Origin of the sequence: Devosia pacifica, from assembly GCF_014652635.1 — a bacterium.
Taxonomy (GTDB): Bacteria; Pseudomonadota; Alphaproteobacteria; order Rhizobiales; family Devosiaceae; genus Devosia; species Devosia pacifica.
On record NZ_BMZE01000005.1, the window covers coordinates 40,001 to 97,032 of the forward strand.

Annotated in this window: 55 protein-coding genes and 1 other RNA gene (1 of these 56 cut by a window edge); 19 read left to right on the top strand and 37 right to left on the bottom strand. The window is 60.6% G+C overall.

Annotation, left to right across the window (positions count from 1 at the left end):
• Nucleotides 1-1,631: the 3' portion of a M23 family metallopeptidase gene (locus IE127_RS18565; RefSeq protein WP_189427294.1), read on the top strand. Its footprint begins 262 nt before the window's first position; only the last 1,631 of its 1,893 coding nucleotides appear in the window; its start codon lies off the left edge, out of view; it ends in the stop codon at nt 1,629-1,631.
• 30 nt (nt 1,632-1,661) lie between these two features.
• Here the strand turns inward: IE127_RS18565 and IE127_RS18570 are convergent, their stop codons facing one another.
• The 7 genes from IE127_RS18570 to IE127_RS18600 all read right to left on the bottom strand — a co-directional run bounded on the left by IE127_RS18570 (nt 1,662) and on the right by IE127_RS18600 (nt 11,555).
• Nucleotides 1,662-2,006: a VOC family protein gene (locus tag IE127_RS18570; protein WP_210310554.1), complete on the bottom strand. Its 345-nt coding sequence runs from the start codon at nt 2,004-2,006 to the stop codon at nt 1,662-1,664.
• A gap of 111 nt (nt 2,007-2,117) precedes the next feature.
• Nucleotides 2,118-4,736, bottom strand: coding sequence for an ATP-dependent chaperone ClpB (clpB, locus tag IE127_RS18575; protein ID WP_189427295.1), 2,619 nt, complete (start codon nt 4,734-4,736; stop codon nt 2,118-2,120).
• 202 nt (nt 4,737-4,938) lie between these two features.
• Complete coding sequence (locus tag IE127_RS18580; protein WP_189427296.1) at nt 4,939-5,628, bottom strand: DUF4167 domain-containing protein; 690 nt, start codon at nt 5,626-5,628, stop codon at nt 4,939-4,941.
• A 335-nt stretch (nt 5,629-5,963) separates the two neighbouring features.
• Complete coding sequence (prmC, locus tag IE127_RS18585) at nt 5,964-6,818, bottom strand: peptide chain release factor N(5)-glutamine methyltransferase (protein ID WP_189427297.1); 855 nt, start codon at nt 6,816-6,818, stop codon at nt 5,964-5,966.
• A 2-nt stretch (nt 6,819-6,820) separates the two neighbouring features.
• A complete protein-coding gene (gene prfA, locus IE127_RS18590) occupies nt 6,821-7,897 on the bottom strand; it encodes a peptide chain release factor 1 (protein WP_189427298.1) in 1,077 nt (358 codons plus the stop codon).
• A 62-nt stretch (nt 7,898-7,959) separates the two neighbouring features.
• The gene (ptsP, locus tag IE127_RS18595; protein WP_189427299.1) at nt 7,960-10,224 is read right to left on the bottom strand and encodes a phosphoenolpyruvate--protein phosphotransferase; all 2,265 of its coding nucleotides are present in this window, start codon (nt 10,222-10,224) and stop codon (nt 7,960-7,962) included.
• Between the two features lie 65 nt (nt 10,225-10,289).
• Complete coding sequence (locus IE127_RS18600; RefSeq protein ID WP_189427300.1) at nt 10,290-11,555, bottom strand: aspartate kinase; 1,266 nt, start codon at nt 11,553-11,555, stop codon at nt 10,290-10,292.
• Nucleotides 11,556-11,719: 164 nt separating this feature from the next.
• On the opposite strand from IE127_RS18600, the gene ubiG reads away from it, so the two are divergent.
• Nucleotides 11,720-12,457, top strand: coding sequence for a bifunctional 2-polyprenyl-6-hydroxyphenol methylase/3-demethylubiquinol 3-O-methyltransferase UbiG (gene ubiG / locus IE127_RS18605; protein ID WP_189427301.1), 738 nt, complete (start codon nt 11,720-11,722; stop codon nt 12,455-12,457).
• On the opposite strand, the gene IE127_RS18610 is transcribed toward ubiG, so the two are convergent.
• Both IE127_RS18610 and epmA read right to left on the bottom strand, forming a co-directional pair.
• Entirely contained in the window at nt 12,454-13,512 is a 1,059-nt protein-coding gene (locus IE127_RS18610; RefSeq protein WP_189427302.1) for a lysine-2,3-aminomutase-like protein, read from the bottom strand. The genes ubiG and IE127_RS18610 overlap by 4 nt on opposite strands.
• Entirely contained in the window at nt 13,509-14,573 is a 1,065-nt protein-coding gene (gene epmA / locus IE127_RS18615; protein ID WP_189427303.1) for an EF-P lysine aminoacylase EpmA, read from the bottom strand. The genes IE127_RS18610 and epmA overlap by 4 nt, the downstream gene beginning before the upstream one ends.
• A 142-nt stretch (nt 14,574-14,715) precedes the next feature.
• Here epmA and efp point away from each other — a divergent pair, with 142 nt between their 5' ends.
• Entirely contained in the window at nt 14,716-15,288 is a 573-nt protein-coding gene (gene efp, locus IE127_RS18620) for an elongation factor P (protein ID WP_244640351.1), read from the top strand.
• Between the two features lie 54 nt (nt 15,289-15,342).
• On the opposite strand, the gene IE127_RS18625 is transcribed toward efp, so the two are convergent.
• The 20 genes from IE127_RS18625 to ruvC all read right to left on the bottom strand — a co-directional run bounded on the left by IE127_RS18625 (nt 15,343) and on the right by ruvC (nt 35,630).
• Nucleotides 15,343-15,714, bottom strand: a complete 372-nt coding sequence (locus tag IE127_RS18625; protein WP_189427305.1) for a hypothetical protein — start codon at nt 15,712-15,714, stop codon at nt 15,343-15,345.
• 113 nt (nt 15,715-15,827) lie between these two features.
• The gene (glmM, locus tag IE127_RS18630; protein ID WP_189427306.1) at nt 15,828-17,171 is read right to left on the bottom strand and encodes a phosphoglucosamine mutase; all 1,344 of its coding nucleotides are present in this window, start codon (nt 17,169-17,171) and stop codon (nt 15,828-15,830) included.
• A 168-nt stretch (nt 17,172-17,339) separates the two neighbouring features.
• Nucleotides 17,340-19,274, bottom strand: a complete 1,935-nt coding sequence (gene ftsH / locus IE127_RS18635) for an ATP-dependent zinc metalloprotease FtsH (protein WP_189427307.1) — start codon at nt 19,272-19,274, stop codon at nt 17,340-17,342.
• Nucleotides 19,275-19,447: 173 nt separating this feature from the next.
• Entirely contained in the window at nt 19,448-20,722 is a 1,275-nt protein-coding gene (gene tilS / locus IE127_RS18640; RefSeq protein ID WP_189427308.1) for a tRNA lysidine(34) synthetase TilS, read from the bottom strand.
• Nucleotides 20,707-21,753: a tetratricopeptide repeat protein gene (locus IE127_RS18645; RefSeq protein WP_189427309.1), complete on the bottom strand. Its 1,047-nt coding sequence runs from the start codon at nt 21,751-21,753 to the stop codon at nt 20,707-20,709. Before IE127_RS18645 ends, tilS begins: the two co-directional genes overlap by 16 nt.
• Nucleotides 21,754-21,920: 167 nt before the next feature.
• Nucleotides 21,921-22,412, bottom strand: a complete 492-nt coding sequence (gene pal / locus IE127_RS18650) for a peptidoglycan-associated lipoprotein Pal (protein ID WP_189427310.1) — start codon at nt 22,410-22,412, stop codon at nt 21,921-21,923.
• Between the two features lie 175 nt (nt 22,413-22,587).
• Entirely contained in the window at nt 22,588-23,895 is a 1,308-nt protein-coding gene (gene tolB, locus IE127_RS18655; protein ID WP_189427311.1) for a Tol-Pal system beta propeller repeat protein TolB, read from the bottom strand.
• A gap of 41 nt (nt 23,896-23,936) precedes the next feature.
• Nucleotides 23,937-25,112 carry a cell envelope integrity protein TolA gene (tolA, locus tag IE127_RS18660; RefSeq protein ID WP_189427312.1) on the bottom strand — a complete coding sequence of 392 codons (1,176 nt, stop codon included), beginning with the start codon at nt 25,110-25,112 and terminating at the stop codon, nt 23,937-23,939.
• Nucleotides 25,113-25,131: 19 nt separating this feature from the next.
• Nucleotides 25,132-25,584 (bottom strand): protein TolR, encoded by a 453-nt coding sequence (gene tolR / locus IE127_RS18665; protein WP_189427313.1) that lies wholly within the window; start codon nt 25,582-25,584, stop codon nt 25,132-25,134.
• Complete coding sequence (gene tolQ, locus IE127_RS18670) at nt 25,584-26,288, bottom strand: protein TolQ (RefSeq protein ID WP_189427372.1); 705 nt, start codon at nt 26,286-26,288, stop codon at nt 25,584-25,586. Before tolQ ends, tolR begins: the two co-directional genes overlap by 1 nt.
• 179 nt (nt 26,289-26,467) lie before the next feature.
• Nucleotides 26,468-26,860 carry a tol-pal system-associated acyl-CoA thioesterase gene (gene ybgC / locus IE127_RS18675; protein WP_189427314.1) on the bottom strand — a complete coding sequence of 131 codons (393 nt, stop codon included), beginning with the start codon at nt 26,858-26,860 and terminating at the stop codon, nt 26,468-26,470.
• A 13-nt stretch (nt 26,861-26,873) separates the two neighbouring features.
• Nucleotides 26,874-27,239 (bottom strand): response regulator, encoded by a 366-nt coding sequence (locus IE127_RS18680; protein WP_189427315.1) that lies wholly within the window; start codon nt 27,237-27,239, stop codon nt 26,874-26,876.
• Between the two features lie 78 nt (nt 27,240-27,317).
• Nucleotides 27,318-29,687 (bottom strand): PAS domain-containing hybrid sensor histidine kinase/response regulator, encoded by a 2,370-nt coding sequence (locus IE127_RS18685; protein ID WP_189427316.1) that lies wholly within the window; start codon nt 29,685-29,687, stop codon nt 27,318-27,320.
• Nucleotides 29,677-30,129: a response regulator gene (locus tag IE127_RS18690; RefSeq protein ID WP_189427317.1), complete on the bottom strand. Its 453-nt coding sequence runs from the start codon at nt 30,127-30,129 to the stop codon at nt 29,677-29,679. Before IE127_RS18690 ends, IE127_RS18685 begins: the two co-directional genes overlap by 11 nt.
• 3 nt (nt 30,130-30,132) lie before the next feature.
• Nucleotides 30,133-32,307 carry an ATP-binding protein gene (locus IE127_RS18695; protein ID WP_189427318.1) on the bottom strand — a complete coding sequence of 725 codons (2,175 nt, stop codon included), beginning with the start codon at nt 32,305-32,307 and terminating at the stop codon, nt 30,133-30,135.
• Nucleotides 32,304-32,903 (bottom strand): biliverdin-producing heme oxygenase, encoded by a 600-nt coding sequence (locus IE127_RS18700; protein ID WP_189427319.1) that lies wholly within the window; start codon nt 32,901-32,903, stop codon nt 32,304-32,306. The genes IE127_RS18695 and IE127_RS18700 overlap by 4 nt, the downstream gene beginning before the upstream one ends.
• 81 nt (nt 32,904-32,984) lie before the next feature.
• Nucleotides 32,985-33,494 carry an NUDIX hydrolase gene (locus IE127_RS18705; RefSeq protein WP_189427320.1) on the bottom strand — a complete coding sequence of 170 codons (510 nt, stop codon included), beginning with the start codon at nt 33,492-33,494 and terminating at the stop codon, nt 32,985-32,987.
• Nucleotides 33,491-34,516: a Holliday junction branch migration DNA helicase RuvB gene (ruvB, locus tag IE127_RS18710; RefSeq protein WP_189427373.1), complete on the bottom strand. Its 1,026-nt coding sequence runs from the start codon at nt 34,514-34,516 to the stop codon at nt 33,491-33,493. Before ruvB ends, IE127_RS18705 begins: the two co-directional genes overlap by 4 nt.
• A gap of 5 nt (nt 34,517-34,521) precedes the next feature.
• The gene (gene ruvA, locus IE127_RS18715) at nt 34,522-35,139 is read right to left on the bottom strand and encodes a Holliday junction branch migration protein RuvA (RefSeq protein WP_189427321.1); all 618 of its coding nucleotides are present in this window, start codon (nt 35,137-35,139) and stop codon (nt 34,522-34,524) included.
• A complete protein-coding gene (gene ruvC, locus IE127_RS18720) occupies nt 35,136-35,630 on the bottom strand; it encodes a crossover junction endodeoxyribonuclease RuvC (protein ID WP_189427322.1) in 495 nt (164 codons plus the stop codon). The genes ruvA and ruvC overlap by 4 nt, the downstream gene beginning before the upstream one ends.
• Nucleotides 35,631-35,819: 189 nt before the next feature.
• Here ruvC and IE127_RS18725 point away from each other — a divergent pair, with 189 nt between their 5' ends.
• Together IE127_RS18725 and IE127_RS18730 are read left to right on the top strand one after the other, a co-directional pair.
• Complete coding sequence (locus IE127_RS18725) at nt 35,820-36,584, top strand: GGDEF domain-containing protein (RefSeq protein WP_189427323.1); 765 nt, start codon at nt 35,820-35,822, stop codon at nt 36,582-36,584.
• 80 nt (nt 36,585-36,664) lie between these two features.
• Nucleotides 36,665-37,429: a GGDEF domain-containing protein gene (locus IE127_RS18730; RefSeq protein WP_189427324.1), complete on the top strand. Its 765-nt coding sequence runs from the start codon at nt 36,665-36,667 to the stop codon at nt 37,427-37,429.
• Between the two features lie 2 nt (nt 37,430-37,431).
• Here IE127_RS18730 and IE127_RS18735 read toward each other — a convergent pair whose 3' ends face one another.
• Nucleotides 37,432-38,178, bottom strand: coding sequence for a YebC/PmpR family DNA-binding transcriptional regulator (locus IE127_RS18735; RefSeq protein ID WP_189427325.1), 747 nt, complete (start codon nt 38,176-38,178; stop codon nt 37,432-37,434).
• A gap of 167 nt (nt 38,179-38,345) precedes the next feature.
• Nucleotides 38,346-39,371: a class I fructose-bisphosphate aldolase gene (locus IE127_RS18740; protein ID WP_189427326.1), complete on the bottom strand. Its 1,026-nt coding sequence runs from the start codon at nt 39,369-39,371 to the stop codon at nt 38,346-38,348.
• 110 nt (nt 39,372-39,481) lie between these two features.
• Between IE127_RS18740 and IE127_RS18745 the strand changes: the two genes are divergently transcribed.
• Nucleotides 39,482-39,928: a cytidine deaminase family protein gene (locus IE127_RS18745; protein WP_189427327.1), complete on the top strand. Its 447-nt coding sequence runs from the start codon at nt 39,482-39,484 to the stop codon at nt 39,926-39,928.
• Here IE127_RS18745 and IE127_RS18750 read toward each other — a convergent pair whose 3' ends face one another.
• A complete protein-coding gene (locus IE127_RS18750; RefSeq protein WP_189427328.1) occupies nt 39,929-41,137 on the bottom strand; it encodes a phosphoglycerate kinase in 1,209 nt (402 codons plus the stop codon). It lies immediately after the preceding gene.
• 148 nt (nt 41,138-41,285) lie between these two features.
• Here IE127_RS18750 and IE127_RS18755 point away from each other — a divergent pair, with 148 nt between their 5' ends.
• Nucleotides 41,286-42,284 carry a MerR family transcriptional regulator gene (locus IE127_RS18755; RefSeq protein ID WP_189427329.1) on the top strand — a complete coding sequence of 333 codons (999 nt, stop codon included), beginning with the start codon at nt 41,286-41,288 and terminating at the stop codon, nt 42,282-42,284.
• Nucleotides 42,285-42,346: 62 nt separating this feature from the next.
• On the opposite strand, the gene gap is transcribed toward IE127_RS18755, so the two are convergent.
• Nucleotides 42,347-43,354, bottom strand: coding sequence for a type I glyceraldehyde-3-phosphate dehydrogenase (gene gap / locus IE127_RS18760; protein ID WP_189427330.1), 1,008 nt, complete (start codon nt 43,352-43,354; stop codon nt 42,347-42,349).
• A gap of 49 nt (nt 43,355-43,403) precedes the next feature.
• A complete protein-coding gene (gene tkt / locus IE127_RS18765) occupies nt 43,404-45,380 on the bottom strand; it encodes a transketolase (RefSeq protein ID WP_189427331.1) in 1,977 nt (658 codons plus the stop codon).
• A gap of 181 nt (nt 45,381-45,561) precedes the next feature.
• Here tkt and IE127_RS18770 point away from each other — a divergent pair, with 181 nt between their 5' ends.
• Nucleotides 45,562-45,843 (top strand): DUF4164 family protein, encoded by a 282-nt coding sequence (locus tag IE127_RS18770; protein ID WP_244640352.1) that lies wholly within the window; start codon nt 45,562-45,564, stop codon nt 45,841-45,843.
• 42 nt (nt 45,844-45,885) lie between these two features.
• A complete protein-coding gene (locus tag IE127_RS18775; protein WP_189427332.1) occupies nt 45,886-46,269 on the top strand; it encodes a cell division protein ZapA in 384 nt (127 codons plus the stop codon).
• Here the strand turns inward: IE127_RS18775 and IE127_RS18780 are convergent.
• On the bottom strand, nt 46,266-47,147 hold the full coding sequence (locus IE127_RS18780) for a lytic transglycosylase domain-containing protein (protein ID WP_189427333.1): 882 nt from the start codon (nt 47,145-47,147) through the stop codon (nt 46,266-46,268). The genes IE127_RS18775 and IE127_RS18780 overlap by 4 nt on opposite strands.
• Nucleotides 47,148-47,272: 125 nt before the next feature.
• Between IE127_RS18780 and ssrS the strand changes: the two genes are divergently transcribed.
• From ssrS to IE127_RS18820, 8 genes are all read left to right on the top strand, one after another.
• Nucleotides 47,273-47,431: non-coding RNA, 6S RNA (gene ssrS, locus IE127_RS18785), on the top strand.
• A 22-nt stretch (nt 47,432-47,453) separates the two neighbouring features.
• Nucleotides 47,454-48,041, top strand: a complete 588-nt coding sequence (locus IE127_RS18790) for a 5-formyltetrahydrofolate cyclo-ligase (RefSeq protein WP_189427334.1) — start codon at nt 47,454-47,456, stop codon at nt 48,039-48,041.
• Complete coding sequence (locus tag IE127_RS18795) at nt 48,038-48,856, top strand: TIGR00282 family metallophosphoesterase (RefSeq protein WP_189427335.1); 819 nt, start codon at nt 48,038-48,040, stop codon at nt 48,854-48,856. The genes IE127_RS18790 and IE127_RS18795 overlap by 4 nt, the downstream gene beginning before the upstream one ends.
• A gap of 97 nt (nt 48,857-48,953) precedes the next feature.
• Nucleotides 48,954-49,541 carry a thiamine phosphate synthase gene (locus tag IE127_RS18800; RefSeq protein ID WP_189427336.1) on the top strand — a complete coding sequence of 196 codons (588 nt, stop codon included), beginning with the start codon at nt 48,954-48,956 and terminating at the stop codon, nt 49,539-49,541.
• Nucleotides 49,538-50,722, top strand: coding sequence for a tetratricopeptide repeat protein (locus tag IE127_RS18805; RefSeq protein WP_189427337.1), 1,185 nt, complete (start codon nt 49,538-49,540; stop codon nt 50,720-50,722). The genes IE127_RS18800 and IE127_RS18805 overlap by 4 nt, the downstream gene beginning before the upstream one ends.
• A 69-nt stretch (nt 50,723-50,791) precedes the next feature.
• A complete protein-coding gene (locus IE127_RS18810) occupies nt 50,792-51,586 on the top strand; it encodes an inositol monophosphatase family protein (protein ID WP_189427338.1) in 795 nt (264 codons plus the stop codon).
• 101 nt (nt 51,587-51,687) lie between these two features.
• Nucleotides 51,688-52,686, top strand: coding sequence for a flagellar motor protein MotA (locus IE127_RS18815; protein ID WP_189427339.1), 999 nt, complete (start codon nt 51,688-51,690; stop codon nt 52,684-52,686).
• 2 nt (nt 52,687-52,688) lie between these two features.
• Entirely contained in the window at nt 52,689-53,714 is a 1,026-nt protein-coding gene (locus IE127_RS18820) for a peptidoglycan -binding protein (protein ID WP_189427340.1), read from the top strand.
• Nucleotides 53,715-53,724: 10 nt separating this feature from the next.
• Here IE127_RS18820 and IE127_RS18825 read toward each other — a convergent pair whose 3' ends face one another.
• A complete protein-coding gene (locus tag IE127_RS18825; RefSeq protein WP_189427341.1) occupies nt 53,725-55,545 on the bottom strand; it encodes an ABC transporter transmembrane domain-containing protein in 1,821 nt (606 codons plus the stop codon).
• A 183-nt stretch (nt 55,546-55,728) separates the two neighbouring features.
• On the opposite strand from IE127_RS18825, the gene rpmE reads away from it, so the two are divergent.
• Together rpmE and IE127_RS18835 are read left to right on the top strand one after the other, a co-directional pair.
• Nucleotides 55,729-55,950 (top strand): 50S ribosomal protein L31, encoded by a 222-nt coding sequence (gene rpmE, locus IE127_RS18830; protein ID WP_189427342.1) that lies wholly within the window; start codon nt 55,729-55,731, stop codon nt 55,948-55,950.
• A gap of 71 nt (nt 55,951-56,021) precedes the next feature.
• On the top strand, nt 56,022-56,342 hold the full coding sequence (locus tag IE127_RS18835; RefSeq protein ID WP_189427343.1) for a YnfA family protein: 321 nt from the start codon (nt 56,022-56,024) through the stop codon (nt 56,340-56,342).
• A 3-nt stretch (nt 56,343-56,345) separates the two neighbouring features.
• On the opposite strand, the gene rcdA is transcribed toward IE127_RS18835, so the two are convergent.
• On the bottom strand, nt 56,346-56,867 hold the full coding sequence (rcdA, locus tag IE127_RS18840; RefSeq protein ID WP_244640353.1) for a protease adaptor protein RcdA: 522 nt from the start codon (nt 56,865-56,867) through the stop codon (nt 56,346-56,348).
• Nucleotides 56,868-57,032: the final 165 nt, after the last annotated feature.

Here is a 57,032-nt window from a genome sequence, read left to right on the forward strand (position 1 = left end):
TCGAAGCCGGCATTCGCGAAGTCGTGGATGGGCGGGTGATTGTGCGAAACGAACCGTTCGTTCGTATCCGCGCCACTCTCGCCACTGCGGCCACGTCGCTTTCGCAGGATGTCCCAAGGTATGATCCGGTCGCGATCCTCCAGGATCTGGAACCCGAGCGCACATCCTCGGGCGGCGAAGCCAACACGGATCTTTATGGCGCGGAAGTCGAGGGCGAGATGATGGTGCGCCAGTCCGACATGCCGGCAAGCTTCGTGCCTGCCCGCGCAATTGGCGACGCCGCCGCGGCCCGCTTCGTACGCGCCACAGTCGAAGCCGCCTACTCAGACATCGAATCCGGATCGATGATGGCCTATGCATCCATGGGCCCGACAGTGCGCGAGATCGGCATCGGCGATCTCGAAAGCGACACGCTCGTCTCCGGCATCGCCGAGAACGTGACTGTCGTCCCCAAGACCACGACGCCAGAAAGTCTGGCGCTCGGACGTACCGAGCGCATACTGACAATCAAGGAACCGAGCCCATTGGTCGAGGTGCTCCGGCGCAACGGCTTCACCGACACGATGATCGAGGCGATCAACGGCACCTTGCGCAACGTCTTCCCCTCGATCGAACTGCCGCGCGGCGCACGCCTGCGCATTCTGTTCGGACCTGCGCGCAATGCCGATAGCGTTATTCCCTACCGTATGAGCATCTATCTGCACGATCAGCAAAACGACTTGGACCGTCACGCGGTGACGGTGGCTTTGACCGACAACGGCAAATACGTCATCGGACTGGCGCCACCGGAGATGGATTTCCCCGACGAGGACACCGAAGAGGTCAACGTCGCAACACTACCCTCCGTTTATCGCTCGATCTGGGAGACTGGTCGCAAGCACGATCTGTCCGACGAGACGATCCAGCGCATCGTTGCGCTTTACGCCTACGATGTTGACCTGACGCGCAGGATCGCCCCCGGCGATTCAATTGAGATTCTCAAAGCGCAGCCCGATGCGGAAGGCCACCAGGATCTGCTCTATGTCGGGCTGACGCTCGGTGACACAACCCGAAAGTTCTACCGCTTTGTCACGCCTGACGGGGCAGTGGATTATTACGGACCGGATGGCGAAACCGGCAAGAGGTTCCTCATGCGCCGCCCGCTCGAGGGCGGCGGTCGAGTTGCGTCTCGTTTCGGCTATCGCGTGCACCCGATCTTCAAGAGCAGGCGCCTCCATACCGGCACCGATCTTGCAGCACCATCGGGAACGCCGATTTATTCGGCCGGCGACGGCGTAGTGGCATTTGCCGGACGTCAATCCGGCTACGGCAACAAGGTCGAGATTGAGCACGTCAATGGCTACGAAACCGGGTACGCCCACATGCGCGGATTTGCCGAAGGCATGCGGCCCGGCGTGCGGGTGCGCCAGGGCCAGTTGATCGGCTATGTAGGGTCGACCGGCTACTCCACCGGTCCTCATCTGCACTTCGAGATCAAGATCAATGGCAATTTCGTCGACGCCTTGAGCGTCAAGCTTCCACGCGAGAACGCGCTTCCGGAACAGTACCGGCCGCAACTCGAGCAGATGGTGGCGCAGGTCGATGGCCTGATGAACCGCGACGCCCAACCGATGACCATTGCCTCGAACTAGCTAGCGGGTTCGCCTTGTATCGACGCGAACCTAGTCAGCCTCACGATCGACATAGACGGCAAACTCGGTGCCACCAGGCTCCCGCGCGTGAAAGCGACGGCCGCCCGGAAAATCGAACTGTGCCCGCGTCACCACCCCGCCAGCCTTGCGCACCCGCGCTTCGGCAGTATCAAGATCGTCAGTGCGGATCACAGGGAGCGGAACCGGCACGCGTTCTGCGGACGAATCGACACCGATATCAATGCCGGCGCCGCTCGCTCCTGAATATTCAGGGCCATAAGTGATGCGCTCCCATCCGAAAGCCTCAGCCAAAAATCGGCTGGTAGCGTCGCCATTACTGCTTGGCAGTTCCAGGTAGTCAAGCTTGAATATCACGCCCTCCCGTTCTTGTTTCGTTCACAATCTAGCGGCATGAGACAAGCGCGTAAATACAAAATGGCCGGCGATGATTTCGCCGGCCAATGATTTTTTCAGCGTAGATGTGACTTAGGCCGCCGCACCCGGCAATGCTTCTGCATCAGTGCGTCGAAGCACCAACCCTTCCGCACCGCTATCGACGATAACGGAATCGCCGTCGGCAACTTCTCCCGACAGGATAGCATCGGCCAGGCGGTCCTGAACCTCGCGCTGAATCACCCGCTTGAGCGGGCGCGCACCGTAGGCAGGATCATAGCCTTCATTGGCGAGCCAGGCGCGCGCCCCCTCGGTCAGTTCAAGATCGATATCCCGTTCTTCGAGAAGCTTTTTCAGGCGTTCCAGCTGAATGTCGACGATGCCACCCATATGGCTGCGGTCAAGCCGATGGAACAGAAGCGTCTCATCGATCCGGTTGAGGAATTCCGGCCGGAAAGTCGCACGCACGATGTCGAGGACCTTGCCACGGGCCAGTTCAACCGACTCGCCTTCATTGAGGTTCACCAGATATTCCGCCCCCAGATTGGACGTCATGATGATAACCGTGTTCCTGAAATCGACAGTGCGTCCCTGCCCGTCCGTCAACCTGCCGTCATCAAGCACCTGCAGCAGGACGTTGAAAACGTCGGGATGCGCCTTTTCGATCTCGTCAAACAAGACGACCTGATAGGGCCGACGCCGCACAGCCTCGGTCAACACACCGCCTTCATCATAGCCAACATAGCCGGGAGGCGCGCCGATCAACCGGGCGACCGAGTGCTTCTCCATGAACTCCGACATGTCGAGCCGCACCATCGCGGTTTCATCGTCGAACAGGAACTGCGCCAGTGACTTGGTCAGCTCGGTTTTGCCGACGCCGGTCGGACCGAGGAAGATGAACGAGCCGATTGGCCGGTTCGGATCCTGAAGACCGGCACGTGCGCGCCGCACCGCTTTTGAAACGGCCGCCACTGCTTCGTCCTGTCCGATCACGCGAGCACCGAGCGTGTCTTCCATGTGCATCAGCTTCTCGCGTTCGCCTTCCAGCATCCGGTCCACCGGAATACCAGTCCAGCGGGAGACGACCTGCGCGATGTGCGTCGGCGTCACGACTTCTTCGACCATCGGTCCAGCCGCCGACTCGCCCTCCGCTCCTTCAGCGACATTGATGCGCTTTTCAAGATCGGGGATGACACCGTAGGCAAGTTCGCCCGCCCGGCCGAGATCACCGCGCCGCTGCGCAATTTCGAGTTCGCTGCGGGCCTTGTCGAGTTCTTCCTTGAGCTTCTGGCTGCCGCTCAGGCGCTCCTTTTCGGCCAGCCATCTGGTTGAAAGGGTTTGCGCTTCATCTTCGAGATCCGCCAGATCCCCCTCAAGACGCTCGAGCCGCTGCCGAGACGCGTCATCGGTCTCCTTCTTCAGAGCTTCCCGCTCGATCTTCAGCTGCATGATGCGCCGGTCGAGCTCGTCGAGAGCCTCTGGCTTGGAATCGACAGCCATACGCAGACGCGCCGCCGCCTCGTCCATGAGGTCGATGGCCTTGTCCGGCAGGAACCTGTCGGTAATGTAGCGGTTGGAAAGCGTTGCAGCACTAACAAGCGCCGAGTCCGAGATGCGGATGCCGTGATGCAGCTCGTATTTTTCCTTGAGGCCGCGAAGCACCGAAATCGTGTCCTCGACTGTTGGTTCGTCGACGAATACCGGCTGGAAACGACGTGCAAGTGCAGCGTCCTTTTCAACGTGTTTGCGATATTCATCGAGCGTTGTCGCACCCACGCAGTGCAGTTCGCCCCGGGCGAGTGCAGGCTTCAATAGGTTCGAGGCGTCCATTGCGCCATCTGCCTTACCCGCGCCGACAAGCGTGTGCATCTCATCAATGAACAAGATGATCTGCCCGTCCGCCGCCGTAATTTCGCTGAGAACGGCCTTCAGGCGCTCTTCGAACTCACCGCGATATTTGGCACCGGCGATCAGCGCACCCATGTCGAGCGCCATCAGCGACTTGTTCCTGAGCGATTCCGGCACGTCACCGTTGACGATCCGGATCGCCAAACCTTCAGCAATGGCGGTTTTGCCGACCCCTGGCTCGCCAATCAAAACCGGGTTGTTCTTCGTACGGCGGCTCAGCACCTGAATAGTGCGGCGAATCTCTTCGTCACGACCGATCACCGGGTCGAGCTTGCCCGCGCGCACGTCTGCGGTCAGATCGCGGGCATACTTCTTCAGGGCGTCGTAGGCGTTCTCAGCGGATGCCGAGTCTGCAGTGCGACCCTTGCGGATCTCCTCAATGGCAGCATTGAGGGTCTGCGGCGTCACACCGGCGGCAGCGAGAACTTTACCGGCATCCGTGTCTTTTTCCATCACCAGCGCAAGCAGCAACCGCTCGACGGTGACGAAAGAATCACCCGCCTTTTGAGCCGCGCTCTCCGCCGTCTCGAATACCCGCGCCAATTCACGGCCCAGATATAGCTGGCTGGCGCCGCTGCCCGACACTTTGGGAATCTTATTAATGGCGGCTTCAGTTTCAGCACGCGCCATACGCGGATCGCCGCCGGCGCGCTCGATCAGCCCGCTGGCCATGCCTTCAGTATCGTCGAGCAGCACCTTCAACAGGTGAATGGGGGCGAACTGCTGATGCCCCTGCCCGAGAGCCATGGTCTGCGCGCTCTGGATGAACCCGCGTGCCCGCTCTGTGTACTTTTCGATATTCATCGTCTCTCCTTTCCGCCCGCCGGTTCGCCTAAACAGCACGTAACGCGACGTCGGTCCTTGATCAGGCGCAAACCTGCTTGGCAGCATTTGCGCTCTCGACATTGGATATAGGGCGGCAAGAAGAAACGAAAAGATGCCTCAACAACGAAAAGGCCGGGCAATTGCCCAGCCTTTCAGATGCATGAACGGATATATCGCCGTACTATTCGGCGGCTGCAGGGCTGCCCGATGTGATGAAGGCCGGCAGTTCCCCGGTATCCGCAGCTTTTGAGGTTTCGCCGCTTTCGCCAGTCGGTTCCGATGAAGCCCGCCGACGGCGCGGACGCCGCTTGCGCGGAGACTCTTCACCTTCATCGCTCGACGACGCCGATTGTGGCTGCTCTGCAGCATCAGCGGGTTTTGCTTCCGCCACTGCCTCGGGAGGATTCTCGCTGGCCTCGGCCTTTTTCGCCTCGGCAGACCGGCGCTGGCGCGGTGCACGCGGCTGAGGCTGCGGCGCGGCTTCTGCCTGTTCTTCGGTTTGCACCCGAGGCCGCTCAGGCTGCTGCTGATGCCCGACATTCGAGTTAGCGTTCGCTGTCTCGTTGCCGTCCTCAGATTCGTCGGAGTCATTGTCCTGATTGTAATCAGGGCGCTGCTGCGGCTGTGCCGCCATGACGATCCGGAAATAGTGCTCGGCATGCTGGAGATAATTCTCCGCCATTACCGAATCTCCCGAGGACACCGCATCCCGGGCCAGTTGCTGGTATTTTTCGGCAATATGCGAGGCATTGCCGCGCACCTTCACGTCCGGCCCGTTGCTTTCATAATTACGGGACAAGGGATTAACGTGCTTGCGTCCACCGTTCCGGCCACGCGAGCGGTTCTTGTTGTTCTGCTGATTTGGTCTCATCTGGTCGCTTTGTAACTCGTATAACTAAGCGTCACGAAATGGCGGACAGGATCATGCCCTGTCTGGCCGAGAGCGGGCGGCGCATTTAGCTGCCGCACAACGGTCTGGTTGGCTTCATGAAGACCTTAAAGCCGTCGGCGGAATGACGCCCCCAAACGTTGTTTTCATCACGCGCCACGCGGCCTAGCCGGTCTTCACGCTTCTGCGTGAGGCACTCCGATGATGATAAGGGGGCCATCTCCGTGGCGCCCATGATGCGCCGTGACAGCAAGGACACGCTATATGCTTCGGCGCTTCATTCCAAGCTAAAAATGCGCCACTCGCGTCGTCGTGCCCTAAAGATGTTTGCCCGACACGATACGATCAAGCCCCGCGAGGTCTTTTTCGATTATGACATCGGCGAATCCAGCCTCTTCGAACAGCGCCGATACCGCCTCGCCTTGATCGAATCCGATTTCGACAGCCAGCTTGCCCCGAGGACGAAGATACCGGCCGGCTTCAGCGGCAAGTTGACGATAGGCATCAAGACCGTCAGTACCGCCATCAAGCGCGAGTAAAGGATCGTGTTCGCGCACTTCGCGCGCAAGACCGGTGATGACATCGCTCTGGATATAGGGCGGGTTGGAAACGATCAGGTCGAATGAATGCAATTCGTCGAGCGCTCTAAACCACTCTCCTTCGAGAAACTTCAGCCGGTCGGCGACACCGTGGCGGCGCGCATTGTCTGCGGCAACACGCAGCGCCTCGACGCTCAAGTCTGTCGCGACACCTGTTACACGCGGCAGGTTCGCAGCAATCGAGACGCCGATACATCCGGAGCCGGTGCCGAGATCGAGAAAGCGCGGCGCCTCTTGAGCGCCTAGCATTGCCAGCGCCAGATCGACCAAAGCTTCCGTTTCAGGACGCGGCACCAGCGTGGCAGGGGAGAGTTGAAACGCCAAGCCGTAAAACCATTGCTCATTGGTCAGCCGAGCCACAGGCATGCCGGAGGCGCGCTTTTCGATGAGCGAATTATAGAGAATTGTCGCTTGCTCGGGCGCCTCTTCACGCTCGCGCGTCGAAAGTTGCAACGCATCAAACCCGATCGCAAACTCGGCAAGCAGGCGCGCGTCGCGCGACGCGCCTTCGATCCCCGCAGCAGCCAGCCGATCACGTCCTGCGCGCCACATCGCGCCCAGCGTCACCGCCATTGTCAGCCTTGCGCTTCCATCGCCGCCAGTTGTTCGGCCTGATCTTCGGTGATCAGCGCATCGATCAACTCATCAAGCGCTTCGCCCACCATCACCTTGTCGAGCTTGTAAAGGGTCAGGTTGATCCTGTGGTCGGTTACGCGCCCCTGTGGAAAATTGTAGGTGCGGATGCGTTCGGAACGGTCGCCCGACCCCACCTGGCCCTTGCGCGCCTCCGCGCGCGCGGAGTTGCGCTCGGCCTCCTGCGCATCAAACAGGCGGGCACGCAAAACCTGCATTGCGATCGCCCGGTTCTGATGCTGACTTTTTTGCGCCGATGTCACGACGATTCCCGTCGGCAAGTGGGTGATACGCACGGCCGAGTCGGTGGTGTTGACGTGCTGCCCACCAGCGCCGGAGGCGCGCATGGTATCGATCCGGATATCTTCGGCGCGGATGTCGATGTCTATGTCCTCGACTTCCGGAAGAACTGCCACAGTCGCCGCCGATGTATGGATCCGGCCCGATGCTTCCGTTTCGGGCACACGCTGTACGCGATGAACGCCGCTTTCATACTTCATGCGCGCGTAAACGCCCTTGCCGGACATATTGGCGATGACTTCCTTGAAGCCCCCGGCCTCGCCAGGGCTATCTTCCATGATCGTCAGCTTCCACCCGCGTATTGCTGCATAGCGTTCATACATGCGCAGCAGATCGCCGGCGAACAGAGCCGCCTCGTCGCCCCCAGTGCCCCCGCGAATTTCAAGGATGATGTTCTTTTCGTCTGCCGCATCCTTGGGAAGAAGGAGAACTTGGATGCGCCCGATCAATTCCTCGATCTGATCCTCGAGCGACTCGATCTCAAGTTCAGCCATCTCGCGCATTTCAGGATCGCCAGATTTTGCCAAGGCCCTGGCATCGGCGAGATCCTTCACGGCTTTCTTGTACTCGCCGATCGGGCCGACGATCGGGGCGAGGTCAGAATGCTCCTTGGAAAGCTTCACATACTCGTCCGCCGACGCACCGCCCGACAAAGCTGCTTCTACGTATTGGAAGCGCATTTCGAGAGCGTCGAGTTTGTCGTGCGGAAGCGTCGCCATATCGATCCTGTTATAAGAGTATGCGAGCGCATTTAGGCTGCGCCGTCGTGTCGATCAAGTTGCTAGATCGGCAGGTTCTGCTTGTCTATCCACTCGGCGAGCAGATCGCGAATACCGACCCCATCGGCCCCGTCGGTCAGAGCGGCCATGACCGATTGATGCACCGGCTCAAGGTCGAGGTTCAGCACCAACTCCTTGATCGGGCCGATCGATCCCGGACCCATCGACAGCCGCGTCATGCCGATCGCCATCAGTGCGAGCGCCTCGACTGGGCGTCCAGCCAGTTCGCCGCACATCGTCACCGGAATATTATAGCGCCGGCCGGCATCGACCACGAGTTTTATTGCCCGCAGACGCGGCAAGGCGATTGGATCATAAGCCCGGGAAACCCGCGGGTTCGATCTGTCTGCGGCGGTGAGGAACTGCACCAGGTCATTCGAGCCGATCGAGACGAAATCCGTCTCGGGCAATAAACGATCGAGCTCGAACAGCAGTGAGGGCACCTCCACCATCGCGCCGAGCTCAATGCGTTCCGGCACGGGTTCACCCGCCCGGCGCAAACGCTCGACCTCACGCTTGACGACGATCCGCGTCTGCGTGAACTCGAACGTTTCGGTGACCATCGGCACGAGGATCTTCAAGGGACGCCCGGCCGCTGCGATCAGCAGCGCCCTGATCTGGGTGCGCAACAAACCCGGTCGATCAAGGCCAAGCCGGATCGAGCGATAGCCCATGGCCGGGTTTTCTTCAGCGGTCGCGCGCAGATACGGCACCACCTTGTCGCCGCCGATATCCAGTAATCGGAAGACCAGGGGCCGATCGCCGGCGATGCGCATGGCCTCGGCGTAGAGATCTACCTGTTCCTGCAGGCGCGGCAGGCGCGAGGCGATCATGAATTGCAGTTCGGTGCGGAACAGCCCAACCCCGGCCGCGCCGGTGTCATTGAGCATGGGCAGATCCGCTACCAGCCCTGAATTGTGCAGCAGCGTGATCTCGGTGCCGTCACGCGTGACCGAAGGTTTCGACTTGAGCGCCGCATAATGGGCTTGACGGCGTGCGCTGATCCGGACCTTGTCGACATAGATCTGCTCGATATCAGGGGTCGGACGCAGATGGACCTGCCCTGCCTGACCATCGAGAATGATGTCGTCGCCGCTTTCAGACATCGAAACGATAGAGTCGGCCTGCCCGACAGCCACCAGTCCCAAAGAGCGGGCAACGATCGCCACGTGCGAAGTGCTGCCGCCCTCTTCGAGAGCAATGCCGCGCAGCTTTGTGCGATCATATTCGAGCAGTTCGGCAGGGCCCATATTGCGGGCCACCAAAATCGCATTATCCGGCAGATTTCGCCCCATCCCTTGATGGTCGCCGGTGAGGACACGCAGCAGGCGATTGGCCAGATCGTCGAGGTCATGCAGCCGTTCACGAATATAGGGGTCGGTCTGGCGCATCATTCGGGCGCGCGTGTCGTTCTGTACACGCTCGACCGCAGCTTCTGCCGTCAGACCATTATCAATGGCCTCGGTAATACGGTTCACCCAGCCGCGGTCATTGGCGAACATCCGATAGGTCTCGAGGATCTCGCGGTGGTCGGTCGAGGGCTGCATATCACCGCGGTCAAGCATGGCATCGATGGAGCCGCGCATCCGCTCGAGCGCCTGATCGAGCTTGAACTTCTCCTGGTCGGTATCTTCCGCGATAAAATTGGTCACGACGACGCGCGGATCGTGCAGCACCACTGTGCCGAGCGCGATGCCCTCGGTGAGGCTTACGCCAGTGAACATGCGTGGCCGACGCAGATCGATATCGGAGCCGGGCTTGATGAGATTGTCGAATTCCGATGTGGCGATCATTTCGGCGAGAATCGTCGCCGTCGTCTGCATCGCCTCGGTCTCATCCTCGCCGTAGACCCGGCGTTCAGCGTTCTGCACGACGAGCACGCCGAGCGTCTGGCCCGCCCTGAGCACCGGCACGCCAAGGAAGGACTGGTATTGTTCTTCACCCGTTTCCGGACGATAGGCGAACCCCGGATGACTGGGCGCATCGTCGAGCCGCAAGGGCTCGGCTTCAGCCGCGATCAAGCCGACAAGGCCCTCGCCCAGCCGCAGTGTCGTCATGTGTACGGATTCGGCCTTCAGGCCCTTCGTTGCGAACAGCTCCAGCGCGCCATCGTCGCGCAGCACGTAGAACGAGCAGACGTCGGTCTGCATGTTCTCGGCGATAAGGTTCACGATCTTGTCGAGGCGCTCCTGCGAAGCTAGCGGCTCCGCCATGGTCTCGCGCAGTTGCCGCAACAGCACGCGAGGGCCGCTGATCACTGTGGCCATCTCGTTCCCGGCGGCACCCGGCCGCCCCCCTGCCCGACCGGTGAATGATGCGAAAGCCGCTCCGGTCAGGCGTCCTTCATATCCAGACCGTAATACGTATGGAGCGTGCGAACCGCAAGTTCTGCGTATTCATCGTCGATCAATACCGAGGTCTTGATCTCGGACGTCGTGATCAGCTGGATATTGATGCCGCGGTCTGCCATCGCGCGGAACATCGTCGAAGCAACGCCAGCATGGCTTCGCATACCAACGCCCACAACCGAGATCTTGGCACCCCCACGCGAGCCGGTCAGATGCCGGAAATCGACCGCGCTGCGCGCGCCCTCAATGGCGTTGACGGCCTTGTCATACTCGGAATCGGGCACCGTGAAGGTGATATCGGTCGATGCCCCGTCATCGGCAATGTTCTGCACGATCATGTCGACAACAATCGATTGGTCCGCCAGCGCACCAAACACCGCCGCCGCGACCCCCGGCTTGTCCTTGACACCGCGCAACGTGATCTTGGCTTCACCGCGCGCCAAGGTAATGCCCGAAACGATCTGCTTTTCCATGATCTCATCCTCGTCGCACACCAGCGTGCCGGGAACGCCCGGCAGCCCGTCCGGCCCTATCTGGGGCGCATCCGGATCCTCGAAACTCGACCGAACGACAAGCCGCACCTTATGCGCCATCGCCATTTCCACTGAGCGGATCATCAAGACCTTGGCCCCGAGCGATGCCATTTCCAGCATCTCCTCGAAGGCGATCTTGGAAAGCCGGCGCGCCCGTGAAACGATTCGCGGATCGGTGGTGTAGACGCCATCGACGTCCGTATAGATGTCGCACCGATCGGCGCCGACGGCAGCCGCCACCGCCACCGCGCTTGTATCTGATCCACCCCGACCGAGCGTTGTTACGCGGCCGCTCGGCGCAACGCCCTGGAAGCCGGTAATCACCGGCACCCAACCGGACTTCATGCGCTTGTCGAGTTCACTCGGGTCGATCTCGGCGATGCGGGCTGCGCCATGTGCATCATCGGTTCGAATCGGAACCTGCCAGCCGGCGAACGAACGGGATTCAATGCCCATGTCGGCAAGAACAATCGCCATAAGCCCTGCGGTCACCTGCTCGCCGGAAGCGACTACGGCGTCATATTCGCGCGCATCATGAAACTTCGAGGCTTCATTGACCCAGCCGACCAGCTCATTAGTCTTGCCGGACATGGCGGAGACCACCACTGCAACTTCGTTGCCAGCGTCGACTTCGCGCTTAATGTGCCGGGCGGCATGACGAATGCGCTCAACTGTGGCAACCGACGTGCCACCAAACTTCACAACGATGCGGGCCATCTTTGTCCCCGAGGCGCATCGGGAAAAGCCCCGGCGCACTTTGCGTTCGGTGCGCGACATGCCACAAAGGCCGGCACCGATCAATGCTTTCGGCGCGAACCGCTGGGCCCTGCGATGCGTAGTGCATGAAGCGGCATCTGCGAGCACGGCAAACAGGAGTTCTTATGGCAGCCACAACCGTGAACCAGGAGGAAATCGCAAAGTTCTCGGCGATGGCCGAAGAATGGTGGAACCCGCACGGCAAGTTCAAGCCGATCCATAAGTTCCAGCCAGTGCGCTTGGGCTATATCCGCGAGAACGGCATCAGGCATTTCCAACGCGATGAGCAAAGTCTAAAGCCATTCGAGGGGCTTCGCATACTCGATGTCGGGTGCGGCGGAGGCCTTCTTTGCGAACCAATGGCGCGGCTCGGGGCGCAAGTGGTCGGCATCGACGCCGCGGAGCGCAACGTGAAGATCGCAAGCCTTCACGCGGAGCAATCCGGCCTCGAGATCGATTATCGTGCAACGACCAGCGAGGACCTCGCCGCCGCGGGTGAACATTTCGATATTGTGCTGAACATGGAAGTTGTCGAGCATGTTGAGGACGTGCCTCTCTACATGAAGAGCTGCGCCGACCTCGTCGCTCCGGGGGGCCTGATGTTCACGGCAACGCTCAATCGCACGGCACGCGCCTGGGCACTGGCGATCATCGGCGCGGAATACGTGCTGCGCTGGTTGCCGCGCGGCACGCACGAGTGGAAGAAATTTCTCACGCCCGAAGAGATCACAGCCCTTCTGCGCCGCAACGGCTTGCGCAAAGTCGATGAGACGGGAGTCGTCTACAACCCGATCGCGGATGAGTGGCGCAAGTCTGGCGACATGGCCGTCAACTACATGATCCTGGCGGAGCGCCCCGCCTAGACTTCTGAGCCTGGCGGGTAGAGATGCTCGCCGCCGCGATAATCAGTGATGATGTGTTGGCGTTCGCCGGCGGGTCGCACCGCCGGCGCGCCGATATCCGTCTTGCCGTATCCGCCCGGGATATCGAGGACATATGTGGGCTGGCAGAGGCCCGACACCCTGCCTCTCAGATCAGCGACAAGCCGTTGACCCTCTTCAATCCCCAGACGAAAATGGCTGGTGCCCGGCGCGAGGTCGGGGTGGTGCAGGTAATAGGGTTTCACACCGGCTTCGACAAACCCACGCATGAGATCGGCCAACACCGCGACGTCATCATTGACCCCACGCAACAGCACCGACTGGCTGATGAGCGTGATACCAGCAGCTTTCATGCGCGCGCATGCTGCATGCAGATCCGGCGTCAATTCGCGCGGATGGTTGGCGTGGATCGCCACGTAAACCGCCTTGCCGCTGCCGGAGAGCGCATCGACGAGTTGCGCCGTCACTGCCTCGGGATCGACCACAGGCAGTCGCGTATGGATGCGCAGCACACGCACATGAGTAATGTCCGAAAGCCGCTCCAGCAGCACCGCAAGCCGCCGTGGCGACAACACCAGCGGGTCACCGCCGGTCAGGATCACTTCCCAGATTTCGGGGTGAGCGTCGATATAGGCGAAGGCGGCATCAAGCGCACCAGCTGACAAAGTGCCGAGACCATCCGGCCCGACCATCTCGCGCCGAAAGCAGAATCGGCAATAGACCGGGCAGACATGAACGGCCTTCAAGAGCACCCGGTCTGGATAGCGGTGAACGATGCCCTCGACCGGAGAATGGCTGAGATCGCCAATCGGGTCAGCCATCTCATCAATCGTTCGCTGGAGTTCCCTTGCATCCGGCACATATTGCAGCGCAATCGGGTCATCCGGATCGTCTCTGTCGATCAACCCGGCGATATGGGGCGTAATTGCCGTGACATAGCGCGCCGCGACCGGCTCGAGGCTTTCGGCAAGCGTCTTGGTAACCAGACCCGCCGCGACCAGATCACCTGTCGATCTGAGAACTGTCGACATCGTCATCGTGCCTCAGGGACTGGCGCCCACAGGATATCATCGATCCGGCGTGCTCCAGTGGCCAGCATCGCCAGGCGATCAAAGCCGAGCGCCACGCCGCTGGCTGCGGGCATACATGATAAGGCTGCGAGAAAATCCTCGTCGATTGGATACCGCTCTCCGTAGACCCGCTGCTTTTCCAACATTTCCTGCTCAAAACGCGTCCGTTGCGTCGCCGGGTTGGTCAGTTCGCCGAATCCGTTCGCCATTTCGACCCCGCAGCAATAGACTTCAAAGCGCTCGGACAGGCGCAAATCTCCCGCCAGCGGCCGTGCCAAAGCGGCTTCCGCTGAGGGGTATCGATCAAGAATAGTCGGACGACCGACACCGAGGTGGGGCTCCACCCGCTCGACCAGAACCCTGCTGAAGATATCAGCCCAGCCATCGTCATCGGCCACCCGGATACCGGCGGAACGTGCCTCTGCCGCGAGCGCTTCGCGGTCCGTCTCGCCATCTTCACCGAGAGAACATGCAAGATCGATTGCAGCCAAACGCTCGAAGGCCTCGACGACGCCAAGCCGCTCAGGCTCAGCGAACGGATCGCAACTTTGCTCGTTGTAGCTGAAGGTCTTGATCCCGGTTGTCTCTGAAGCCACGCGGATCAGAGCGACGACATCGTTCGTGATCACCTGATAGTCCTCACCGGCCCTGTACCATTCTGCCATGGTGAACTCGGGGTGATGGAGCGGCCCCCGCTCGCGATTTCGCCAAACCGGCCCAAGGAAATAGATCCGTTCCTCACCGGCGCTGAGCAGTTTCTTGCAGGCGAATTCCGGCGAGGTGTGCAGGTATAGAAGCTGAGTTTGCCCGTCATAGCCGACCAGGTCAGTGGCGAAGCCATGCAGATGCGCCTCGTTGCCGGGCGAAACCGCGAGCGCTGCGACATCAGTCTCGATGAAGCCTTCAGCATCGAACCAGCTGCGCATTGCAGATTTAAGTCTGCTGCGCCCGACCAGAAACGGGCGCCGATCCGCATGCACTTGCCTGTCCCACCATGCCGAGGCGGGCGGCTGCGACTGTAAACTCATCGACTGGCCCCAATTAGCTGAAACCGCGCACGGGACTGTGCAAACGCCCCGATATGCGATAGTTGCGGCATCGAAAACCAGTTTCGCGTCGCAGGGTCGTTCAGCCGGCTTCTACGATGCCCATATCGATCAAACAAGGAACTTGCTAGTGAAGGTCATCGCTTCATCGCTGCGCAAGGGCAACGTCGTCGAAGTCAACGACCAGCTCTACGTTGTCCTGACCGCCCAGAACTTCCACCCCGGCAAGGGCACTCCGGTGACCCAGGTGGACATGCGCCGCATTTCTGACGGCACCAAGGTGTCCGAGCGCTGGCGCACCACAGAACAGGTCGAGCGCGCCATTGTGGACGACCGTGAGTACACGTTCCTCTACGAGGACGGTGAAGGTTTCCACTTCATGAACCCGGAAAACTACGAGCAGATCGTGGTCACCGAGGACGTTGTGGGCGACCAGAAGCCGTATTTGAAGGAAAGCACTAATCTCATGGTGTCGACCTATAACGGCGTCGCCATCTCGATCGAACTGCCACAGCGCGTGTCGCTGGAAGTTGTCGAGACGGAACCTGTCGTCAAGGGACAGACCGCCGCGAGCTCCTACAAGCCCGCGATTCTCGAGAACGGCGTCAAGACCATGGTGCCCCCACATATCGCTGTAGGTACGCGCGTTGTGGTGATGACTGCGGATAATTCGTATGTCGAACGCGCCAAGGACTGAGTCCTAGTGCTCGACATGTAAAAAGGGCCGCCAGGTGAACTGGCGGCCCTTTTTTTATTCAGCCTTCATCAGGTCTGACTTCTTGACGTTCAACACCACGCGGTCTCCGGTGACGGAGCCAATCTGGTCGGGGGTGATGTAGCGATCTGCTGCGAACAGTCCATCGGCATCGAGACGGATGAAGCCCTCGCGCATCAGCCGCTCCTGGACTTCCGAGGACAATTGATCGGTCGGCGCAAATGCGCGCCCCAACGTATTGATCAGCGTATCCGGCTCACGTTGGTCAACGCTTGCAGCGCTCGTTTCGGGCCCAGGCTGATTGGGATCCTCGTCGCTGAACTGGTAGTCCTCGACAGTCCCGATCTCGTGATCTTCGCTGTCATAGACCTTCATGCCGTTGCGAATGTCTTTGGGAAGAGATTCCATGTCATGTCCTCCATGAGCTGCTGTCGAATAGTGTAGGGCGCGAAACGCCGGAGGCATTTCGCCTTTCTCACACTCTAAACGGCAGCGCGCGGACTGACGTTCCCCATGGCCAGTCAGGCACGCTCGAGAATAGCCGTTTCGATCTCTGCCACGATGCTTGTCACGAGATCGGCGTCGTCGCCTTCCCCCATCACGCGGATCACAGGTTCGGTGCCCGACTCGCGTATGACGAGACGCCCGGCGGGGCCAAGTCTTTGCTCGCTGTCGGCAATCAGCTTGCGGACGATCTTGTCCTGCAGTGGCTTGCCCCCCTTGAACCGGACATTGCGAAGCAGCTGCGGCACGCGCTCGAACCGGGTGCAGACTTCCGATACGGTGCGCCCTTCTTCCTTTATCACGGAGAGCAGCTGCAAGGCCGCGACCAGTCCGTCACCGGTCGTGGTGAAATCCGACAGGATGATGTGGCCAGACTGCTCCCCGCCAACATTGAACCCCTTTGAACGCATTGCCTCGAGAACGTATCGATCGCCGACCTTGGTGCGTTCGAGCGTCAGTCCAATCGAAGACAAATAGCGTTCGAGACCGAGGTTCGACATCACGGTCGCGACGATTCCGCCTCCAAGCAGCATGTTGCGGCGCAGCCAACTCTGGGCGATCACGGCCATGAACTGGTCGCCATCGACGACATTGCCCTTCTCGTCGATGATGATCACGCGGTCCGCGTCACCATCAAGTGCAATCCCGATGTCCGCCCGCAACTCCTTGACCTTCGCAGCGATGGCATCCGGCGCGGTCGAGCCCACTTTGTGATTGATGTTGAAGCCGTCCGGCCTGACGCCGACAGTGAAGACTTCCGCACCCAGTTCCCACAGCGCGGTCGGTGCAACCTTGTAGGCAGCGCCGTTGGCGCAGTCGACAACGACCCTGATCCCGGACAGATCCATGCCCCGCGGCAATGTGCGCTTGGCGTATTCAATGTACCGGGTGCTCGCATCCTCGTCGCGATGGGCACGTCCGATTTCGCGGCCTTGTGCGAGTTTCGAAAGCATGTCCGAATCGATCAGCCGCTCGATCTCGGATTCGACTTCGTCCGAAAGCTTGTATCCATCAGGCCGGAAAAGCTTGATGCCGTTATCCTCAAACGGGTTGTGCGATGCCGAAATCATCACGCCAAGGTCGGCGCGAAGCGATCGGGTCAGCATCGCAACGGCCGGCGTCGGCATCGGACCGAGCAGATAGACATCCATCCCGACAGCAGTGAAACCCGCCGTCAACGCGTATTCGATCATGTAACCGGAGCGTCGGGTATCCTTGCCGATCACCACACGATTGCGGTGGTCGCCCCGCACGAATTTCAGCCCGGCGGCCATGCCGACCTTGAGCGCAAGTTCCGGCGTGAGCTTCGGCCCATTGGCCTCGCCACGGATACCGTCGGTTCCGAAATATTTCCTGGTCACTCGGGTGCACCCTCCGCTGAATCGGCGCTTGATCCGTACGCCCGCTACGAAGAGCACTATACAACTTTCGAGCGAGCCGACGAAACTCTAGCGCGTGAAGCGTTAATGCCCGTTTTCGGCGGCATTGCGTCAAAACAAAAGGGGCCGCCGAAGCGACCCCTTAAAGATTTAGCTGCCAGGCTGTGGCTCGAGCCCGCCATCAGGCTCCGGTCCCGGCCGCTTCTTGTTCGACTTGCCGGCACTCGGCACGCTGGACGATTTCGGCGCTGGGGGCGCTCCATCGTCGTCCGGGCGAACGGGCGGCTTGCCATCCATCAACTCGCGCAGTTCATCGCCTGTCAGCGTTTCAAACTCGAGCAGGGCCTGTGCAATAGCCTCGAACTGTTCGAGATTGCCGGTAATCGTTTCGCGGGCGGAGCGCTCACCGTCCTCGATCAGGCGCCGCACTTCCTCGTCGATGATCTTGGCGGTCTCGTCAGACATGTGCTGCGATTGCGTCACAGAATGCCCAAGGAAAACCTCTTGGTCGTTCGACTTGTAGCGCACGCGCCCAAGCTTTTCGGACATGCCCCATTCCATGACCATGGAACGCGCGAGGTTGGTCGCCATCTGGATATCGCCGGCGGCGCCGCTCGTGACCTTTTCAGGCCCGAACTTGTAGATCTCCGCTTCGCGGCCACCGAACAGCATGGCAAGGCGCGAAACGGCCTTCTCACGGCTGAACGAATAGCTGTCGCTCTCCGGCAGCGTCATCACCATCCCAAGTGCACGGCCGCGCGGGATGATCGTCGCCTTGTGGATCGGGTCAATACCCGTCAGCTTCAATGCAATCAGCGCGTGTCCCGCCTCGTGATAGGCAGTGAGCTTCTTTTCGTCCTCGGACATTGCCATGGTGCGGCGCTCGGCGCCCATCATGATCTTGTCCTTGGCGTCCTCGAACTCCTGATGCGTGACGAACCGCTTGTTCTTGCGCGCCGCCATGAGCGCGGCCTCGTTCACAAGGTTCATAAGATCGGCACCGGAGAACCCGGGTGTACCGCGAGCCAGAATGCGTAGATCGACATCGGGAGCCAGCGGTACCTTGCGCGAGTGGACCTTCAGCACCTTCTCGCGGCCGGAAACGTCCGGATTTGGCACGACAACCTGACGGTCGAAACGGCCCGGACGCAGCAGTGCCGGATCGAGCACGTCGGGGCGGTTGGTGGCGGCAATCAGGATCACGCCCTCATTGGCTTCGAACCCGTCCATCTCCACCAGCAGCTGGTTGAGAGTCTGCTCGCGCTCATCGTTGCCGCCGCCAAGGCCCGCACCACGCTGGCGACCGACGGCGTCGATTTCGTCGATGAAGATGATACACGGCGCGTTCTTTTTCGCCTGCTCGAACATGTCACGCACGCGGCTTGCACCGACACCGACGAACATTTCGACGAAGTCGGAACCGGATATCGTGAAGAACGGCACGTTGGCTTCGCCGGCAACAGAGCGTGCAAGCAGCGTCTTACCGGTACCAGGAGGGCCAACCAGAAGCACACCGCGCGGAATACGGCCACCCAGACGCTGGAACTTGCCCGGATCACGCAGGAACTCGACGATCTCCTCGAGGTCCTGCTTGGCCTCATCAACGCCAGCGACGTCTTCAAACGTGACCTTGCCTTGGGCCTCTGTCAGCAGCTTTGCGCGCGACTTGCCAAAACCCATGGCACCGCCCTTGCCGCCACCCTGCATCTGCCGGATGAAGAAGAACCACAAACCGATGATGATCAGGAACGGCAACCAGGAGCTGAGGAGGATCGACCAGAACGGCGAGCCCTCGGCGGCACGTGCCGTGATCGAGACATTCCTGTCCTCGAGGCGGCTGACCACGTCCGCGCCTTCCGGCACAACGGTTTCAAAGCGCGATCCGTCGCGCAGCGTACCTGTCACCACGTTGTCGGTGATGGTCACACTCTGCACGCTGCCTGCTTCAATGTCGGACACGAACTGGCTGTAGCTCTTGTCGGCGACAGATATCGATCGTGTAGAAGACTGGAAGACCTGGAACAGGCCCATCAGCATGAAAAGTATGACGAGCCAGATGGCAAAGTTTCGGAATTGTCCGTTCATCAATCCTGTCCCGGAGCGCCAGCATTGCCGGCAAGGTTGGCTCGAATGTATGGCCGGCTATTGGGCGTTACAAGGGCATGAACTGCGGCGCTTTGCCGGTTTCGTCCAGTCCTAGCCTCACATTGCAGTTAATACGCGGTGATGCGCGAAAGGGTTCAACCCTGCTATCTCACTCAATCAATGATTAATTCTACCGCAATGCGCGGATCGAACGACCATCCCCCAAGAGCCAGAACTTCGCCTTCACCATTTCGCACGATCGGTGCCGTTCGGATAGCCTCTGCAGGAGCGGTCACCTTGAAGCCAAGAAATTCCTGCAGTTTGTGCCGCGGCATGTAATCGGCGACCCCGGCTGTAAACCCGGCGGCATCAGAGACATTGCGGATACGAAAACGGTTGTCCCAGACAATCTCGGAGCCCGGGGCCAGCGGCAGGTCTGCAGGTGTGCTGCGGCCGAGTTCGCGCGCCACCACAATGCCGTGTTCATCCGCACGCACCACACAGCCCAGCAACGTCGTATTCTTGAGCGCAGACTCCGAGCCGATTGAATCGTGCAGTTTTTCTATCTGACCAAGCGCATGCGCTTTCTGATGACCGCCAACGTTCGCGAGGACCCGCGCCAGAACTCTTGTCGCAACGGCCGAGCCGAGCGCGTCGTAGGCCACACGCTCGATGCGCGCGGCCCCGAACCCATCCAGCTTGACGAGATCATCGAACGCCGCGTCCGCGATCTTCGCCAAGGCTGCATCGGCATCTGCCATCCGACGCGACAGCCTCAGCAGCGTTGGAGGATCGATGCCGAGCGCGGTGAGCTGCGGCAGTGCCGCTCGCCAGCGCACGCGCTCATAGTGCTCGTCAGCATTTGAGGGATCGTTCACGGCCTCGACCCCGGCATCCGCAACGAGACCATGCAACTCCTTAGGATCCACATCCAGAAGTGGTCGGAATATCTTGAGGCCTTCGATTTCTGAGAAAGCCTGCATCCCCTTCAAGCCCTCGATGCCGCTCCCGTGCGCCAGCCGCATCAGGACGGTCTCAGCCTGATCGCTGATGTGGTGCGCTGTCAGCAGCAGCTCAGCTCCATCCTGGCGCATCGCCTCCCTTATGAGACGGTAACGCGCAGCGCGAGCCGCTTCCTGAATGCCCGTCGCGGGCTTGTCATCGCTCCAGACCAGGCCGCGTGCCGCCAGCCCGAGCCGTGCGGCAAGGCTCAGCACGCCATGCACTTCGCCCGCTGCCTCGGGTCGCAGGCCATGGTCAACACTGTAAACGAAGATTGTCGGAGCATCGGGTGTTTCATCCGCCCATTGCTTGACCATCAGCATCAGGCCGACGCTGTCGGGGCCGCCAGACACACCAAGCCCGATGGCCTTATAGTCACGGAGGGGTGCGAACAGCTGCTCCCTCGCTTCCGGCGAAGTGAGTGGTGGCGTCAGGCGGGCGGGCATTCAGCCTCTTCCTGCTGCTGGTTGAGCCGGGTCTGGAAATCATCCGTCAGTTCAGCGAATCGATCCGGGATCGCGTTGAGGGTCCGGCACGCCGCATCGCGCTCGCCCTCGCGAGCAAGGGCCGTACTGAGCTGCAACAGCAGGTCAGGGGCACGTGGGCTTTCGGGCTGCGTCTCGTAGGCATCGAGCAACACCTCTGCCGCCTGCTGGTTCTCTCCCTGCTCAAGAAGCGAAGCGCCGAGCCAGTTCGCGGCCTCTGCAGAACGTTCGTCATCGGGATAGAGGGCGACAAACTGTCTGAACTGATCCTCGGCAAACGCAAAATCGCCGCTCATCATTGCCTCATAGCCGGCATTGAACTGCGCCGATGCATCGGCCGACTGATCGATAGATGCGGGTGTAAAATTGAGATCAAGCGGCTGTTGCAAGTCCCGCTCCACCGGCAGGTCACCAAGTGTCGCGATGCCGGCCTGTCCGGTACCGATCAGCGGATCCGCCGAGACCTCATCGGGGCTGACCGCTCCGAGATCCTCGTTCAGCTGCTCGTAGTCCTGGTCGGACGGCAAAGGCTCGCTGCCATCGTCGAAACGCGGATCAAACTCGATCTCGCCTGGCAGCGGAACCACGCCCTGCTCGGGAATGTCGGTGTTCGGCACTTCGATCTCGACGCCTTGACCGTCGGGCGCCGGCAGCTGCTCCGTTACCGCCGGAGGCGCACCGCCGCCACCCTGCATCTGGCGGAACAACTGCGCGTTTTCTTCCTGCAGCCGTTCGAGCAGCGTCTGCATCTGCGTAACCTGAAAGCTCAGTCCTTCAACCTGCCCGGTCAGCGTGCGGATTTGCTCTTCAAGCTGCTGGATGCGCAGCGCGAGCTGAGCCTCCTGCTGCGTCTGGGCGACAAGGACACGATCGGTCTTTGGCGGCTGCTGCTGGCCACCGCTCACGGTAAGGGCTGCATGTGCAGGAATCGTCGGAAGCAATAGACCGGCGACAACGAGTGCCCGCCAGCTCAGATTTAGATTTGGCTGCATAACACCTCCACAAGCTCTGGGTGTGGCCACAACGAGGTAGGAAGCAAGCAGATAGAACACAAATTTGGTCAAAACAAAGCGCCGCGACCACGATGTGGTCACGGCGCTCATTGCCTCCAGTATTACCTGGATGTCGGCCCGCAGTCACCCGGGCCACATAGCTGACCTTAGCGGACCACAGTCACCGCGCGGCGGTTCTGGCTCCAGCACGAAATATCGTTACAGATGGCGACCGGACGCTCCTTGCCGAACGATTGGCTCTGGATGCGATTGGCGCCGACACCACGCGAAACGAGATAATTCACCACAACGGAAGCACGACGGGCACCCAGCGCAATATTGTACTCGCGCGTGCCGCGTTCGTCGGCATGGCCTTCGATCATGATCTGGTAGTTCTGGTAGCGGTTCAGCCATTGCGCCTGCTTGTCGAGCGTCGCCTGGGCTTCCGAAGTCAATGACGACGAGTCGGTTTCAAAAAACACCCGATCGCCGACGCTGACCAGAAATTCCTGCTGGCTGCCGGGCGCACCCGCGCCCGCTGCATTGCCGACACCTGTCGGCATGGTGTCTGGGGTCCGCGAACACGCCGCCACTGCGACGACGAGTGTGGCCAGTGCCAGATAGCGCACGGCCTTGGCGATGGAAGCAAAGGTCTGCATCCGGAGAAGCTCCTAAAGGGCAAAATCGTTAGGTTCGAATTTACCCTGCTTAGTGTTAAGGGCGCGTGAGCGCGTTTGGTTAATCGAGTGCTAGTGCGGCGCGAATGTGGCGCAAAGGCTGAGTTTTTCTCGGCGTTGCGCAAAGTCCACACAGCTGCTCCCACGCGCCTTAGGGTTAAGAGCGCAGCGCCGACCAGGACGGATCAGAGGCATAGCTGTCCGTCGGTATCCGCAAAAGATTGCGGCCCCAGATATCGATCGAGTGCAGACCCGGACCTTCATTGCCGCCTGGGTCCTGAAAGAACATGATGACACGACCGTTCGGAGCCCAGGTTGGCCCTTCTGCGTGAAAGCTCGTCGTCAGCAGACGCTCGTTCGACCCGTCCGGCGCCATTGTGCCGATCGAGAACTGGCCACCAGATTGCTTGGTGAAAGCGATGAGATCACCCGTTGGCGACCACACAGGCGTTGAGTAGCTGCCACTGCCGAAACTGATGCGCTGAGGCTCGCCGCCACCGGCACCCATCATGTAGATCTGCGGAGAGCCACCGCGATCGGATTCAAAGATCAACCGGCTTCCATCGGGAGAGTAGCAGGGGCTGGTATCGATCGCCCCGCCTGAAGTCAGCTGAACTGGCTGGCCAGATCCGATATCGAGCGAATAGATGTTTGTGGCGCCGCCCTGTTCGACCGAAAACGCCAGCCGCTGGCCGCTTGGCGCAAACCGCGGAGCGAACGTCATCTGCCCGAAATTGCCGACTTGCTGCTGCTGGCCGCTCGCGAGATGCAGGACATAGACCTGCGGATTGCCAGTGTCGTAGTTCATGTAGGCGACGTAGTCATTGTTGGGCGAGAACCGCGGCGTCACAGCAAGCGAATTGCCTTGCGTGAGATACTGCACGTTGGCTCCGTCCTGATCCATGATCGCAAGCCGCTTGACGCGGTTCGCCTTCGGGCCTGTTTCGGCGACGTAAACAACCCGGGTATCGAAATAGCCTGTGCCGCCTGCAAGCGACTGGTAGATCGCATCGGAAACAATATGGCCGATCCGGCGCCAGTTCTGTGCGTCGGTGGCAAGCTGCTGGCCGACTACCTGCGCCTGTTGGCGCGTGTCCCAGACGCGGACCGAGGCCTGGATCTGCGCCCCGCGCTCCACCTGCCCCATAACCACGCCGTCGACATTGACGGCGCGCCACGAGGGAAAGTCTGGCTGCGCATTCACGTCGCCAACCTGCTGCGGCAGGCTTGCGACATCGAGCGGCAGGAACAGGCCGGAACGCCTCAGATTGTTGCGCACGATCTCCGCCACGTCGCGTCCGAACTGCGGGTCCGAAGAGGCGAAATCCGGAATTGCGATCGGCAAGGGCTGAAAATTGGCGCCCTCGACGACGATCTCGAGCTGTGCGAGTGCGGGACCGGCAGCCAGCAATGCGCCGCCTGCAAGCCCCAGCTTCAGCGCCGCGCGCCGATTCAGAAGTGTCATCGTATCGTCTCCATCTCGGTGTCGCTCAAGCGACTGAATTTCTATGGCCTCAGCGTAACGTCGAGTTCCTGCCACTGGGCATATGAGGCCTCTGAAAGGCTGTAGGGGCCGCACTCCATCACGGCACTGACCGCAGCGCGGGCAATGGACTGGCCGGAGGCGGATTGGTCGGCCTCGATCACCATCGGCTGGCCAGCAACCGTTCCATCCCTGTTCATGCTGACCAGCAGCCTGACGCTGAGGCCGGAATTAATCTCGCTCGGCAACAGGTCCCAGCAGGTTCTGATCTTGGCGATCAGCCCGTCAATCTCGGAACGACTTAGCGTCGAGGCCGCACCGTCTGTATCTCCCAAAGTCGGCGAGCCACCGCTACCGGTCGTTGCACCCGTCGTATCATTGTTGTTGATCAACGCGGAAATATCATCTGCCGGGGCAACGTCCGAATCCTGGCGCGATTGCTCGGCGACCCGTTCGGCTTCTTCTGCCTCACGTGCTGCCGCTTCGCGCCGCTCACGCTCTTCTTCTTCGCGGCGACGTTGCTCTTCAGCCTCTGCCTGACGCTGACGCTCTGCCTCTTCCTGCTGGCGCGCATAATCTGCGCGGGCGCGATCGAGCGCTGCGGTGCGCGCTACTGGCTGTGGCGCGACCGGCTGCGGCTCTTCCGGCTCGGGCTCCGGTGTTGGCTCGGGCTCTGGCTCTGGCTCTGGCTCAGGCGCTGGTTCTGGTGCCGGTTCTGGCTCAGGCGCTGGTTCTGGCGCCGGTTCTGGAGCCGACTCGGGTTCCGGTTCGGGGGGAGGTTCCGGCCGCGGCGCAGGCTCTGGCGGTGCCGGCTCTGGTTCGGGCGCTGGCTCGGGCTCGGGCTCGGGCTCTGGCTGCGGTTCTGGCGCCGCCTCCGGCAGCGGCGCTTCGTTGGTCACTGGCACCGGGGTCGGGCTGTCCGCCTCCGAAGGCGTTGGCTGCGGCTCCTCGGTATTTCCAGCTGGCTGATCAGGCACGGCGGGCGCTTCGGACTCGACTGGCGAGGGCGCCTCCGTCTCGACCACTTCGCTGTCGAGCGACCCAACCCTTATGTTGGAGAACTCCTCGATCGGTACGATGTCGACAGCAATCGACTGGGTCACGGGGGTCTCAATGCTACGCGCCGGCAACAGGCCGAGCACCCCGATCGCCATCAGCGTCGCGTGCAAACCGACCGAGACTGTAAGACCCGTCTTCACCGTGCTTGTAGACCTTGTCCTACTGCGCTTCCTGCGCCGTGATCAGACCGATACGCGTATACCCTGCCCCGGACAGCAGCCCCATCACCCGCATCACCGCGCCGTAATTGGCGTTGGTGTCGCCGCGCACATAGATGCGCTCTTCTGGCCCGTTTTCCGCCCGCGCGTTGATCGTGCCGGCTAGACTCTCATAGGGAATTTGTTCGTCATCGATGAAGATCAGCCCATCAGGGCTGACCGTTACCGTGATCGGCTCGCTCTCGGTGTTCATCTCGCGAGCCTGCGTCTCAGGCAGGTCGATCGGCACCCCAACAGTCATCAGAGGCGCAGCGACCATGAAGATGATCAGCAGCACCAGCATAACGTCGACCATCGGTGTGACGTTGATCTCGCTCATCAGGGCACCGGAATGCCGTCCCCTGCGTCCTCGCCGTCGACCGCCTCCAGCCGCGCTGGGCCCACCCATCGCCATTAGCGGCCGCCCCGCGCCTCAAGCTGGCGCGAGAGGATCGTTGAGAACTCGTCCGCAAAACCTTCGAGGCGCGAGATCAGCTTGCCCGCGTCAGACGACAGCTTGTTGTAGGCGATAACCGCCGGAATGGCTGCGATCAGACCAATTGCGGTTGCAAACAGTGCTTCGGCGATCGGCCCGGCAACAACCGTCAAATTGGTGCTGGCTGCCTGAGCGATTCCTGTAAATGCGTTCATGATGCCCCATACCGTGCCAAAAAGGCCAATAAATGGTGCTGCAGAGCCAACTGTGGCGAGAAAGCTCAACCGCTTCTCAAGGTTTTCGCTCTCACGGGCAATTGCCACATCGAGCACTTTTTCGAGACGAGCCTGTACCCCGAGATAGCTGGCAGCATTCTGCTCGTGACTGCGCTTCCATTCCTTCATGGCCGCAACGAAAACGGCACTCAGCCCGGTCTGTGGCTGTTGGGATTGCTCCTGATAGAGCTCTTCAAGAGACTGGCCCGACCAGAACACCCGTTCGAAGCGGTTCATCGCGCTTTTCGTCCGGCGGTACTGGATTGTCTTGTCGACGATGATCGCCCAGCACCAGATCGAGGCACCGAGCAGGCCGAGCATCACCGATTTCACGACCAGGTCTGCCGCCCAGAACAGCCCCCAGATCGAAAAATCCGTGTGGGCCGCAGCCGTACCCACGGCGTCCATCGCTTCCATGTCGTGATCCTTCTCGGTTCGGTCCCAATAACCGACCCCGCTGGGCACCGGATGGGGTCGAAATTTGTCAAATTTAAGAGAAATATACCGCTGTATCGCCAAGTGCCGAGGGTGCTGCAGGCCATTCGCACTATGGTCAACAACAGGTTAACTTTGCGTCAACTGCCCACTCACGCTGGGTTGATTGCTGAGCGAAGACTTTCCGGTAGTCGCGTGGCCGAGCCGGTATCGAGACGAATGACGACGATGCTCAGGCTTGCTCGTGTCAGGACATCGCCGTCGCGGGAAATGTTCTGATCGAGCAAGAGCCGCGCGCCGCGCATTTCACTGAGCCGCGTGCTCACGCTCAATAGGTCATCGATATGGGCCGGCTTGTGGAAGGTGATCTGCATATCCCGCACAGCAAAGGCGAGGCCTGTCTGAGCAAGTTCGGCGTGGCCTATTCCGAGCGCACGCAACCATTCCGTACGGGCCTGCTCAAGAAACTTGAGATAGGCAGCGTGATAGACATTGCCGGAAAAATCGGTGTCCTCGTAATAGATACGGACCGTGAACGTGTGCATTGCGCTCCGCAGATCAGCGCTGCAGCTGGCGCTGTATCACCTTGCCCAACTTGTCGAAGTCGTAGGGTTTCTCAAAGAACACGGCACCCTTTGGCAACTCGTCTGCATCCGGTCGGATCTTGCCCGAGCAGACGATGACGGGCAAGTCGGCAATCAGACCACTTGCATGACGGGCCAGATCAAGACCGTCAAGCGTTCCCGGCATATGGATATCGGTGACGATCAGGTCCACCTGCTGCCCATCGTCCATCAGTGCTTTCGCCTCATCTGCGGTACCGACTTCCAACGGTGCATTGCCTTGTTCTTCAACGAGCGATGCGAGGCACATGCTGATCAACGGCTCATCCTCGACGATTAAAATTCTAGCCGTTCTAGCCACTCGAAACTCCTTCTTGGGTCAGCAAGGCTCAATGGCCCGCCTACTGAAGCAGTTCCGCCAAGGAGAAAAAGTGATCGCTCAAGAAGAGATCAGCTTTCTGATCACACTGGCAACGTCTTCGGCTCTGAAAGGCTTTGAAAGCATTGCCATTCCCGAATCCAGGTATTCGGCGCGTCGCTCGGCACCATGTGCATAGCCGGTGACGAACAATACGGGCATGTCGGGTCGTTTCTCGCGAATACGCTCTGCGAGTTCCCGCCCGTTCATGCCTGGCAAGCCGACATCAGAGATCACCAGGTCAATTCGCCGATCCGAGTTGACGATCGGCAGAGCCGATTGGGCATCGCTCGCCTCAATGCTGTGATAGCCAAACTGGTCGAGGATCTCGAGCATGAGCATGCGCACAGCCGAGTCATCCTCGACAACCAGCACCACTTCTTCCTCCCGGGCGCGCTCGATATCTTCGGCAGCGATCATGCTGTCTGCCGGAGTTTCCTCTTCCGCCCGGCGCAAATAGAGTTCGATATTTGTGCCTTTGTCGAGCACCGAGCGAATCCGCACCTGCCCACCAATCTGGCGCACGAAGCCATAAACCATTGAAAGGCCGAGCCCGGTGCCCTGGCCAATCGGCTTGGTGGTGAAGAACGGATCGAAAGCTTTGGAAATCGTCTCTTCGGACATGCCTTCGCCAGTGTCCGACACCCGCACCAGAATATAGTCGCCCGGCTCGGCGCCTTCGATATCGCGGTTCGCGGTTTCGGCCGGCACATTGGCCGTTTCGATGCGCAGAACACCGCCATCGGGCATGGCGTCGCGCGCATTGATCGCGAGATTGAGGATAGCGCTTTCCAGCTGGTTGGGATCAGTATAGCCGAACCAACCATCGGGCTGCATCACCAGCTCCAACTTGATATTTTCGCCGAGCGTCCTGCGCAGCAGATCCTCCATCGACATGATGCTCTTGTTGGCGCTGACAGACTGAACATCAAGCGACTGCCGTCTCGAAAACGCCAGCAGCCGTTGCGTCAGAGAAGCCGCGCGATGAGCAGAACTTTGAGCGGCGCTGAGAAAACGTTCAACATCGTCATAGCGCTGATTGGCGATACGGCGCCGCAATACGTCCATCGCGCCCACAATGCCCGCGAGGAGGTTGTTGAAGTCGTGTGCGATTCCGCCGGTCAACTGACCGATCGCCTCCATTTTCTGCGCTTGGCGCAGCACGTCCTCCATCTGCTTCACACGCTCTTCCGCTTCACGCTCCTCGGTGCTGTCGCGGCCATTGGCGTAGATGACCCCCATCTCGTCGATAGTGGCACTCCAGGATATCCAGCGGCTGCTCCCATCCTGATGCGTCAGCCTGCACTCGAACTGGATGGGCAGTTGCGGGATCGCCTCTCGAAGAGCGCGTTCCATTTCATCGCGGTCGTCATCATGGGTGAAATCGATAAATCTCTTGCCGATGACCTGCTCCGGTCCGTGTCCCAGAATGCGTTGCCATGATGGCGCGATATCGCGCAGGCGCCCGTCGGCGCCGAGGACCAAGAGAAGGTCCTGTGAATTGCGCCACAGCAGATGGCGCTCCATTGCCTGCTGTTCGACACTAGCCTCTAGTGAGGCCGTGCGGTCGAGAAGCGCCAATTCTGCAGTCTTTTCGTCACTGATGTCGCGAACAACCCCGACAAGACGAACGCACTTGGACCCGCTGTAGATTCCACTCCCAATGCTCTCGATCCAGCGAATTTCATCATCTGCAAGAAGCACACGAAACTGTTCGTTGAAATCCGGATGCTCGGGCCCTCCGGTGGCACGCCGAACCGCCGCATCGACGCGCTCGCGGTCGTCCGGATGCAAGGATGACAGGAATAGCTCGTACGCGACCCTCGTCGTCTGCGGCACGCCGAAGAGCGCATGGCAGCGGGCGTCCCAAACCAGTCGATTGCGCAGCAGGTCGAAGTCCCAGCCGCCGAGGCGAGCTGCACGCAACGCGATGCGGCTACCAACTTCGCTTGCCCGCAGCGCTGACTCCATCGCCTCGCGCTGGCGACGCTCCTGTGCCTGGTACATCGCGCGGCTGACAGCGACGTGCAGCCGTCGAAGATTGCGTTTGGTGACATAATCGCTGGCGCCCTGCTGCAGGGCCTGAGTCGCGAATTCTTCACCAACAACCCCGGATACGAAGATGAACGGCAACTGGGGGTGCAAGGCGCGCGCGATTTCAAGCGCGCGCAGGCCATCAAAGCCGGGCAGTGAGTAATCTGCGAGGACCAGGTCCGGCTCGTCGCGAAGCGCCTTCTCGTAATCCTCGCGCGTGGTGACGCGCTCGAGCTCGAAGCCAAACGGGCCGCTTTGAAGATGAGATTCAATGAGGTCAGCGTCGATATCACTGTCCTCGAGCATGACGATTCTGTAGTGGACGCGCTCCGCCTCGCCAGCGGGTTCAGCGTGCATGATTACCTCGCGGCGGGGGCTCGTTCAGCACAGCCCAGAACATGCCAAGGTCCTGGATCGCCTCGAAGAACGCGTTGAAGTCGACCGGCTTGACGACGTAGGCGTTGACGCCCTGCTCGTAGCTCAAGAGGACGTCCCGCTCCTCGCGCGAGGCGGTCAGCATCACCACCGGAATCTGGCGCTGCATCGGATCCGACTTAATCTTTTCGAGAACCTCGAGGCCATCGACTTTCGGCAGCTTCAGATCAAGCAGCACTACAGCCGGATTCCCTGGGTCACGCCCTTCGTGCTCGTTTCGCGCATACAGGTAATCGAGCGCCTCTGCACCATCGCGTGCAACGACGATGTCGTTGGCGAGCTGGCACTTGGCAAGAGCCGCCATCGTCAGTTCCAGATCTCGCGGATTGTCTTCGACCAACAATATCGGACGCAGGTCTGCCAATTCTCAACGCTCCTTGTCGGTCAGCGGCAACAGGATGCTGAACACCGCGCCCTCATTCACCTTGCCACGGGCTTCCACCCTGCCACCATGCCGGTCGACGATACGCTTTACGAGCGCAAGGCCGATGCCCGTGCCCGGAAAGTCTTCAACACGGTGCAGCCGCTGGAACACCCCAAACAACTTCTCTACGTAGGTCATGTCGAAGCCGACACCGTTGTCGGCAATCTCGTAACGAACGGTGTTTCCTTCAACATCACCACTGATGCGAATAACCGCCGGATCGCGGTTCTGCGAGTACTTGAGAGCGTTGTCCACGAGGTTGTGAAGAGCCTGACGCAGCAGTGAACCATCGCCAAAGGCGCGAGGGAGATCGCCAACATCCCATCGGACATTGCGGCCATTAATGTCGGGCTCGAGTGAGCGCTGCACCTCGCTCACAAGCTTGTTCATGTCTACGCGGCTCTTTTCGACCCTGGCGCGACCAAGTTGCGAGAAACTCAGCAAATCATCGACCAAACGCCCGGCGGAAAGTGCGGCATCGGTGATGTTCTGCAAATAGTGCCGGGACTTCTCGTCAAGGTTCCGCTCACGCTCCATCAGCAGTTCAGCGAACCCGACGATATGACGGAATGGCGCCCGCAGATCGTGCGAGACCGAATACGAAAACGACTCCAGTTCCTTGTTCGAGCGCTCGAGCTCATTGCTGAGTTCAGCACGCTCTTCGGCACGCAGAAGAATGAAATTGAGCAGCGCATTGCGAAAGTCATCTGCGCTCTCGGTTTCGGCATTTGTCCAGGGAACGGATGTGCCCGTCACCTCCTGCTTCCACTGCGCAAAAGACGTGCGCGGCGTGAGGGTCTTGGCGTCCATCGGCTTTCGCGGATCGCCGCCCCAGGTTACCGTACTGACGACCTCGGGACGAAACCACATTACGAACGACGGGTGCAGTTGCGAGATTGGAATAGCTAGGAGGCCGCTTGCGGTGTCGGTTACGTCTGCCCCCTCGGCCCAGTGGTCCCCCAGATGTTCGGTTGCGAACACACCATTGATCTCTTGCCCGCCTAGCCAGTCCGCAAGCCTGACCAGCGTATCGAGCGGCGGTACCGCACCAGCGGTGCGCACGCTTTTTTCGGTGACTACAGCGGCACCTGTGGCGCCGGTCAATGCCAGCCAAGGCCGACCGTTCTGAGCAAGAGCCTCGGGAATGTCGCGCGCTGCAGAAAGCCGGGCGACGAGTTCCGTTTCCTGACGCTTGAGCTCGATCCTGCGCGCGGCGTGTGCGCCACGTACGACAGAGCTGATGCGCAACGAGGCGAGTTTGGCGATGAAATTGCACGCCGCGCGCACCTGCGGCGAGACCCGCTTCGACTCCAGGCTATGGCACGAGATCAACCCCCAGAGCTGATCATCCACGATGATCGAGACTGACATCGAAGCGTATGTGCCCATATTGCGCATATATTGCAGGTGAATGGGAGAAACGCTTCTTAGTCCGGCAAAACTCAAATCGAGCGGCCGACCGTCAGTGGGATTGAGTACCGGATCCAGCGGAACTGGCTCGTAATTGGCGTCAGGTATGATGCGCAGCGGGTTAGTTCGATACAATTCGCGCGCCTGTGCCGGAATGTCCGAGGCAGGGAACCGCAGGTCCAAGTAAGATTCGAGGGCGCCACCAAGACTTTCGGCGATGACCGTTCCGTGCCAATCGCGATCGAAGCTGTAGACCATGACCCTGTCATAGCCGATGATGTCGCGGACCTCATCGGTGACGATCTGTGCCACTTCGCCGAGATCTTCGATCTGTCCGATCGCATCGGCCAAGCTCTGCAGTCTAGGGTAGATCTTATCCAGCGCCGCTGCTTCATCGTCTGGCGGACTCTCAAACTCGACAATCAGTCCCTGATCGCTACGATGCCCTGACACCTGAAAATTACGGTCGCGATACGAGATAGACTGCAGCAATGTCGACGTATCGCTATTGGCCCATTCGCCGACAACGTCCGGCAACTCGTCAAGCTTGGTAACCTCGCCGTCCAGAAATTCCGCTGCATTAGCACTGCGTTGAATTATACGGCCGCCGGGTCCGATAACCAGAAGCGCGCCATGCGGCTGAATTCCTCCGGGAACGCGAATGGGCTCCGCAGCGCAATTGTCGACAGTTACGCTCGCCGAACTCATGCTGCCACCCTCTGCCCGTCACCCAGCCAGCGATACATCAATTCAAAGCAGGAATTTGCGCCGGCAATTGCCTGCGTCTGCTCCGCACGCCCCGAAAGAGCGTTCAGGCGAACGGTAAAGTCTCGCCACATCGGCCCGGTCTCTTCCTGGTAGGGATCAAAATAGCTGGCTCTCGTAATGGGCCAATCCGCCTGCCGCTTCAATGCCTTGGTGATCACCTTGCCCCCGAGCGTAGAGCCTTCGAGGACGTACATAACACCGAACGCACTACCCCGCCCCTGGACCAGGTCTGCAGCCGCGCTGCACCTCGGCAGAGCGTTAAGGCTGGCATCGTCATGGCCGAGGTCGAGAAGGTCATTACGCAACAGCGCAGCCTTATGGCAACGCGCCGCAAGGTCGGCAGGCAGGTTGCGCCGGAGCTGGGATTCCAATGCGCCAACCATGCCGTGAAAGCGCTCGAGCATGCGCGTCGCAATCTCGACACTTGGCTGCGTGAGATCAAAGCCGACGACAGCTTCGAGACGCTCATGGGCTTCATGTGTCTCTGTTCGGAGCAGTTCAGATAGTCTTAGTTCAGAAACGTCAGGCGAGGGCATTCGGGGTCCGGGTAGCGTTTAAGCATTGGTGTAATCCTTTTGCCTCACTACCAGTTGCATTTGGCAGGGACTGCGGGCCAATCAGCTAAGATAATCCGCGATGACGTGTTTCGTCGAGGAGGCATCAAGACCTTCGATATCCGGCAGGGTATTCGCCAACCATTCCGGCAACAAACGCACCTTGTAAAGTGCGCCGGCCTCAAGTGGGACCCAGTCGAAGTATAGTTGATGGCCCTCATCCTCGCGTTCTAGCCAGGGACTGCGCCCGTCCGGACGCGCACTCTGAGGCAATCGGGCAGCATAAAAGATACCGAGTTCGTGAAAGGCTTCCCCGTCGCGGCGATAAAGGGTCTCAGAGGTCAGTATCAGCTCACCGATTGCTGCCTCATATCCGGTCTCTTCGCGTAATTCTCTTTCCAGCGCGAGGCTGCTTGTCTCGCCCAACTCCACCCGTCCGCCGGGCAGCATCGTGTAGTCGTCATCGTCCTCTCGCGAGACCAGAAGATGTCCCTCGACAATGATGATGGCGGCGACCCGATAGTTGAACCGCATGCCATCGAGCGGGAAGCTCAGCATCTGACGCGGGATCATTCATCCTCCGAAAAGAGACTGCTCTGCAGGCCGACGAAGCCCTGAGGTACCTGTCGGCCGAGATGCTGGAAAGCCAGCGCCGTCAGCAGGCGACCCCGCGGAGTGCGCTGGATAAAGCCCTGTTGCAACAGATAGGGCTCGACAATTTCCTCAATGGCGTCGCGAGGCTCTGACAGCGCTGCCGCTATGGTTTCGATACCGACCGGCCCGCCGCCATAAAAATCGACAATGGTATCGAGATATCGCCGATCGAGCTGGTCGAGGCCACGTGCATCGACATCGAGCCTCAGCAGCGCCTTGTCGGCAATGGCCCGATCGATCGTTGCAACGCCATCGACCTGAGCAAAGTCCGCCACCCGCCTGAGCAACCGTCCGGCGATACGCGGTGTGCCGCGAGAGCGCCTGGCCACCTCCATAGCGCCATCAGGACTCATCGCCATGCCCATCAGACGCGCACCGCGCTCGACGATCCTCACCAGTTCTTCGGGGGTATAAAAATTCAGCCGCACAGGTATGCCGAACCGGTCCCGCAGCGGCGTGGTTAAAAGACCAGCTCGGGTGGTAGCACCCACCAATGTGAACTTGGCGAGATCGATGCGGACGGAGCGGGCGGCGGGCCCCTCGCCAATGATCAGATCGAGCTGGAAATCCTCCATCGCCGGATAGAGAACCTCCTCGATCGCAGGATTCAGCCGATGGATTTCGTCGATGAACAGCACATCGCGGTCTTCGAGATTGGTCAGAAGCGCCGCAAGATCTCCGGCCTTGGCAATGACCGGACCGGACGTTGCCCGAAACCCCACGCCAAGCTCCTTGGCGATGATCTGCGCGAGGGTGGTCTTGCCGAGGCCAGGCGGGCCGACGAACAGCACGTGATCAAGCGCCGCCTGGCGCTGCCGAGCCGCCGAGATGAAGACTTCGAGGTTTGCTCGTGCCGCGGACTGGCCGATAAAATCGCCAAATCCCGAGGGTCGCAGCGACACATCAAGCGCATCGTCGCGGCCAGCTTCGGCAGAGGTCATGGAAGTCACGCGCTGAGCTCCTTCAATCCGAGACGGATCAGCTTGTCGGTTGCGATGTCATCGCCGTCGCGCGCAACGATGCGGGCAATTGCGCCCGAGGCCTGCGCGCTCGAATACCCAAGATTGACGAGCGCCGAGACGGCGTCGGCGGCAGATCCCGTTGCTGTGCCCTCGCCGATAGAAGATTGCAGCCCCAGGACCGAAGGATCGACCGCTCCAATTGCGGGAATCTTGCCTTTGAGTTCGCTAAGGATGCGCTGAGCCAGCTTCGGCCCGACGCCACTCGCCCGACCGATCATTGTCTTGTCCTGCAAGGCGATGGCGCTTAGCAGTTCGGATGGTGAGGCCGTCCCCAGAATGGCAAGGGCCACGCGCGAGCCGACCCCCTGCACGGTCATCAACAAGTGAAACCAGGATTTTTCGGCCTCGGTGGCGAAGCCGAATAGCCTGATCATGTCTTCTCGTACGTAAGTCTCGATATGGAGCACCGCGCTTTCGCCGACACGCGGCAGCGCCCGAAGGGTCCGGCTTGAGCAAAAGGCCTCGTAGCAAACCCCACCAACATCGATCAGCACACGGTCATCGCCGAAACTGTCGATCTGACCCTTGAGCTTTCCGATCATGCCAGAGCTTTCACGCGAGCCGCGGCAACGCGATGATGGGCGTGGCATATGGCGACTGCCAGCGCATCCGCAGCATCGGCGTCACCGGCTTTGGATCCCGGCAACAAGGTCTTGACCATAAGCCCGATCTGGTCCTTTGCCGCATGGCCAGTGCCAACCACGGACTTTTTCACAAGATTGGCTGCGTATTCCGCTACCGGCAACCCGCGGATTGCGGGTGTCAGCAGGACGACGCCGCGTGCCTGTCCTAGGGTCAATGCCGAGCGCGGGCCTTTGTTGACGAAGGTTTCCTCAACAGCAGCTTCGAGCGGCCTCATGCGCCCGAGAACGGCATCAAGTTCACGATGCAGAACCGCCAGGCGCTCCGCGAGCTCTCCCTCGGTCGGAGGGCGGATCGTGCCACACTCAACAAAGCTGAGCCTGCTGCCCTCTACCTCGATCACTCCCCAGCCACAGCGCCGCAGCCCCGGATCGATGCCAATGATTCTCATTTCGCTTGCCTCGGTATCATGGCGCACCTCTAACTCCAGATCGCCAAGCATCCAAGACAGAAGCGAACAAAAAGAAAACATTGCATGGCGTGTCGGACGGCATTTACCGGATCGAAACCACGGCCGGCAGGCTAGTGTAAACTTCTGACCAATACTCTGTGCTCATTCAAGGACTTAACGGAGATCATCATGACAGCCGCCGGCACGTCCCTTCCGCCGCAGGCATGGTCGCGAATTCGGGTGATCTGGTTGATCATGACCGTAGTCTCGGTGGTCGTCTCCGTGTTGCTTACCACATTGATCCTCAATCGCTTCTCGGCCGGCATCAGCATTGCCGGACTTATGGCCGCCACGGTGATGCCGCTGACGCTGGGGAGCCCGTTGATATTTTACATGACACTCAAGCACGAGCAGATCAGGCATGCCAATGCACGGCTCACGGTTCTTGCGACGATTGACTGGCTGACCGGTTGCCTCAACAGGGGAGCCTTCAGCGATCGCGTCGAGACGGAACTGGCGACCGGCGTCAATGGCGCGCTGCTGATCGCCGATGCCGATGCTTTTAAGCTTGTGAACGACAAGTTCGGCCACCAACAGGGCGATGTGGCGCTCCGCTTGATTGCAGACGCGATCAAATCCGCAGTACCGCAGACAGCTCATGTCGGCCGCCTCGGCGGCGAAGAATTCGGGGTGTTCGTCGCCGGGACAACGGCTGAGGAAGCTCGAGAGCTCGCCGCCGATATCAGCCATGCCGTAAGGTCCGCACACTTCGCGCCCACTGAAAGAGACTGGCCGCTATCGATCAGCATCGGCATCGCACAGTCGCACAAGGGACTCATGTTCGATGAATTGTATCGTCTTGCCGACGCCGGCCTTTACGCGAGGAAAGCCGAGCGCGCGCTGATCCGAACGAGCGAGGCCGCCAGTGCCTCGCTCGAACGCGACGCAGCCTGAGTACAATTTTATCGGTGCTTTGAAATCGCTGTTATCGCCTCATCAGCTAGATGGGGATATTCGGACTGGATGCTTTCACCTTGCAACGTTCCTCCTTTTCCCTGCCGCGTTGGGCCTCGATCAATCGCTGGGCGATCGTTGGACCGCTGATATGCGTGGTGCTGACGCTCATCTTCAACTCGATGCTGTTTGCCGATCTTGGCGAGCAAGCGCTTGAGCGGGCGCTGATCAGCAGCATCGTCGTGCCTTTGGCGATCGCATTGCCGTTCTTCACTCTTGTGGGCGCAAAGATGCGGTCCATGGCCATCGCCAACTCCCGACTCAGCATTATTGCCCGGACAGATACGCTGACCGCCTGCATGACCAGGGCCGCCTTCACCCGGCAGGTCGAGGACATGCTGGACAACCGTGCCGGTATGACTGGCGCCCTGCTGATGCTGGACGCAGATTTCTTCAAGGCAATTAATGATCAGTACGGCCACCCGGCCGGGGATCAGGCACTGTGCCTTATCGCACGATCGATTCGCACCACGGTGCGCCGGGGCGACCTCGTCGGTCGCATGGGCGGCGAAGAGTTTGCAGTCTTCATGCCTGGCGCCAGCAGCCAGGACGCGGAACAGGTGGCGGAGCGAATCCGAAGATCGGTCCGGCTTGCCATGTTCACGCCGGACGGGAGTCCGCGCTCGCTCAGCGTCAGTATCGGTGGCGCCAGCCTCTCTGAGGCGTCAGGATTTAGTGAGTTGGTGCGTACCGCTGACCGGCAATTGTATCTGGCGAAGCAGGCAGGACGCGACAGTATCCGCATCGCGTCCCTGTCCAGTGAGCTTTCACCCGATGTAGCTTGAGCCTAGGCCTCGATCTTGGCCCAGTCCTCGTCGCTCATCTCGAAATTGGCGTAAACGTTCTGAACGTCATCGTCTTCTTCGAGCGTCGAAATCAGCTTGAGCAGGGTCGAACCCTTATCGGCATCGATCGGCGTGTTGTTCTGCGGCTTCCAGACTGCCTTGACTGATTCCGCCTCGCCGAGCTTCTCCTCGAGCACGCTCGATACATCGCTCATGGCTTCGAATGTCGTATAGATGACATGCCCGTCTTCGGAGCTTTCGACATCGTCCGCGCCAGCCTCGATAGCGGCCTCCATGACGGATTCCGCGTCCCCGGCTGTCGCCGGATATTCAATCTGACCGACCCGGTCGAACATGAAGGCGACAGAGTTGGTTTCGCCCATGGCGCCGCCGTTCTTGGAGAAATACGAACGCACGTTCGATGCCGTGCGATTGCGATTGTCGGTCAACGTCTCGACGAGAACCGCAACCCCGCCGGGCCCGTAACCCTCATAGCGGATCTCGTCGTAGTTCTCGGCATCGCCGCCCGCAGCCTTCTTGATCGCCCGCTCGATATTGTCTTTCGGCATCGACTGGGCCCGCGCGTTTGCGATTGCCAGCCGCAAGCGCGGATTCATGGACGGGTCAGGCACGCCGAGCTTTGCAGCAACCGTGATTTCACGCGCCAGCTTGGAAAAGACTTTCGAGCGGATCGCATCGCTCTTTCCCTTGCGGTGCATGATATTCTTGGCGTGTGAATGGCCGGCCATACGTATCCTCGGATGGTCAATTTCGGAATTGCGCCGCGTTATAGTGGTGCAACGGACAAAAATAAAGATCTTGCGACGGTCTTGCCTTCGCTGGCGAGCGTGGGCACACGTGAAAAATGCCCGGACCGTTTCGATCCGGGCATTGACGTTTCGCTCCTGCCGCAGCGCTATGCAGCGACCCGGTCGACTTCCGGAGTCCATTCTCCCGACGCAGCGAGTGAGTTCATCTTCGCACGATGCGTGAAGGCTGCCTGCGCCTGCGCAAAGTTCTCGCGCCGCCCAGCCCACAGGCGCAGCGCAACGTTCTGCAGGGCGCGGCCATAAGAGAAGGTGATTGGCCAGGGCTTGTTCTGGATCTTGTTGATTGCCGAAAGATGCGCGGTAGCTTCTTCGTCCGTCTGTCCGCCAGACAAAAACGCAATGCCAGGCACGGCCGCGGGCACCTGCTCGCGCAGGACCTCGTAGGTGCGCTGCGCGATATCGTCGACACTCGGCCGGTCGCGCGAGTTAACGCCAGGCAGAACCATGTTCGGCTTCAAAAGCATGCCGGACAGATCGACGCCGGCGAGGCGCAGTTCCTTGAAGACGTTCTCGAGGACGTCACCCGTCACTTGGGCGCAGCGCTCGAGCGAGTGATTCCCGGGATCGCCGTCGCCGACCACCTCGGGCTCGACCACCGGCACGATGCCTGCTTCCTGGCACAGGATCGCGTATCGCGCCAGCGCATGGGCATTGGCACGGATGTTGTTACGGGTCGGCGCGATATCGTTGATGGTGATCACCGCGCGCCACTTGGCAAAGCCGGCACCAAGTCGAGCATATTCTTCAAGCCGCTGACGCAGACCATCGAGGCCCTCGGTGATCTTCTCGCCCGATTCGCCGGGCATCGGGAACGCACCACGATCGACCTTGATCCCGGGGATCACGTCCTCATCGGCCAGAATGGCCCGGAAGGGCGTTCCGTCTGCCGCTTCCTGCTTCAACGTTTCCTCGGTGAGAATAACGCCAGAGATGTAGTTGGTCATTGCGTGGCTGGAGCGAAATAGCATCTCGCGATAGTCTCTGCGCAATTCGAGGGTCGAGGGTAAATTGATCTTCGCAAACCGCTTCTCGATCGTAGGTTCGGACTCGTCCGCAGCAAGAATCCCCTTACCCGGTTCCATCAGTTTTTGGGCGATCGCGTTCAACGACATCGCTGGCATTCCTTGTTCCCACTCCTGTTGCCTAGAGAGACGCGAAGATAGGATATTGGGTTCCGGACGGTCGATTAGACCAAGGGATATGAGACGAAAGGCGGGCTTGTATGGTAGATTCTCCCAACCGGAGTAGCGCCGGTCACGGCCAGTTTGGCGAACTCATTGCCCAAGCTGCCGCGAGTCTTCGCCCGCATTATGCCGGCGACCGTCTGTGCGGCGACGTTGCGTCGGTTGTGGTCGCATCAGATGGACAACGCTTTTGCGGCGTTTGCGTCGACACAGCGAGCTGGGGACTGTGTGCGGAACGCAGCGCCCTCGCCGCCATGATCGCCACCGGAACCTACAGCTTCACCGAAATCGTCGCTGTCTGCAGGGAGGCGACGACGGGCCGTCTGCATGTTCTGCCGCCATGCGGAATCTGCCGCGAATTCATGCAGCAGATTGATGCCAGAAATCTCGATGCACGCGTGGTCTTGGGTGAAGGCGAAGCCGTGCTCCTGCGTGACCTGTTGCCGCGCAATGCCTGGCCCGACCCATTGCCAGAGGGCTACTGACTACTCGGATGTCTCGAGTACGGCGACGCCCGGAAGCGTCTTGCCTTCCATCCATTCGAGGAAAGCGCCGCCGGCGGTTGATACGTAGGTGAACTTGTCCTTCACTCCAGCGCGCGCGAGAGCGGAAACGGTATCGCCGCCGCCGGCGATCGAGGTGACGTGACCGGCCTTGGTGCGTTGCGCCACATATTGCGCGACTTCCACAGTGCCCTTGTCGAACGGTTCGATCTCGAACGCGCCTAGCGGACCGTTCCATACGACGGTACGCGCATCGTCAATCGCTGCCTTGATCCGCTCGATCGAGCCGGGTCCGACATCGAGCACCATTCCATCGGGATCGAGGCTGTCGACACCATAGAGGCGATGCGGCGCATTGGCTTCGAAATGCCAGGCCACGGCCGCGTCGATCGGCAGGATGATGGCGCAGCCGGACTTGTCGGCGCGCTCAAGAATCCGATTGGCCGTCTCGGCCAGATCCTTTTCAGCAAGCGACTTGCCGATGCCGTAACCCATGGCGTGAAGGAACGTGTTGGCCATTCCACCGCCGATTACCAAAGCGTCGACCCGCTGCACGAGATTCTCGAGCAGATCGATCTTGGTCGACACTTTCGCGCCACCGACAACCGCGATGACCGGGCGCGTCGGTTTGCCGAGACCGGCCTGCAGGGCTTCGAGCTCGGCCTGCATCGCGAGGCCTGCGGCGGACGGCAGCAGCCGTGCCACCCCTTCGGTCGAGGCGTGTGCACGGTGAGCCGCCGAGAATGCGTCGTTGACGAACACGTCGCCCAGGCTCGCCATACGCTTGGCAAGATCCTCGTCGTTCTTTTCCTCGCCGGGATGAAACCGCGTGTTTTCGAGAACAAGAACGCTTCCGGGCGCTGCAGCCTCGATCGCCTTTTGCGCCGCCGATACGTCTGTCCAGTCCGTTTCGACAAACTGCGCATCGTGTCCGGTGGCTTTCGCCACCGCCGGTGCCACGATGCGCAATGAGAAATCTTGATCGACCTTGCCCTTGGGCCGGCCGAAATGGCTGAGCAGAATAACCTTTGCGTCTGTCTTCACGAGCTCACGGATGGTCGGAACAATGCGCTCGATGCGGGTCGCGTCGGTCACCTCGCCGCCTGAAACCGGCACGTTCAGATCGGCGCGCAGCAGCACGCGCTTGCCGGCAAAATCGATGTCTTCGAGGGTCTTGAACGCGTTGCTCATGAAAGCCTCCGGATCGCATTGTTGCTGTGGCCTAGCAGAGTACCGCCGAGCGCGAAAGCGCTTCCCGCAAGTTTTCGCACGAGGGGCTTGACCTGCCCCCAGGAGATGCCCGGCATGGATATGCGGTCAGCAACAATCGAGGTGAGTCGTGAACGCTCCCGCCCAACACCTTTCGCCCTCGGAGGCTTCATCAGCACTCGGGATCTCTATCAAAGCCCTGAGGCTTTACGAGGAGTACGGTCTGCTGCAACCCGCGCGCACGCTTTCCGGCTGGAGGGTGTATGGCCCTGCCCAGATCGCAAGAGCCCGTTCCATAGTGGCTTTGCGGCGGCTCGGCATGAGCCTGCGCCAGATTGAGAAGGTCCTCGATGGCGATGCTGAGACCGCTCGGGAGGCGCTCGCAGTCCACAGAGACTCTCTCGAGCGTGAGCTTGAAAAGCTTGCGGGGGCTCACTCAGCGATCGGAGCCGTTTCAGATCGTCTCGACAAGGACACTATGCACGCAGCCGATGCCATAGGCGATGTTGTGACGCATGAACCAGAGCTGAGCCTGCACCTGCCTTGGCCCTGGGCAGGCGAGAGGTTCGAAATCGCTCAGATATTGCCGCTGACTTACATCGTGGGGCCACTTGGCAGTGGCAAGACGCGCCTCGCCGGCTCTATCGCAAGCGCTCTCGGGGCCGAGTTTGTAGGCATGGATCGCCTGGAAAAGCAGCCTGAACTGTCGAGTTCTGATGTGAACACGGCCATGGCGTGGTTGGTGAGGGAGGGTGCCAGCGCTTCACCGGCGCTTGGTGCTCTTGTGGCGGCGCTTTCGACCGGAGCCAGCGCCTATGTCATCGATTATATCGAGGCCGAACTTGATTCCGCCTCCCAGACTGCACTTGGTCTCTGGCTTCGCCAACGCGGCAAGGCAGCACCGCCGATCTTTCTGACGACACGTTCAACCGCTATTCTGGACCTCGAAGCGACTGGGCGCGACCAGTGCCTCGTCTACTGTCCGGCCAATCACGCACCGGCTCATGTCGTGCTTCCTTATCAAGGCGCGCCGGGTTTCGAGGCGTTGAGCCTGTGCCTCGCAACGCCGCAAGTGTGGGCGCGGACGAAGGGGATGCATGTCGTCGTATCCGGAACAGGTGCCCGCTAGAGCCTGAACAAAAAAGGCAGGGCCATCGGCCCTGCCTTAAAAACGCTGAGCGTTCGAAAGCGTCAGATCGCCTTGCCGAGGGCTACGGCCGTATCGACCATGCGGTTCGAGAAGCCCCACTCGTTGTCGTACCAGCTGAGAACCGAGACGAACGTGCCGTCCATCACCTTGGTCTGGTCGAGCGCCATGGTCGAAGAGTGCGGATCATGGTTCAAGTCGATCGAGACATTGGGGTGCAGCGTGTAGTTCAGGATGCCCTTCAGGCTGCCTTCGGCGTATTCCTTGACGATATTGTTGATCTCGTCAGCCGTCGTATCGCGCTTGGTGATGAACTTGAAATCCACCAGCGAGACGTTTGGCGTCGGCACACGCACCGAAACGCCATCCAGCTTGCCTTTGAGTTCCGGCAACACCAGGCCGATTGCGCGCGCGGCACCGGTCGAGGTCGGGATCTGCGACAGCGCCGCTGCGCGGGCCCGGTAAAGATCCTTATGCATGGTGTCGAGGGTCGGCTGATCACCGGTATAAGAGTGGATGGTGGTCATCATCCCGCGCTCGATGCCGACGGTCTCGTTGAAGACGTAGGCCAGCGGCGCCAGGCAGTTGGTGGTGCAAGATGCGTTCGAGATGACCGTGTGGCCTTTCTCGATCTTGTCGTGGTTGATGCCGTAGACGACCGTCAGGTCAGCGCCATCGCCGGGTGCGGAAATCAATACTTTCTTGGCGCCGGCCTTGAGGTGCGCCGAGGCCTTCTCCTTGGAGGTGAAAATACCCGTGCACTCGAGGACGATTTCGACGCCCATATCGCCATGCGGAAGCTCTTCGGGATTGCGCACCGCAGTGACCTTGATCGGGCCACGACCGACATCGATCGTATCGCCATCGACTGTAACGGTGCCGGGGAAACGACCATGCACGCTGTCAAAGCGGATCAGGTGAGCATTGGTCTCGACCGGACCAAGATCGTTGATTGCAACAACCTCGATATCGGTGCGGCCCGACTCGATGATCGAACGCAGCACATTGCGGCCAATGCGGCCAAACCCATTGATGGCGACACGAACTGCCATTTAACGCTCCTTGAAAGACAAGGTTATTGGGAGGAGGGACGGCGCCCTATTACATCTGCGATACGACAGCTTCAACAATTGCCTCGGCGGTGATGCCGAAGAAGCTGTAGAGGTCTTCGATCTTGCCCGAAGCGCCGAACCCGGTCATGCCGACGAACTTGCCCTTGTCGCCAAGGAAGCGCGCCCAGCTCATGCCAACCCCAGCCTCGATCGCAACGCGTGCCTTGGCACCGCCGAAGATCTCGTCCTTATAGCCATCGGGCTGCTCTTCGAAGAGCTCCATCGACGGAACCGACACGACCCGTGCCGAGATACCCTTCTGCTCCTCAAGCATCTTCATGCCTTCAAGGGCGATGGTCACTTCAGAACCTGATGCAAAGATGACGACATCCGCCTCGGGGCTGCCGGCGACAGTATAGGCGCCGCGGCGAGATTTGTTTTCCATCGCGTAGTCCGGGCGAACCGACGGCAGGCCTTGCCGGGAGAGCGCCAGCACCGACGGACGCGCCTCGCTTTCAAGGGCAATCTGCCAGCACTCGAGCGCCTCGGTGGCATCCGCCGGACGCAACACCAGAAGGTTGGGAATGGCGCGCAACGCGGAAAGATGTTCAACCGGCTGGTGCGTCGGCCCGTCTTCGCCAAGACCAATGGAATCGTGGGTCATCACGTAGATGACGCGGATGCCCATCAGTGCTGAGAGGCGGATCGAGGGACGGGCGTAATCGGTAAAGCACAGGAACGAGCCGCCGTAAGGAATAAGCCCGCCATGCAGCGCAATGCCGTTCATCGCGGCAGCCATGCCGTGCTCGCGAATGCCGTAATGCATGTAGCGCCCGCTGCGATCATCAGCGGTGAACGGCTTGGTCTGCGAGGTATTGGTATTGTTCGAGCCGGTCAGGTCCGCCGAACCGCCAAGCGTCTCGGTCAGAGCGCCATTAATGACTTCGAGCGCGTTCTGGCTCGATTTGCGGGTGGCCAGCTTCGGCTGCTCCTCGGCGAGCTGCTTCTTGAACCCATCGAGGGCCTCTGCAAAGCCAGGCGCGAGTTCGCCGGCCATCCGGCGCTCGAATTCGGCCCGCTTGTCTGACGCCTCGAGACGCTCGAGCCATTCGGCACGAACCTGGCTGCCGCGCGCACCGGCAGAGCGCCAGGCCGAGATCACATCCTGCGGCACTTCGAACTCAGGATATTCAATACCAAGCGCCTGCTTGGCAGCCTTGAGTTCATCAGCGCCGAGCGGCGAGCCGTGAACACCGGCCGTGCCGGACTTTTTGGGAGCGCCGTAGCCAATGGTGGTCTTGGCGGCAATGAGCGTCGGCTGGTCGTTCTGCTTGGCTTCGATCAGTGCCTTCTCGATCGCGTCCTGATCGTGTCCATCAACCGAAATCGTCGCCCAACCGGAAGCTTCGAAGCGCTTCAGCTGATCGGTCGAGTCGGCGTTGCTCACCTTGCCGTCGATGGTGATGCCGTTATTGTCCCAGATCACGATCAGCTTGTTGAGCTTGAGGTGACCGGCAAGGCCGATGGATTCCTGCGAGATGCCTTCCATCAGGCAGCCATCGCCGGCAAGCGCATAGGTGTAGTGGTCAACGAGGTCGGAGCCGAACTCCGCAGCGAGTTTAGCTTCCGCGATCGCCATGCCGACGGCATTACCTACACCCTGCCCCAACGGGCCGGTCGTGGTCTCGATGCCCTGGGCGAAGTGATACTCGGGGTGTCCAGCAGTCTTCGAGTTGACCTGGCGGAATTCCTTGATCTGCTCGATCGTCATGTCCTTATAGCCAAGCAGATACAGCGAGGCATAAAGCAGCATCGAGCCGTGTCCGGCGGACAGCACGAAACGATCCCGATCGGCCCATTTGTGGTCCTGCGGATCGAACTTCATGATCTTGGTGAACAACACCGTCGCAATGTCGGCGCAGCCCATCGGCAGGCCAGGGTGTCCGGACTGCGCCTTTTCCACCGCATCCATAGCAAGGGACCTGATGGCGTTTGCCAGATCGTTCTGCTGGGCTGTATTGCTCATGATTTCCCGCTCTCAAAATCGCTTGAATCTGTGCACAGGAGGGTGCACTTGGCCTTTCGCCGAAGGCGGTAAGGGCATAACAGGTTCCGATACCCTGTCAATGCGCGCCGGTTGCAATGTATCCTGTGCTACGGCTTACTGAACCTGCCGGAATCGGCGAGCATCGAGGACCATAGCGCCAATGGGTGACAATCAGCACGAAGACGGAATGGATGCGGCAATCGCCCGGTTCGATCGCGCCATGGGGCGCCTCGAGGCAAGTGTGCGCAGCCTCAACGGACGTATGCGGACGCTGAACCGGATCGAGGTTGACACGCAGCGCCTGATCAATGAGCGCGCACGCCTGGCAGCAGATCTGGACAAAGCCTCGGCACGGGCGAAGCGCCTTGATGATAGTGCGCACGAGGTATCGCGCAGGCTGGTCGATGCCATGGAAACGGTACGCCACGTACTGGCGAAGTAATATGTGTGCCGACTTGTTCGGCAAGGCTAGGGAGTTGCAGCGGTGCCCGAGGTGAACGTCGAGATCAATGGCCGTCGATACCGCATGGCCTGCGAGGACGGACAACAGCAGCATCTGATCGGCCTTGCTGAGCGCTTCAACCGTCAGGTTGAAGATCTCAAGGGCGTTGTCGGTGAGATCGGTGATGGCCGGCTGACCGTCATGGCCGGCATTGCCGTGCTCGATGCCTTGTCGGATTCAGAAAGGCGGATCGCTGAACTCGAACGGCATGTGACGGACCTCACCGATGCAGGAGAGGCGTTGTCCAACGATCTCGAGCGCATGGAAGAGCGATTTGCAAGCAAGCTCGGAGAAGCGGCGCGCAAGCTAGAGGCCGTGGCGACCGCCATCGATGAAACCGGCGTCCAGTCCGGCCAGCAGTCCTAGTCGTTCTTTTGGACGATGCAGTTGCCGCCGGCAGCGAGCAGATCGCTGCATAAGGCTTGGGCTGCCTCGCGGGACGAACGTCCGACCATGGCTGAATAGCGGGCCCGCGGGCCGAAGTTCGGATTCCTTACCGTCAGCATCATCAACTGCTCGTCCCCGAGGACTGATGAGAAGCGGGCCTGGGCCTGCTCAAATCGCTGCCGTGCCGTCGCGGGCGAATAGTTCTGCGCAATAAGGATGCCCCAGGGCTGCCACGCTCCCGGGCTGGGCGTCGGGTCGCGCAGCGGTATCGCTGCCGCCATATCCCGGCATGCCTCGTCGAACGGCAGGTCCTCATCGAGCGCGAAATCCACCTCACCCTCAGGCATTGCGAGCCAGTACTCGACTGACTGTCCGGTGATGATCTCGACATAGCCGCGCGTTTCGAGAGGCGCTCCGGCCCGCCCGGCCAGTATGCGTGCGGCACGCCCCTCCCCCGCATTATAGGCGACAGCGGCAAGACCGAGATTGCCGAACTGCTCGGCCAGCGCCGACAGATATTCCGCCGAGTAGGCCAAGGCCGAGGCACTATCGAACGGGTTCGCTAGCGCCCTCAGCCTTGCCGTACCCGGCATGAACTGGGCGATGCCCTGAGCGCCTGCGGGACTGATCGCTTCCGGATCAAACCGGCTCTCCTGCCAGATCAGACGCGCGAAGAACGCCGGCGGCAAATTCCAGCGATCCGCAAAGCTGGCGATCGCGACACAGGTATCGCCAACAAAATTGTCCCGGGTGATGCAGATGCGCTCCCCGGAATGGTTTGTGCAGGACTGGCTGGTTTCTGACTTTGCCTCCGCCGCCAAACTGGCCGAGCACCATAGCGAAGCTAGGCCCACCATCAGCAGCAATCGCGAAAAGCGAAGAAAGAGTCTGCGCTGAGACCATGAACGGAATCGAGACTGTGTAGAGGCAAGGTTCACGGCCAATATCGCCCTTTGCAGCGGCCGGCAAAGCGCCTATATCTGTCGGGCTGCCCGGCGCGTGTAGGACTATCATATCCCCGGGGCCTTATCGATCCTAAAGGGAGCTGTCCCTGACCGAGCCCGTGGGCTCGGACATATGGCGCCCACCTACTTATGTAGGTTCCCGGGATCGTTTGTCCCACGGCCAGGGCGGCACAAGTTTCACGCCAACCCGCAGGCCGCATGCTGGACGACACAATCGAACAGGCAAAGCAGGCTTTGCGCAATAAGGCCCGGGACCAGCGCGCAGCGCTCTCCGAGGACACCCGGGCACAAGCCTCGCGCAAGATCTGCGACAGGTTCTTCGAAGCCTTCGCGCCGACATCAGGCCAGATTGTCGCCGCTTACTGGCGCATTCGCGATGAAGTTGATTGCGAGCCGATCCTGGTGCGGCTGATGGATTCCGGCCAGCCTGTCTGCCTGCCAGTCGTCATGGGTGACGATCGCCCGCTCGATCTGAGGATCTGGGAGCCCGGCACGCCGCTATACCCCGCTGGTTTCGGGACCCTGGCACCCGAGGCGCTGGCACCACGTGCCGAACCAGATATCATTCTCGTGCCTCTCCTCGGCTTCGACGACACCGGAACTCGGCTCGGCTATGGCGGCGGCTTTTATGACAGGACACTGACCATTCTCAGCAAACGACCGCTCCTTATCGGTCTCGCCTATGCCTGCCAGAAGCTCGAAACCGTGCCACGCGCGCCGCACGATGTTCCGCTTGATGCGGTGGTGACCGAAGATGGCGTCACCCGGTTCAGCGAGGCGCCATGAGATTACTGTTTCTGGGAGACGTCGTCGGCCGCGTCGGTCGCGACGCTGTCGCGGATCGGCTTGCCGGCCTGATCGAACGCCTTCGGCTCGATTTTGTCGTCGTCAACGGTGAGAACGCCAGCCACGGGCGCGGGCTGACCGAGCAGCATTTCGCACTGCTGCGCGACGCCGGCGCCGATGTGGTGACGCTTGGCGACCATGCCTTTGACCAGCGCGAGACGATATCCTTCATCGAGCGCGAACCGATGCTGCTGCGCCCGCTCAATTTTCCCGATGGCACGCCTGGACGCGGCGCGATGCTGGCGGAGGGCCGGAATGGGCATCGCGTACTCGTCGTGACGGCACTCGGCCGGGTGTTCATGAAGCCAATTGATGATCCGTTCCGTGCGGTCGAGGCCGCCATCGCCGCCTGCCCGCTTGGCGAGCAGGCCGACGCCGTGGTGGTCGATTTTCATACTGAAGCGACGTCGGAAATTCAGGCTATGGGTCACTTTCTCGATGGGCGCGCCAGCCTCGTCGTCGGCACGCACACCCATATCCCGACATCAGACCACCGCATTCTCGGGGGCGGCACTGCGCTGATGGCGGATGCCGGCATGTGCGGCGACTATGATTCCGTCATCGGTGTCGAGATGGACGAGCCAATCAATCGGTTCCTGACGGGCCTTGCCTCTACCCGCTTCAACCCCGCCAATGGCGAGGCGACGCTGTCTGGCATTGTCATCGAGACGGACCCGAAGACCGGCTTGGCGCGCCGGGCAGAGCCGCTGCGCGTCGGCGGCAGCCTCTCCCAATGCATGCCCGATTTCGATTGACCATGGCGCACGCAGGCGTGAACAGAAACTTGCACTGACGCACCATTTCTCGCCAAATTGCGCGGCCATAGAACCCCGCCAAACATTTCGGTTCGCGATGTCAGCACAGTTATACCTTATCACTCCCGAGAATACCGACCCTGGGGCCTTCGGGACCCTGCTTGCCGGACTGGTCGAATCGGCTCCGGTTTCGGCGTTGCTCGTGCGCCGCAACGAACTGAGCGAGGCTGATTTCCGGGCGATGGTAAAGACTGCCTGCACCGTAGCGCAGCCGGGCGGATGCGCCGTGATCGTCGAGGACGATGCAGAAATGGCGCGCGAGTGCGGCGCCGATGGCGTTCACATCACCGGCTCGCTCGAGGATGCACGCCTGGCCGCAAAGCAACTGAAGCCGCAGATGATCGTCGGCGCCGGCCCAAGTCCCAGCCGCCACCTCGACATGTCCCTCGGCGAACTCGAGATCGACTACCTGTTCTTCGGTTCGCTGGCAGAACCAGCACTCGAAGATGCGCGAGAACGCGGCGGCTGGTGGGCCGAAACGTTCGAGGTGCCCGCCGTGCTGCACGGAACACTCGATGGGGATGCCGCCGGGTGCGAATTCCTCGCGCTCGGATCAGACCTGTGGCGGCAGGAAGATCCGATTGCCGCCCTGCGTTCGCTGGCCGAGAGGTTGGAGGCAGCATGAAGCGACTGGTTGCACTGGCGCTTGCCAGCCTCATCGCCGCACAGGCGATGGCTGCGGAGATGGCAAACGAGGCCGAAGAGGCCCGGCGCATCAGCGAATCTATCTTCGGCGCCGCAGACGTAGACGCCGAAAGCGTGGACGCTGAGCTGCCGACTGTGACTTCCGACGGAGCTCCGGCAGATCTGGCCTATGGCGCCTATCAGCGCGGCTACTATCTGACGGCCCTTGATCGCGCCCTGCCGCGTGCCGAACAAGGCGATGCGGTTGCGCAAACGCTTATTGCCGAAATTTACGCGAACGGCCTCGGCGTTGGGGTCAATCTGGAGCGCGCGGCCGGCTGGTACCGGCTCGCTGCCCGCAATGGCGACCCGATCGCGATGTTCGAACTCGCAAATCTTTATTACAACGGCACCGGTGTTGAGCAGGACCGCGAACGGGCGGCAGACCTGATGCGCCAGGCGGCCGAGGCGGGTAACAGCGAAGCCAAGTACAATCTGGCGCTACTGCATGTCGAAGGCATCAGCGTCAAGCCGAACCTGACCCGTGCAGCCGACTTGATGCGGCAAGCAGCCGATTCGGAACTGCCTGAGGCGCAGTACGATTACGGCATCATGCTTCTGGAGGGCGCCGGCGTCATACCAGACATCGAGCAAGGCGCGACCTATATCAGGGCGGCTGCCGAGGCAGGGCTGCAGGCGGCACAAGTCGATTTCGCGACCATGCTCTACCTCGGTCAGGGGGTGGAGAGAGACCTTGAGGCTGCGGTCGACTGGTACCGCAAGGCCGCCAATGCAGGCAATCCGGTTGCACAAAATCGCTATGCCAAGTTGCTTGCCGCCGGGGAAGGCACCAATCTCAGCCTTGAAGACGCCGCGATGTGGCGTGCGCTGGCTCGGCGCCAGGGGTTTTCAGACCCCGAACTCGATCGTCTGCTGATTTCCATTCCGCCGCAGATGCTGGCGCGTGCCGAAGAACGGGCGCGCTACTGGCCGGCACCGATTCCAGAAATCGATGCACCGGCATTTTACAGCGGCATGGGTCTTGGCAATTCGGAGTCTGCTGGCGCGTCCCCTGAGCTGGAGCCGGCGGCCGGTATAGAAGACGATGCCGCAGTATCAGCTGCCCCTATTCCGCGGCAACGCCCCAATTCTCTTGAACCTACAGGCGATGTGGGGCAATAAGCACGCGGTTTGCCTTGGGCAAACGCTTCCCCGATCAGTTTCGACGATCGACGAGCCTATGGAGTTCCGATGGCCCGCTCAGCCCTTTTGCACATCATGGTTCAGGCTGCCATCAAGGCCGGCCGCTCACTGACGCGAGATTTTGGCGAGGTCGAGAACCTTCAGGTTTCGCGCAAGGGCCCCGCTGACTATGTCTCCGCAGCCGACCGGCGCGCCGAGCAGATCGTTTTTGAGGCGCTGCAGAAGGCGCGTCCGACCTACGCTTTCCTTATGGAAGAAGGCGGCGAGGTCGCCGGGACTGATGGCCAGCACCGCTGGATTATCGATCCTCTGGACGGCACCACGAATTTCCTGCACTCGATCCCGCTCTTTGCAGTGGCGATCGCCCTTCAGCGTGGCGACGAGATCGTCGCGTCGGTCATCTACAACCCGGTGCTTGATGAACTCTACACCGCGGAAAAAGGAGGCGGCGCCTGGCTGAGCGATCGCCGCCGGCTGCGCGTCTCGTCCCGGCGACATCTTGCCGATTGCGTTGCCGTTACCGGCATCAAGACGCAGGGCACCGCCAATGACGGTCTCGAATTGCGCCAGGTCGCGGCAATCAACCCGGCAGTCTCGGGCATCCGCCGTTCGGGCTCTGCCTCGATGGACCTCGCCTGGCTCGCGGCTGGCCGCTACGACGTCATGTGGGAAGCCGGACTCGCCCCTTGGGACGTGGCGCCTGGGCTTTTGATGGTGCGCGAGGCCGGTGGCACAATCACAGATTACGCTGGCACCGGCGGATCCATCTGGAATGGCCAGGTTGTTGCCGGTAACGAGACCGTACAGGCGCAATTATTGAAGGCCCTCAAGCCGATTCAGTAATTGACCCAAGTTGGTTCGAACGGGTTTGTCATTGTCAGGCCAACCGGGGCTGACTACTGTTCGACCGAATTCCGGTACCGGAAGGCGAGGTATTCGCGACGATGACGCAACGCTATGATCCCTATCAGCTGTCGAGCCCGACCGTCTATCTGATCAAGATGGTGATATTTCTGGTGCTCGTCGCGCTGGTTGCGGCGATCCTGTTTACCACACTCGTCACCTTCTTCTGGGCCAATGCGTTCATCAACTCGCTGATCCTGTTTACGCTTGCGGTCGGCATATTCCTCAGCTTTCGGCAGGTCATGCGCCTGTTTCCGGAGGTCAAATGGGTCAACTCCCTGCAGGATGGTGAACTGACCGGAGTGCGCCCGCCGGTGCTGCTGGCGCCCGTGGCGGGACTGTTGCGTGAGCGGATCGGCGAGACGGTGATCACCCCGTCTGCCATGCGCTCGATCCTCGATTCCGTGGGCAACCGGCTCGATGAAGCAAAAGACACCTCGCGCTATCTCACGGGGCTTCTGGTTTTCCTTGGCCTTCTCGGAACGTTCTTCGGCCTTTTGCAGACAGTCTCGTCGGTTGCAGGCGTGATCAACGCTCTCGATGTGACGACCGGTGATAGCGCCAGCCTCTTCTCAAATCTGAGGGATGGCCTGTCCGCCCCGCTCGGCGGCATGGCGACAGCCTTTTCCTCGTCGCTGCTGGGCCTTTCGGGATCGCTCATCCTTGGTTTTCTCGATCTTCAGACCAGCCAGGCACAGAACGCCTTTTATACCGATCTCGAGGACTGGATGACTTCGATGACGGAACTCGATCATCCCGTCACCTCGATGCAGGCCACAGGGCTTGGAGTTTCGGGCAACGAGATCCAGGCAATGCTGGAGCAACTCGGCACGACGATGCAGTCGTCGAACTCCTCCCAGAATGCCATTCGCGCCATGGCCGAACTGGCGCGCGGCATCGATAGCCTAGTCAAACACATCCGCACCGAGCAGGAAGATTTGCGCCACTATATCGACGAGCAAAGCGAGACCAACCGGCGACTGCGGGAGCTGATCGAGGCGATGCTGACCGAGAACGAGCAAGACAGGCGGGATAGCTAGCAATGGCTCTTGCGCGCGCTCGCCGTCGCGATCAGCCGAACTATTGGCCGGGATTTGTTGATGCCCTGTCGAGCCTTCTGCTCGTCATCATCTTCATGCTCAGCCTGTTCATCCTCACTCAGTTTTTCCTGGGCCAGGAGATTCAGGGTCGCGATACTGCCCTGCAACGGCTGAACAGCCAGATCGCCGAGTTGACCGAGCTGCTGCAGCTTGAGCGTGCAAATTCCGACGATCTTGAGACCACCATCGCAACGCTGCAGGCGACCCTTTCAAGCGCTGAAACCGAGCGCGACCAGCTCGAGGACAACCTCGCTGGCATGGGGACCGGCCTTGAGGGCCGAGACGAAACGATCTCAAACCTGAGGACTGAGCTCGCCGATGCCCAGGAAGAGTCCGACGAGGCCAATGCCGCCGTTGCTCTCCTCAACCAGCAACTTGCGGCGCTTCGCTCGCAGCTCGGCGCCCTCGAGGCAGCGCTTGAGGCCTCTGAGCAGCGCGATGCTGAAAACCGGACGGAGATTGCCGATCTTGGCCGGCGGCTGAACCTTGCCCTCGCGCAGCGCGTCCAAGACCTGAACCGCTATCGCTCGGACTTCTTCGGTCGCCTGCGCGAAGTGCTCGAAGGCCGGGCGGATGTTCGCGTGGTCGGCGATCGCTTTGTCTTCCAGTCCGAAGTTCTTTTCGATGCGGGGGAAGCGGATATTTCCGATTCCGGCATTGGGGAGCTTGATGCTCTGGCGGACGCCATCCTGCAATTGCAGGAGGAGATTCCCGACGACATCAACTGGGTATTGCGGATCGATGGGCATACTGACAGCCGCCCCATCTCCAGCGTGCGGTTCCCGTCCAACTGGGAACTTTCGGCTGCACGCGCGATCTCGGTCGCGAAATACCTGGTAGACCAGGGCGTACCGCCGGCGCGGCTCGTCGCCGCCGGTTTCGGCGAGTTCAATCCGCTGGACCCAGCCGAAACCGAAGAAGCCTATCGCCGCAACCGGCGCATCGAGTTCAAGCTCACCGAAGGCTGATCACAGCAGGCTAACTGGCGATATCGTCGAGCCGGAACTGCAACCGCGCCAGTTCGGCATAACGACCGCCTTTCGTCACCAACTCGTCATGCGTTCCGTGGTCAACGATCTCGCCGTGATCGAGCACGAGAATGCGATCGGCATCGCGGATTGTTGCCAGCCTGTGCGCGATGACGAGGGTGGTTCGTCCTTCGCGCAAATTGTCGAGTGCGATCTGCACCAGCTGTTCGCTCTGGGCATCGAGAGCACTGGTCGCCTCGTCGAGCAGCAGGATCGGCGCATCCTTGAGAATGGCGCGTGCGATCGCGAGACGCTGCTTCTGCCCACCGGACAGCATTACGCCGCGCTCCCCGACAACCGTGTCGTATCCCGCCCTCAGTTCGGAAACGAACTCGTCGACCAATGCCGCCTTTGCCGCGCCTCGCACTTGCTCGTCGCTGGCATCGGGTCGTCCGAACCGGATATTCTCCGCGATCGTTCCGGCAAAGATCGTCGGCTCCTGCTCGACATAGGCAAAGCGACGCCGCAGCGCTTGCGGGTCGAGTTCGCGCACATCGATCTCATCGACTTTCACGGCACCGCTCTGCACATCATAAAAGCGCTGAAGCAAAGCAAGGATAGTCGATTTGCCAGAGCCCGATGCCCCCACCAGGGCAACAGTCTCGCCCGGTGCGATTGAGAAGCTCATATCGCGCAGCACCCGCTCTTCAGCGCCCGCACCATAGGCAAAGTTCACGGATTCGAACGCCACCTTTCCGAGAGGTGGTTCGGGCAGCGCCTTCGGGTTTTCGGCAATCTTGATGTCCGGCTGGGTCTCAAGGATTTCGATCAGCCGCTCGGTAGCCCCTGCAACGGTCTGCAAAGTCCCCATGACTTCCGAAAAGTTGGTCAGCGCTCCTGAGGCCATAAGCGCGTAAATCAGGAACTGCGCCAGCTGGCCGGCTGTTACCGAACCATCGAAAACTGAACGGGCACCCCACCACACCATCAGAACGATCGCTGTGGTCGCAAGGAAGATCACAAGTGCAACAAGGGCAGAGCGCGCGAACAGGCGGGTGACTTCCGCCGTGAAGCTGGTTTCCGTACGGTCGGCATAAATCCGCGCCTGCTCGTCTTCCTGTGTGAACGACTTTACCGTCCGGTTCGCCGAAAGCATCTCGGTCGCCATAGCCGAAAGGTCAGCCAGCGCATCCTGGGTGCGACGCGACATCCGACGCAATCGGCGTGAGTACGTGATCACGGGCAGAACGATCGCGGGTCCCGCGACAGCGGCAGCGAGCGTCAGCGTCGGACTCGTCAGCAGCATCATGATCAGCGCGCCGATGATGGTCACCAAAGACCGCAAGGCCAGCGACGCGCTTGAGCCGACGGCGGAGCGGATGACCGCGACATCACCATTGAGCCGAGACGTCAGCTCGCCCACCCGGTGCCTGTCGAAAAACCCCACATCGAGAGACAACAGATGAACAAAGACTGCCTGACGCAGATCAGCCAGAACGCGTTCACCGATCACGGAGATGAAATAGAACCGTGCACCGCTGGCAACAGCCATGATCACCGCGATGCCGACAATCAGCCAGCCATAGGCGGCAACCTGGTCGAGGTTGCGCTCGAGAAACCCATCATCGATCACGCCGCCGAGCGCCGCTGGGATCGACAGCGAAGAGATCGCCGACACCAGAAGGAAAAGTATCGTTAGGCTCAGCCTTACCGGGTAGCGAAGGACAAACGGCAGGATCCGCTTGATAGGCTGCAATTTGCGAACTGGTGCCTCGGCACCGCGGACGACTTTCTCCGCGGTGGCGCGAGCCGTAGCGGCTGGATCTGTCATGATGCGACTGCCATTGATTGTGCCGCCCTTGTGTAGAAGGTTGTCCCCTGGCCTGCAACCGCACCCGGTGCGACCAATGGGCCGGCACTTGCGGAACCGCGCGGCTTTCTGTAGAACGCGCGCCAACACCTTTTCTGCAGGCTTTCCGGGCGCCACGGCGCCCGTTTGATTTGAGGCGCCGCCATGAAGACCGACACCCATCCGGATTACCACACCATCAATGTCGTCATGACCGATGGCACCACCTACCAAACCCGCTCCACCTATGGCAGCGAGGGCGATACGCTGCAGCTGGATATCGACCCCAAGACCCATCCGGCCTGGACCGGCGGCTCGGGCCAGCTGATGGACCGCGGCGGCCGTGTTTCGCGCTTCAAGGAGCGCTTCAAGGGCCTCGGCATCTGAGCCGCGAACAAGCGCGATAGTCTTTCAAGGCCCGGCCCAGTGCCGGGCCTTTTCGTATCTGGAGACGGTGAATGCGCTTTTTGCTTTTCTTCGCAGCCGCCGGACTCGAAATCGGTGGCTGCTACCTGGTGTGGCTGGCGCTGCGCCAGCAGCTTTACTGGCTCTTGCTGCCGGCAGCGGCCGCCCTGCTCGCCTTCGGTCTGGCACTTGCGCTCGCCGGCACCGAGAGCGCCGGGCGTGCTTTCGCCGCCTATGGCGGCATCTATATCGGGGCCTCGATCGCTTTCATGGCCGGCGTCGAGCGCATCCGGCCCGAGACCAGCGATCTGGTCGGCGCAGGCCTATGCCTTGTCGGCGCGGCGATCATTTATTTTTCGCCGCGCATCGCCTGAGGTTTAACCGGCTCGCCCAAAGGCGGCCTTGAGCCGGTTGAACTGATCTGCAATGGAATTGGCTGTATCCGGATCCATTTCCGGCACGCTGCCGCGGTCGAGCTTGTCGAACTGCATCACCCGCGCAAACAGGCGGTCCCCGTGTTCGATATATTGCCGCAGGCGCTCCGGCAGGTCTTCATAGCCGGGGCCGCCGCGCTGGGAAGGCGTTGCCGAGAACTTGACCTTCTCTTTTTCCGCACGGGCATTCTCAGGCGTAATCTCGCCCTCGTTTACCGCGCGCTGCAACAGCATCCACGACGCCAGCTGCATAAGACGCGTCGTCAGCCGCATCGATTCGGTTGCGTAAAGAAACGAGGCCTCGCGAGACAGCGCACTGCTTTCCTCACGGCCATCCCCGTCAAGATAGGCAGCGACATCCTCGATCAGCGCCATACCTTCGCGATAAAGCCGGTCAAAGCCACCGGACGCGATAATCCGTGGACCAATCGCCACCGTTGCATCGTTTTCGCTTGCGTCTGCCACGAACGCTCCGCTGCTTGTCTTCCTGATACGCCAATCTAGCGCCACTGACGAGAAACGTCACCAGCTTGCCGCAAAGAGTCCCAAGACAGATTTAACGCCGCCGGGACCTGTAACGATTCCAGGACCGCAAAAAGAAAAAGAGCCGCGATGAACGGCTCTCGAAAG

Excerpts from the sequence above, each read along its gene's own strand:
- IE127_RS18625 (WP_189427305.1), bottom strand. The coding sequence starts at position 15,714 with ATGGAATCTCTTCCCAAAGACATTCGCAACGGCATGAAGGTCTATGAC.
- IE127_RS18645 (WP_189427309.1), bottom strand. The coding sequence starts at position 21,753 with ATGCAGCCAAATCTAAATCTGAGCTGGCGGGCACTCGTTGTCGCCGGT.
- IE127_RS18705 (WP_189427320.1), bottom strand. The coding sequence starts at position 33,494 with ATGATCCCGCGTCAGATGCTGAGCTTCCCGCTCGATGGCATGCGGTTC.
- rpmE (WP_189427342.1), top strand. The coding sequence starts at position 55,729 with ATGAAGACCGACACCCATCCGGATTACCACACCATCAATGTCGTCATG.
- ruvB (WP_189427373.1), bottom strand. The coding sequence starts at position 34,516 with ATGACCTCTGCCGAAGCTGGCCGCGACGATGCGCTTGATGTGTCGCTG.
- epmA (WP_189427303.1), bottom strand. The coding sequence starts at position 14,573 with ATGAGTTTACAGTCGCAGCCGCCCGCCTCGGCATGGTGGGACAGGCAA.
- IE127_RS18810 (WP_189427338.1), top strand. The coding sequence starts at position 50,792 with ATGGCCCGCTCAGCCCTTTTGCACATCATGGTTCAGGCTGCCATCAAG.
- gap (WP_189427330.1), bottom strand. The coding sequence starts at position 43,354 with ATGGCAGTTCGTGTCGCCATCAATGGGTTTGGCCGCATTGGCCGCAAT.
- IE127_RS18825 (WP_189427341.1), bottom strand. The coding sequence starts at position 55,545 with ATGACAGATCCAGCCGCTACGGCTCGCGCCACCGCGGAGAAAGTCGTC.
- ybgC (WP_189427314.1), bottom strand. The coding sequence starts at position 26,860 with ATGCACACGTTCACGGTCCGTATCTATTACGAGGACACCGATTTTTCC.
- IE127_RS18610 (WP_189427302.1), bottom strand. The coding sequence starts at position 13,512 with ATGACGATGTCGACAGTTCTCAGATCGACAGGTGATCTGGTCGCGGCG.
- IE127_RS18835 (WP_189427343.1), top strand. The coding sequence starts at position 56,022 with ATGCGCTTTTTGCTTTTCTTCGCAGCCGCCGGACTCGAAATCGGTGGC.
- IE127_RS18695 (WP_189427318.1), bottom strand. The coding sequence starts at position 32,307 with ATGAGTTCGGCGAGCGTAACTGTCGACAATTGCGCTGCGGAGCCCATT.
- IE127_RS18740 (WP_189427326.1), bottom strand. The coding sequence starts at position 39,371 with ATGTCGTTGAACGCGATCGCCCAAAAACTGATGGAACCGGGTAAGGGG.
- IE127_RS18820 (WP_189427340.1), top strand. The coding sequence starts at position 52,689 with ATGGCTCTTGCGCGCGCTCGCCGTCGCGATCAGCCGAACTATTGGCCG.
- IE127_RS18735 (WP_189427325.1), bottom strand. The coding sequence starts at position 38,178 with ATGGCCGGCCATTCACACGCCAAGAATATCATGCACCGCAAGGGAAAG.
- prmC (WP_189427297.1), bottom strand. The coding sequence starts at position 6,818 with ATGGCGGTGACGCTGGGCGCGATGTGGCGCGCAGGACGTGATCGGCTG.
- ruvA (WP_189427321.1), bottom strand. The coding sequence starts at position 35,139 with ATGATCGGAAAGCTCAAGGGTCAGATCGACAGTTTCGGCGATGACCGT.
- tolB (WP_189427311.1), bottom strand. The coding sequence starts at position 23,895 with ATGACACTTCTGAATCGGCGCGCGGCGCTGAAGCTGGGGCTTGCAGGC.
- ruvC (WP_189427322.1), bottom strand. The coding sequence starts at position 35,630 with ATGAGAATCATTGGCATCGATCCGGGGCTGCGGCGCTGTGGCTGGGGA.
- ftsH (WP_189427307.1), bottom strand. The coding sequence starts at position 19,274 with ATGAACGGACAATTCCGAAACTTTGCCATCTGGCTCGTCATACTTTTC.
- tolQ (WP_189427372.1), bottom strand. The coding sequence starts at position 26,288 with ATGGACGCCGTGGGTACGGCTGCGGCCCACACGGATTTTTCGATCTGG.
- clpB (WP_189427295.1), bottom strand. The coding sequence starts at position 4,736 with ATGAATATCGAAAAGTACACAGAGCGGGCACGCGGGTTCATCCAGAGC.
- pal (WP_189427310.1), bottom strand. The coding sequence starts at position 22,412 with ATGCAGACCTTTGCTTCCATCGCCAAGGCCGTGCGCTATCTGGCACTG.
- IE127_RS18795 (WP_189427335.1), top strand. The coding sequence starts at position 48,038 with ATGAGATTACTGTTTCTGGGAGACGTCGTCGGCCGCGTCGGTCGCGAC.
- IE127_RS18600 (WP_189427300.1), bottom strand. The coding sequence starts at position 11,555 with ATGGCCCGCATCGTTGTGAAGTTTGGTGGCACGTCGGTTGCCACAGTT.
- IE127_RS18725 (WP_189427323.1), top strand. The coding sequence starts at position 35,820 with ATGACAGCCGCCGGCACGTCCCTTCCGCCGCAGGCATGGTCGCGAATT.
- tolR (WP_189427313.1), bottom strand. The coding sequence starts at position 25,584 with ATGGCGATGGGTGGGCCCAGCGCGGCTGGAGGCGGTCGACGGCGAGGA.
- IE127_RS18815 (WP_189427339.1), top strand. The coding sequence starts at position 51,688 with ATGACGCAACGCTATGATCCCTATCAGCTGTCGAGCCCGACCGTCTAT.
- IE127_RS18685 (WP_189427316.1), bottom strand. The coding sequence starts at position 29,687 with ATGCACGCTGAACCCGCTGGCGAGGCGGAGCGCGTCCACTACAGAATC.
- ptsP (WP_189427299.1), bottom strand. The coding sequence starts at position 10,224 with ATGGCCACAGTGATCAGCGGCCCTCGCGTGCTGTTGCGGCAACTGCGC.
- IE127_RS18770 (WP_244640352.1), top strand. The coding sequence starts at position 45,562 with ATGGGTGACAATCAGCACGAAGACGGAATGGATGCGGCAATCGCCCGG.
- tkt (WP_189427331.1), bottom strand. The coding sequence starts at position 45,380 with ATGAGCAATACAGCCCAGCAGAACGATCTGGCAAACGCCATCAGGTCC.
- IE127_RS18580 (WP_189427296.1), bottom strand. The coding sequence starts at position 5,628 with ATGAGACCAAATCAGCAGAACAACAAGAACCGCTCGCGTGGCCGGAAC.
- IE127_RS18750 (WP_189427328.1), bottom strand. The coding sequence starts at position 41,137 with ATGAGCAACGCGTTCAAGACCCTCGAAGACATCGATTTTGCCGGCAAG.
- tilS (WP_189427308.1), bottom strand. The coding sequence starts at position 20,722 with ATGCCCGCCCGCCTGACGCCACCACTCACTTCGCCGGAAGCGAGGGAG.
- ubiG (WP_189427301.1), top strand. The coding sequence starts at position 11,720 with ATGGCAGCCACAACCGTGAACCAGGAGGAAATCGCAAAGTTCTCGGCG.
- prfA (WP_189427298.1), bottom strand. The coding sequence starts at position 7,897 with ATGGCGACGCTTCCGCACGACAAACTCGACGCTCTCGAAATGCGCTTC.
- IE127_RS18805 (WP_189427337.1), top strand. The coding sequence starts at position 49,538 with ATGAAGCGACTGGTTGCACTGGCGCTTGCCAGCCTCATCGCCGCACAG.
- IE127_RS18700 (WP_189427319.1), bottom strand. The coding sequence starts at position 32,903 with ATGCCCTCGCCTGACGTTTCTGAACTAAGACTATCTGAACTGCTCCGA.
- IE127_RS18780 (WP_189427333.1), bottom strand. The coding sequence starts at position 47,147 with ATGGTGGGCCTAGCTTCGCTATGGTGCTCGGCCAGTTTGGCGGCGGAG.
- IE127_RS18745 (WP_189427327.1), top strand. The coding sequence starts at position 39,482 with ATGGTAGATTCTCCCAACCGGAGTAGCGCCGGTCACGGCCAGTTTGGC.
- IE127_RS18790 (WP_189427334.1), top strand. The coding sequence starts at position 47,454 with ATGCTGGACGACACAATCGAACAGGCAAAGCAGGCTTTGCGCAATAAG.
- IE127_RS18800 (WP_189427336.1), top strand. The coding sequence starts at position 48,954 with ATGTCAGCACAGTTATACCTTATCACTCCCGAGAATACCGACCCTGGG.